At 38.7% G+C, this 57,192-nt stretch carries 58 protein-coding genes (2 of these 58 running past the window's edge); 23 read left to right on the top strand and 35 right to left on the bottom strand.

The features are described from left to right. Positions 1-1,245, bottom strand: the 5' portion of a protein-coding gene (locus tag ABJN95_RS07810) for an efflux RND transporter periplasmic adaptor subunit (RefSeq protein WP_348369822.1). It extends 6 nt beyond the left edge of the window; 1,245 of the gene's 1,251 nt are visible here — the first part of the coding sequence; its start codon is at positions 1,243-1,245; the stop codon falls past the left edge of the window. Positions 1,246-1,424: 179 nt separating this feature from the next. After that, complete coding sequence (locus ABJN95_RS07805) at positions 1,425-2,771, bottom strand: TolC family protein (RefSeq protein ID WP_348369821.1); 1,347 nt, start codon at positions 2,769-2,771, stop codon at positions 1,425-1,427. Positions 2,772-3,055: 284 nt separating this feature from the next. Between ABJN95_RS07805 and ABJN95_RS07800 the strand changes: the two genes are divergently transcribed. Beyond that, on the top strand, positions 3,056-4,420 hold the full coding sequence (locus ABJN95_RS07800) for a sigma-54 dependent transcriptional regulator (RefSeq protein WP_348369820.1): 1,365 nt from the start codon (positions 3,056-3,058) through the stop codon (positions 4,418-4,420). Further along, positions 4,420-5,766 (top strand): ATP-binding protein, encoded by a 1,347-nt coding sequence (locus tag ABJN95_RS07795; RefSeq protein WP_348369819.1) that lies wholly within the window; start codon positions 4,420-4,422, stop codon positions 5,764-5,766. Before ABJN95_RS07800 ends, ABJN95_RS07795 begins: the two co-directional genes overlap by 1 nt. Before the next feature lie 12 nt (positions 5,767-5,778). Here the strand turns inward: ABJN95_RS07795 and ABJN95_RS07790 are convergent, their stop codons facing one another. From ABJN95_RS07790 to ABJN95_RS07770, 5 genes are all read right to left on the bottom strand, one after another. Continuing rightward, positions 5,779-6,120, bottom strand: coding sequence for an MGMT family protein (locus ABJN95_RS07790; protein ID WP_348369818.1), 342 nt, complete (start codon positions 6,118-6,120; stop codon positions 5,779-5,781). Next, entirely contained in the window at positions 6,117-6,749 is a 633-nt protein-coding gene (locus tag ABJN95_RS07785; protein ID WP_348369817.1) for a LysE family transporter, read from the bottom strand. The genes ABJN95_RS07790 and ABJN95_RS07785 overlap by 4 nt, the downstream gene beginning before the upstream one ends. A 2-nt stretch (positions 6,750-6,751) precedes the next feature. Then, positions 6,752-7,423, bottom strand: coding sequence for a tRNA (guanosine(46)-N7)-methyltransferase TrmB (trmB, locus tag ABJN95_RS07780; RefSeq protein WP_348369816.1), 672 nt, complete (start codon positions 7,421-7,423; stop codon positions 6,752-6,754). A 57-nt stretch (positions 7,424-7,480) separates the two neighbouring features. After that, on the bottom strand, positions 7,481-8,563 hold the full coding sequence (locus tag ABJN95_RS07775) for an ATP-binding protein (RefSeq protein ID WP_348369815.1): 1,083 nt from the start codon (positions 8,561-8,563) through the stop codon (positions 7,481-7,483). Positions 8,564-8,730: 167 nt separating this feature from the next. After that, positions 8,731-9,417: a response regulator transcription factor gene (locus ABJN95_RS07770; RefSeq protein ID WP_348369814.1), complete on the bottom strand. Its 687-nt coding sequence runs from the start codon at positions 9,415-9,417 to the stop codon at positions 8,731-8,733. A 343-nt stretch (positions 9,418-9,760) separates the two neighbouring features. Here ABJN95_RS07770 and ABJN95_RS07765 point away from each other — a divergent pair, with 343 nt between their 5' ends. From ABJN95_RS07765 to ABJN95_RS07755, 3 genes are all read left to right on the top strand, one after another. Then, positions 9,761-10,069 carry a T9SS type A sorting domain-containing protein gene (locus tag ABJN95_RS07765; RefSeq protein ID WP_348369813.1) on the top strand — a complete coding sequence of 103 codons (309 nt, stop codon included), beginning with the start codon at positions 9,761-9,763 and terminating at the stop codon, positions 10,067-10,069. 171 nt (positions 10,070-10,240) lie between these two features. Beyond that, entirely contained in the window at positions 10,241-10,561 is a 321-nt protein-coding gene (locus tag ABJN95_RS07760) for a T9SS type A sorting domain-containing protein (RefSeq protein ID WP_348369812.1), read from the top strand. 96 nt (positions 10,562-10,657) lie between these two features. Beyond that, the gene (locus tag ABJN95_RS07755) at positions 10,658-11,635 is read left to right on the top strand and encodes an acyl transferase (RefSeq protein WP_348370079.1); all 978 of its coding nucleotides are present in this window, start codon (positions 10,658-10,660) and stop codon (positions 11,633-11,635) included. Positions 11,636-11,991: 356 nt separating this feature from the next. Here ABJN95_RS07755 and tyrS read toward each other — a convergent pair whose 3' ends face one another. After that, entirely contained in the window at positions 11,992-13,290 is a 1,299-nt protein-coding gene (tyrS, locus tag ABJN95_RS07750) for a tyrosine--tRNA ligase (protein ID WP_348369811.1), read from the bottom strand. A gap of 103 nt (positions 13,291-13,393) precedes the next feature. Between tyrS and ABJN95_RS07745 the strand changes: the two genes are divergently transcribed. Beyond that, a complete protein-coding gene (locus tag ABJN95_RS07745; RefSeq protein ID WP_348369810.1) occupies positions 13,394-14,401 on the top strand; it encodes an NAD-dependent epimerase/dehydratase family protein in 1,008 nt (335 codons plus the stop codon). On the opposite strand, the gene ABJN95_RS07740 is transcribed toward ABJN95_RS07745, so the two are convergent. From ABJN95_RS07740 to ABJN95_RS07730, 3 genes are read right to left on the bottom strand one after another with little or no spacing between them, the layout of a single operon-like run. Then, positions 14,361-14,795 carry a DUF4296 domain-containing protein gene (locus ABJN95_RS07740; protein ID WP_348369809.1) on the bottom strand — a complete coding sequence of 145 codons (435 nt, stop codon included), beginning with the start codon at positions 14,793-14,795 and terminating at the stop codon, positions 14,361-14,363. The genes ABJN95_RS07745 and ABJN95_RS07740 overlap by 41 nt on opposite strands. Before the next feature lie 2 nt (positions 14,796-14,797). Continuing rightward, a complete protein-coding gene (locus ABJN95_RS07735) occupies positions 14,798-16,132 on the bottom strand; it encodes a dihydroorotase (protein WP_348369808.1) in 1,335 nt (444 codons plus the stop codon). 2 nt (positions 16,133-16,134) lie between these two features. Next, complete coding sequence (locus tag ABJN95_RS07730; protein WP_348369806.1) at positions 16,135-16,863, bottom strand: polyprenol monophosphomannose synthase; 729 nt, start codon at positions 16,861-16,863, stop codon at positions 16,135-16,137. A 131-nt stretch (positions 16,864-16,994) separates the two neighbouring features. Here ABJN95_RS07730 and ABJN95_RS07725 point away from each other — a divergent pair, with 131 nt between their 5' ends. From ABJN95_RS07725 to ABJN95_RS07715, 3 genes are all read left to right on the top strand, one after another. Continuing rightward, positions 16,995-18,662 (top strand): glycosyltransferase family 39 protein, encoded by a 1,668-nt coding sequence (locus tag ABJN95_RS07725; RefSeq protein ID WP_348369804.1) that lies wholly within the window; start codon positions 16,995-16,997, stop codon positions 18,660-18,662. Continuing rightward, the gene (locus ABJN95_RS07720) at positions 18,662-19,324 is read left to right on the top strand and encodes a DUF4271 domain-containing protein (RefSeq protein ID WP_348369802.1); all 663 of its coding nucleotides are present in this window, start codon (positions 18,662-18,664) and stop codon (positions 19,322-19,324) included. Before ABJN95_RS07725 ends, ABJN95_RS07720 begins: the two co-directional genes overlap by 1 nt. Positions 19,325-19,428: 104 nt before the next feature. Then, positions 19,429-20,175, top strand: coding sequence for a uroporphyrinogen-III synthase (locus ABJN95_RS07715; RefSeq protein ID WP_348369800.1), 747 nt, complete (start codon positions 19,429-19,431; stop codon positions 20,173-20,175). Between the two features lie 87 nt (positions 20,176-20,262). Here the strand turns inward: ABJN95_RS07715 and pckA are convergent, their stop codons facing one another. Then, complete coding sequence (pckA, locus tag ABJN95_RS07710; RefSeq protein WP_348369799.1) at positions 20,263-21,879, bottom strand: phosphoenolpyruvate carboxykinase (ATP); 1,617 nt, start codon at positions 21,877-21,879, stop codon at positions 20,263-20,265. Positions 21,880-21,947: 68 nt separating this feature from the next. After that, a complete protein-coding gene (locus ABJN95_RS07705; protein WP_348369797.1) occupies positions 21,948-22,334 on the bottom strand; it encodes a DUF423 domain-containing protein in 387 nt (128 codons plus the stop codon). A gap of 83 nt (positions 22,335-22,417) precedes the next feature. On the opposite strand from ABJN95_RS07705, the gene ABJN95_RS07700 reads away from it, so the two are divergent. Together ABJN95_RS07700 and ABJN95_RS07695 are read left to right on the top strand one after the other, a co-directional pair. Beyond that, positions 22,418-23,791, top strand: coding sequence for a saccharopine dehydrogenase C-terminal domain-containing protein (locus ABJN95_RS07700; RefSeq protein ID WP_348369796.1), 1,374 nt, complete (start codon positions 22,418-22,420; stop codon positions 23,789-23,791). 97 nt (positions 23,792-23,888) lie between these two features. Next, positions 23,889-24,359: an Lrp/AsnC ligand binding domain-containing protein gene (locus ABJN95_RS07695; protein ID WP_348369794.1), complete on the top strand. Its 471-nt coding sequence runs from the start codon at positions 23,889-23,891 to the stop codon at positions 24,357-24,359. An 11-nt stretch (positions 24,360-24,370) separates the two neighbouring features. On the opposite strand, the gene ABJN95_RS07690 is transcribed toward ABJN95_RS07695, so the two are convergent. The 6 genes from ABJN95_RS07690 to ABJN95_RS07665 form a co-directional block, all read right to left on the bottom strand. After that, the gene (locus ABJN95_RS07690; RefSeq protein WP_348369793.1) at positions 24,371-24,799 is read right to left on the bottom strand and encodes a GNAT family N-acetyltransferase; all 429 of its coding nucleotides are present in this window, start codon (positions 24,797-24,799) and stop codon (positions 24,371-24,373) included. 71 nt (positions 24,800-24,870) lie between these two features. Further along, entirely contained in the window at positions 24,871-25,569 is a 699-nt protein-coding gene (locus ABJN95_RS07685) for a zinc metallopeptidase (RefSeq protein WP_348369792.1), read from the bottom strand. Positions 25,570-25,737: 168 nt separating this feature from the next. Beyond that, positions 25,738-26,838, bottom strand: coding sequence for an alanine dehydrogenase (gene ald / locus ABJN95_RS07680; RefSeq protein WP_348369791.1), 1,101 nt, complete (start codon positions 26,836-26,838; stop codon positions 25,738-25,740). Between the two features lie 189 nt (positions 26,839-27,027). Then, positions 27,028-29,889, bottom strand: coding sequence for a leucine--tRNA ligase (gene leuS / locus ABJN95_RS07675; RefSeq protein ID WP_348369790.1), 2,862 nt, complete (start codon positions 29,887-29,889; stop codon positions 27,028-27,030). 59 nt (positions 29,890-29,948) lie between these two features. Continuing rightward, a complete protein-coding gene (locus ABJN95_RS07670) occupies positions 29,949-30,545 on the bottom strand; it encodes a UbiA family prenyltransferase (protein WP_348369789.1) in 597 nt (198 codons plus the stop codon). Positions 30,546-30,553: 8 nt separating this feature from the next. Further along, on the bottom strand, positions 30,554-30,805 hold the full coding sequence (locus ABJN95_RS07665; protein WP_348369788.1) for a hypothetical protein: 252 nt from the start codon (positions 30,803-30,805) through the stop codon (positions 30,554-30,556). 113 nt (positions 30,806-30,918) lie between these two features. On the opposite strand from ABJN95_RS07665, the gene ABJN95_RS07660 reads away from it, so the two are divergent. The 5 genes from ABJN95_RS07660 to ABJN95_RS07640 all read left to right on the top strand — a co-directional run bounded on the left by ABJN95_RS07660 (position 30,919) and on the right by ABJN95_RS07640 (position 34,524). Beyond that, positions 30,919-31,797, top strand: a complete 879-nt coding sequence (locus tag ABJN95_RS07660) for a permease-like cell division protein FtsX (protein ID WP_348369787.1) — start codon at positions 30,919-30,921, stop codon at positions 31,795-31,797. Between the two features lie 118 nt (positions 31,798-31,915). Then, positions 31,916-32,182 (top strand): DUF3098 domain-containing protein, encoded by a 267-nt coding sequence (locus ABJN95_RS07655; protein ID WP_348369785.1) that lies wholly within the window; start codon positions 31,916-31,918, stop codon positions 32,180-32,182. Next, a complete protein-coding gene (locus ABJN95_RS07650; protein ID WP_348369783.1) occupies positions 32,183-32,977 on the top strand; it encodes an undecaprenyl-diphosphate phosphatase in 795 nt (264 codons plus the stop codon). Between the two features lie 28 nt (positions 32,978-33,005). Further along, positions 33,006-33,719: a tRNA pseudouridine(55) synthase TruB gene (truB, locus tag ABJN95_RS07645; RefSeq protein WP_348369781.1), complete on the top strand. Its 714-nt coding sequence runs from the start codon at positions 33,006-33,008 to the stop codon at positions 33,717-33,719. A 70-nt stretch (positions 33,720-33,789) separates the two neighbouring features. Next, positions 33,790-34,524 carry a hypothetical protein gene (locus tag ABJN95_RS07640; protein WP_348369780.1) on the top strand — a complete coding sequence of 245 codons (735 nt, stop codon included), beginning with the start codon at positions 33,790-33,792 and terminating at the stop codon, positions 34,522-34,524. A 76-nt stretch (positions 34,525-34,600) separates the two neighbouring features. Here the strand turns inward: ABJN95_RS07640 and ABJN95_RS07635 are convergent, their stop codons facing one another. The 5 genes from ABJN95_RS07635 to ABJN95_RS07615 form a co-directional block, all read right to left on the bottom strand. Beyond that, complete coding sequence (locus tag ABJN95_RS07635; protein ID WP_348369779.1) at positions 34,601-35,203, bottom strand: thioredoxin family protein; 603 nt, start codon at positions 35,201-35,203, stop codon at positions 34,601-34,603. 109 nt (positions 35,204-35,312) lie between these two features. Beyond that, the gene (locus ABJN95_RS07630; RefSeq protein ID WP_348369778.1) at positions 35,313-36,716 is read right to left on the bottom strand and encodes a TolC family protein; all 1,404 of its coding nucleotides are present in this window, start codon (positions 36,714-36,716) and stop codon (positions 35,313-35,315) included. Beyond that, complete coding sequence (locus tag ABJN95_RS07625) at positions 36,716-38,074, bottom strand: biotin/lipoyl-binding protein (RefSeq protein WP_348369777.1); 1,359 nt, start codon at positions 38,072-38,074, stop codon at positions 36,716-36,718. The genes ABJN95_RS07630 and ABJN95_RS07625 overlap by 1 nt, the downstream gene beginning before the upstream one ends. Then, positions 38,055-39,749: an ATP-binding cassette domain-containing protein gene (locus tag ABJN95_RS07620; protein WP_348369776.1), complete on the bottom strand. Its 1,695-nt coding sequence runs from the start codon at positions 39,747-39,749 to the stop codon at positions 38,055-38,057. The genes ABJN95_RS07625 and ABJN95_RS07620 overlap by 20 nt, the downstream gene beginning before the upstream one ends. 4 nt (positions 39,750-39,753) lie before the next feature. Continuing rightward, complete coding sequence (locus tag ABJN95_RS07615) at positions 39,754-40,428, bottom strand: TetR/AcrR family transcriptional regulator (protein ID WP_348369775.1); 675 nt, start codon at positions 40,426-40,428, stop codon at positions 39,754-39,756. 587 nt (positions 40,429-41,015) lie between these two features. Here ABJN95_RS07615 and ABJN95_RS07610 point away from each other — a divergent pair. From ABJN95_RS07610 to ABJN95_RS07600, 3 genes are read left to right on the top strand one after another with little or no spacing between them, the layout of a single operon-like run. After that, complete coding sequence (locus tag ABJN95_RS07610) at positions 41,016-41,579, top strand: DNA-3-methyladenine glycosylase I (RefSeq protein ID WP_348369774.1); 564 nt, start codon at positions 41,016-41,018, stop codon at positions 41,577-41,579. Between the two features lie 24 nt (positions 41,580-41,603). Beyond that, on the top strand, positions 41,604-42,194 hold the full coding sequence (locus ABJN95_RS07605) for a hypothetical protein (protein WP_348369773.1): 591 nt from the start codon (positions 41,604-41,606) through the stop codon (positions 42,192-42,194). Then, positions 42,181-42,864: a DUF2490 domain-containing protein gene (locus ABJN95_RS07600; RefSeq protein WP_348369772.1), complete on the top strand. Its 684-nt coding sequence runs from the start codon at positions 42,181-42,183 to the stop codon at positions 42,862-42,864. Before ABJN95_RS07605 ends, ABJN95_RS07600 begins: the two co-directional genes overlap by 14 nt. On the opposite strand, the gene aat is transcribed toward ABJN95_RS07600, so the two are convergent. The 4 genes from aat to ABJN95_RS07580 form a co-directional block, all read right to left on the bottom strand. After that, on the bottom strand, positions 42,853-43,485 hold the full coding sequence (gene aat / locus ABJN95_RS07595; protein ID WP_348370078.1) for a leucyl/phenylalanyl-tRNA--protein transferase: 633 nt from the start codon (positions 43,483-43,485) through the stop codon (positions 42,853-42,855). The two genes, ABJN95_RS07600 and aat, sit on opposite strands and share 12 nt — an antisense overlap. A 175-nt stretch (positions 43,486-43,660) precedes the next feature. Next, complete coding sequence (locus ABJN95_RS07590) at positions 43,661-44,038, bottom strand: DUF3127 domain-containing protein (protein WP_348369770.1); 378 nt, start codon at positions 44,036-44,038, stop codon at positions 43,661-43,663. Between the two features lie 122 nt (positions 44,039-44,160). Beyond that, a complete protein-coding gene (locus ABJN95_RS07585) occupies positions 44,161-44,967 on the bottom strand; it encodes a hypothetical protein (RefSeq protein WP_348369768.1) in 807 nt (268 codons plus the stop codon). An 81-nt stretch (positions 44,968-45,048) separates the two neighbouring features. After that, a complete protein-coding gene (locus tag ABJN95_RS07580; protein WP_348369766.1) occupies positions 45,049-45,924 on the bottom strand; it encodes a flavin reductase family protein in 876 nt (291 codons plus the stop codon). Positions 45,925-46,038: 114 nt separating this feature from the next. Here ABJN95_RS07580 and ABJN95_RS07575 point away from each other — a divergent pair, with 114 nt between their 5' ends. After that, positions 46,039-47,187: a HAMP domain-containing sensor histidine kinase gene (locus ABJN95_RS07575; protein WP_348369765.1), complete on the top strand. Its 1,149-nt coding sequence runs from the start codon at positions 46,039-46,041 to the stop codon at positions 47,185-47,187. Positions 47,188-47,190: 3 nt separating this feature from the next. Beyond that, positions 47,191-47,547: a hypothetical protein gene (locus tag ABJN95_RS07570; RefSeq protein ID WP_348369764.1), complete on the top strand. Its 357-nt coding sequence runs from the start codon at positions 47,191-47,193 to the stop codon at positions 47,545-47,547. Here ABJN95_RS07570 and ABJN95_RS07565 read toward each other — a convergent pair. Next, positions 47,537-47,926 carry an HIT family protein gene (locus tag ABJN95_RS07565; RefSeq protein ID WP_348369763.1) on the bottom strand — a complete coding sequence of 130 codons (390 nt, stop codon included), beginning with the start codon at positions 47,924-47,926 and terminating at the stop codon, positions 47,537-47,539. The genes ABJN95_RS07570 and ABJN95_RS07565 overlap by 11 nt on opposite strands. A gap of 73 nt (positions 47,927-47,999) precedes the next feature. Further along, entirely contained in the window at positions 48,000-48,476 is a 477-nt protein-coding gene (gene greA, locus ABJN95_RS07560; protein WP_348369762.1) for a transcription elongation factor GreA, read from the bottom strand. Positions 48,477-48,647: 171 nt separating this feature from the next. Between greA and ABJN95_RS07555 the strand changes: the two genes are divergently transcribed. Next, positions 48,648-49,088, top strand: coding sequence for a hypothetical protein (locus ABJN95_RS07555; protein WP_348369761.1), 441 nt, complete (start codon positions 48,648-48,650; stop codon positions 49,086-49,088). Between the two features lie 50 nt (positions 49,089-49,138). On the opposite strand, the gene ABJN95_RS07550 is transcribed toward ABJN95_RS07555, so the two are convergent. Continuing rightward, positions 49,139-51,310 (bottom strand): TonB-dependent receptor, encoded by a 2,172-nt coding sequence (locus tag ABJN95_RS07550; protein WP_348369760.1) that lies wholly within the window; start codon positions 51,308-51,310, stop codon positions 49,139-49,141. Between the two features lie 368 nt (positions 51,311-51,678). On the opposite strand from ABJN95_RS07550, the gene ABJN95_RS07545 reads away from it, so the two are divergent. Beyond that, positions 51,679-54,156 carry an ATP-binding protein gene (locus ABJN95_RS07545; protein ID WP_348369759.1) on the top strand — a complete coding sequence of 826 codons (2,478 nt, stop codon included), beginning with the start codon at positions 51,679-51,681 and terminating at the stop codon, positions 54,154-54,156. Here ABJN95_RS07545 and ABJN95_RS07540 read toward each other — a convergent pair. From ABJN95_RS07540 to ABJN95_RS07525, 4 genes are all read right to left on the bottom strand, one after another. Then, positions 54,131-55,501, bottom strand: a complete 1,371-nt coding sequence (locus tag ABJN95_RS07540) for a sigma-54 dependent transcriptional regulator (RefSeq protein ID WP_348369758.1) — start codon at positions 55,499-55,501, stop codon at positions 54,131-54,133. The genes ABJN95_RS07545 and ABJN95_RS07540 overlap by 26 nt on opposite strands. A 353-nt stretch (positions 55,502-55,854) precedes the next feature. Continuing rightward, positions 55,855-56,157, bottom strand: coding sequence for a hypothetical protein (locus ABJN95_RS07535; protein ID WP_348369757.1), 303 nt, complete (start codon positions 56,155-56,157; stop codon positions 55,855-55,857). A gap of 296 nt (positions 56,158-56,453) precedes the next feature. Beyond that, on the bottom strand, positions 56,454-56,759 hold the full coding sequence (locus ABJN95_RS07530) for a hypothetical protein (protein ID WP_348369756.1): 306 nt from the start codon (positions 56,757-56,759) through the stop codon (positions 56,454-56,456). Between the two features lie 233 nt (positions 56,760-56,992). Then, positions 56,993-57,192 carry the 3' end of a DUF4301 family protein gene (locus ABJN95_RS07525; protein WP_348369755.1) on the bottom strand. It continues 1,342 nt past the right edge of the window, so only the last 200 of its 1,542 coding nucleotides appear in the window; its start codon lies beyond the right edge, outside the window — the gene reads right to left on this strand; the stop codon is at positions 56,993-56,995.

The raw sequence follows: 57,192 nt of genomic DNA, 5'->3' as shown, positions 1-57,192 counted from the left end.
TAAAACTATTCGTTCTGCTTCGCCAAACGAATCGTAATTACTCGTAATTACTTGTTCTCCGGCATCTAAGCCTTCTAGCACCTCGTAGTATTTTGAATTCTGTTTCCCAATTCTAATGGGTCTTCTTAGCGCTTCATCGGTACCTGGTGCAACGACAAAAATCCATTGACCTCCTGTACTTTGAAAGAAACTTCCTTTAGGCAATAAAAGCGCATCACTTGATTCTCCTAGCTGTAACTTTATATTATAGCTTTGTCCTGTACGTATGGTAGCCGGTTTGTTTTCCGTAAATACAAGATCTACCCGAAATCTTCCATTACGCACTTCGGGATACACCTTTCGAACCCGTAGCGGAAATTCGTTTCCGTTTCGCTCTAATACCGCAACCAAATCTCTTTTGACCCGATCGATATAGTGTTCGTCAATATCTGCTTCGATTTTATAATCAGTCAATACATTTACCTGTCCGATACGTTGACCTTGTGTAATATTTTGTCCGATTTCGGCATCTAGAAACCCTAATTGTCCGTCAGCAGGTGCGCGCACATTAAGATGATCGAGACGTTGGTACACCATTCCCAAGGTTTTTTGCATTCTCGCCAAATCTGCATCTAGACCTGTTAAAGAGGTTTCTCGCAGCTCATCATCATTTTCAGTTTGCTTCTTAATAATATCGTATTGCTTTTGCGAGAGTTCGTAGTTTTCTTTTGATAGAAGATAGGTTTCTTTTGAAATCAACTCCTCTTTGTAAAGCGCATCGTTTTGTTCAAAATTCCGCTTTAACCTTTGTAAATCGTTACTAGCCGTAGCAAGAGATCGCCTGCCTTCTACCTGTCGCGAATCAAAGGTCAATTTTGTAGAACGCAAATCATTTTGTTTTAACGCCAAGTTACTTTCGCTAGCTAGAATCTGCTCGTATAAATTCATATTTTCAAGCTTCAAGATGATATCACCTTTCTTGACCATGGTACCTTCTTCAATGAGTTTTTCCGAAACACGACCGCCTTCATATGCATCCATATATATCGTGGTAATTGGGGCAACATTTCCTGTAATGGTAATGTAGTCATCAAACTTGCCAGCGCTTACTTGGGCGATGGACAATTTTTCCTTATCGGTTCTGTAGGTGGAGACTGAATTTGTAAAAAGTATTTGGTAGCCTACAAAAAGCACCAACAAACCCAAGGCGATATAGCCATAATGTTTGGGCCGTAAACCTTTTTTCTTTTCGAGTTGAATATCCATCTTTGTTTTTTTCTTTCTTTATTAATTATGCGTAGCCTAGAGGATAGCTCATCCTATAAGTGCGAAGTGATTCTTCTGTTTGTTCGTGATATGGCGATACCCAATCCAAACTTCATATCTTGAATTTCGTATCGCTCTGTAAAATTTCTCCTGATTTTAATTCTTGTCTCTTCCATCTTCTAATTTATATTAAACACAGGTAGCCCACGGTAAAAGTCTAATGTACTTTTATTGACTTCCGAACGCAGCCTTACCTGTAAATTTGCATTTTGTGCATTTGCAAAAAGATTTTTTGCAGTAAATAATTCGATTCCATTTATCATTCCTTTCTCATATCGTTTCTGGGCAATGGTGAAGGCCAAACGCTGTGCTTGCATGTTTTGGTTGCTCTGATCTATTTCTACTAGCAACGAATTGTATTCCTGTACCAATTGTTGAATGGTTTGAAAAAGTACCTGTTCTTGTACCTTCAAATTATTTTCAGCCCTCAACTTTTCAATCTTAGCCTGTTTCACCCTTGAGCGTGCAGACCAGCCATTACTGATAGGCACATTCAAGCTCAACCCATAAAATCGCGAGGTATTGTCTCTGAATTGTTCCCGAAAGGGCAGGGTGTTATCTAAACTATCGCGAAAAGTTTCAAAATAGCCTGTACCCACACCGGCGAAAAGCGATATGGATGGGTAAAGATTTCCCCTAGCTATACCCACTTGTTTCTTTGCTGCTTGAGCTCTTAGTTCTTGCGCCTTGATTAATGGCAAAAATTCACGCGCTTTTGAATAAACCGAGTCTGATCGCATCTCTTGGGTTGTCTTTGTTTCCTTAACTTGTGGAATGTTGGGTATGATTTCTATTTCTGAAGTGTTTTCCAAATTCATTTCTTGTATCAAGGCTAACTTCGCCGCAGCAAGTTGGTTTTCACTTTGCGTCAGATTGAGTTCATCATTTAGCAAGGTCGATTTTGCCTCGTACAAATCTGCGCCTGCCATTAGGCCCAGTTCTATTTGCTTTTCGACCAATTGATAGTTGGTTTTAGATACCTCAAGTTGCTCATTGGCTATAGCAACCAATCCGTCTGAAAATCGAATATTGTTAAAGGCTTGCATAACCCGGAAAGCCAACAAGTACTTTTGCTGTAGTCGCTCTTCTTTGGCCGCATGATATAAAAATTTGGAAGCCTTTATAGAATTGATTTTTTGAAAACCTTGAAACAAATCGATACTCGATTGTATAGAATAGTTATTCGAGAAAAAATCTTGAACAACGAAGGTACCGGTGTTAGGATCTTCTGCCCTACCGGAGTTAACCGTATAATTTGAGCTAGCGTTAACCAACGGTAGCAGGTTTCTAACCGATTGTCTATAGCTTTCTCGATTCGCTTGTTCTGTAAAATCAAGATCATTGAGCTGCAAGTTATGATCTAGGGCATAGGCCACACAGTCATCTAGGGTCCATTTCTCTTGTGCTAAGAGACTTGTTCCCAAAAGGAAAAGGAAAATGAGTTGTATTGGCAATTTTAACTTCATAATGGATTGATATGCCAAAGTGTTTGCTATTTACATGCCAAGATTATAACTTATTGATTATCAGTATAATAAATATATAAATCACATATTAATAAAATTCAGGTGTAAAATAGTTTTACAGATGTTGTCAAAAATTTGGACACATTTAAAAATTGTACCAATTCTTGTCGTAGCTTTAGAATCGGCAAACAGCTACTGAATTTGGCATCTCACAGCACTACAAGATCGATGATACAATTAATGGAATATTTTTTGTTACCGACAATTAACGACAATTCGCTACTATGTTAGACTCCAAAATTCTCGTAATTGATGATAATAAAAGTGTTCTTAGTGCACTTGAAATTTTGTTGCAATTTGAGTACAAAACCGTAAAGACGATTTCTAACCCCAATCAGATTTCTTCCTTTCCCAATTTGGCCGATTTTGATATTGTACTCTTAGATATGAATTTTTCAGCCGGGGTCAATACTGGAAACGAAGGTCTTTTCTGGCTTCGGGAAATCCGAAAAAAAGCACCTCAAACTTCCGTGATTATGATGACAGCTTACGGCGCAGTTGACCTTGCGGTAAAAGCTTTGAAAGAAGGAGCTGCCGATTTTGTACTAAAGCCCTGGAACAATGACAAACTATTAGCCACCGTTAAATCGGCCTATGAGCTGCGTAAATCAAGAAAGGAAATTAATAAGCTCAAAGAAAAAGAAGATCATCTTAAGCAGGTCATCAATCAAAACAAAAATTATATAATTGGCAATTCGAAAGCCTTGACTTCTGTATTAAACTTAGTAGGTAAGGTTGCCAAAACTGATGTAAATGTTTTGGTCACCGGTGAAAACGGAACCGGTAAAGAATTGATAGCACGAGAACTACACAAACTCTCTAATTTGAGCAATGAGGTTTTTATCGCTGTAGACATGGGTTCGATTTCCGAATCATTATTCGAAAGCGAACTTTTTGGACACACCAAAGGCTCATTTACAGATGCAAAGGAAGATCGAGCCGGGAAGTTCGAAGCGGCCAATGGAGGAACTCTCTTTTTGGATGAAATAGGAAACCTTTCTTTACAAACACAGGCAAAATTATTGTCAGCTATTCAAAATAAAGTGGTAGTTCGTGTCGGCTCAAATAAGCCTATTCCTGTAGATATTCGCCTGGTATGCGCAACCAATTGCAATTTAGATAAAATGGTTGCGGACGGACTTTTTCGGGAGGATCTTCTCTATCGAATCAATACGATTCGTGTAGAAGTGCCTCCGTTGAGAGCAAGGGAATCAGATATTCTAATCCTTGCAGAATTTTACCTAAAGAAATTTGCTTCAAAATACGGCAAGCCCGGCTTACGCATAAATCAAACAGCTCAGGAAAAACTGATGAGCTACAAATGGCCCGGTAATGTTAGAGAGCTTCTTCACACCATGGAACGTGCGGTGATTCTTTCTGAAGGAAATGTATTAAGGCCAACTGATTTTCTGTTAGAAGCCAAAAGTGCAATTCCTACTGAAAATGGGCCAAATACTTTAGAAGAGATGGAGCTATTAATGATTACAAAGGCGCTCAATCAAAATGAAGGCAATTATAGCGCCGCAGCAGAACAGCTGGGAATATCTAGACAAACACTTTACAATAAGCTCAAGAAAATAGGGAAGTAATGGTTAGTAGAAACATTTATTTACAAGTGGTACTACGTATCATATTTATAACGCTATCTGCCGTTGGCGCTGTGTATTTCTTTTTTGAAAAGCAATATATAGCTGCAGGTATTGCGACTATTTTACTAGTTACCCAAACCTCTTCTTTAATATACTTTGTAAATCAGACCAATAGGAAAATAGCCTATTTTTTTGATGCCATAAAAAACGAAGATTTTACGCTTCGCTTTCCTGAAAAATTAAGCGTAAAATCATTGGAAGAACTGAATCAAAGCTTGAATATGCTCAACGCAATGATTCAGGATATTTATGTGAAGAAACAAGCGCAAGAACAGTATTATCAAGAAATCTTAAGACAGGCTGATATTGGAATTTTTACTATAAATCCTAAAGGACATATTTTGTACGCCAATCCTACGGTACAAAATCTTTTAAATTATCGTCCTTTAAATCATGTAAAGCAACTCAATTTGATCGACCCTAATCTTTATAAACTTTTTAAAGATTTAAACCCTTTTGAAAATACCATTTTCAACTTAGGAAATGAAAGAGGCAAGCGTGAGTTGAGCTTTAAGTGCACGCCTATCACTATTGAAGAACAAACACTATTGTTGGTCGTAGTTCATGATATTCACAAAGAACTTGATGACAAAGAAACCGATTCTTGGGTAAAATTGATTCGGGTACTCACACATGAAATTATGAACACTATTACCCCGATTACCTCCATATCAGATTCCATACTTAGCTATTTCAAATCAGGAAATAAGTTGTCAGAGCCCGGCAATTTCTCACAAGACCAAATCAATAATACCGCAAAGGGCTTGGAAGTGATTAAAAATCAAGGAACCGACCTTATGAGTTTTGTACAATCGTATCGAACGTTCTTGAGTGTACCAGAACCTGACAAAGAATTGGTACCCGCTTTACCGCTATTGGAAAAAATTAAACTTTTGTTAGATGAACAAAAAGATCTAAAAAAAGTTGGAATTGAGATTCTAGTGGAGCCGCCACAATTGGAACTTTATCTTGATGAAAAACAAATAACCCAAGTGCTTTTAAACCTGGGAAAAAACGCCCAGCAATCTCTAGAAAATCAAGACCATGGAAGTATTCGTCTAATTTCCGGTATAGACAAAATGAACAAGAAATTTATTCTAGTACAAGATAATGGCCCTGGAATACCACCCGACCTAATAGACGAAATTTTTGTTCCCTTTTTTACCACAAAGAATACCGGAACCGGTATTGGACTTAGTCTAACCAAACAAATCATGCGATTGCATGGCGGAAGTATAACCGTATCTTCAAATGAAACGACCCAATTTGTGCTCACCTTTAAGTGATCGGGTGTAGCACTATTCTGTTTGAAGTTCTTTAAATGGGTCCCAAAAGTGCTCTTCCAAATTTTGTATTTGATTGTCAACTACCGCAATGCCCTCATTTTCTAATAGCTGTTGCATAAGATTTGTACCATCAAAATGATGCTTACCAGTAAGAAGGCCGGCTTTATTCACGACCCGGTGCGCAGGAACGTTCTCCATACTTCCAGCTCCATTCATCGCCCAACCTACCATTCTGGCACTTCTGGCAGCTCCTAAATATTTAGCAATTGCTCCGTACGAAGTTACCCTCCCAAAGGGAATTTGTGCCGCTACTTCGTAGACTTTTTGAAAAAAATTCTTTTGCTCTGATTTCATGAACTATAAAACAATCGAAAAAGGGTAATCCCGAAAAGAACAACCATTAAAATACTCAATATATAATTTGCATTCTGTGAAAACCGATTTGTTTTCCTTTCCAATTTGTTAAAGTAAAAAACATAAAGATACAACACTGAAAAAGTACCAAAACCAGCTGCCAGAACAAAGGTCAATATATCAGTAATCTCGAACTGTATCCAACCCGAGGCATTCCACATTGCATTTAATCCGCTATAGTAAGGAATGGTCAATAAATTCAAGGCTGCCAATAAAAATCCTTTTAAAAAACTATTCCGTTTGCTTACCTCAACTGTCTTTGGTGCCTCAACTTTGTTCTTGCGAGCTTTTACAAAAAAAAATATCGCAAAGGTGCCAAAAACTACCAAAGCAATTTTCAATAAAAGATCAATCACATCAGGATTGTCATGTAGAAATTTGGAAATCATTACCGCAATGTATGCCTGAATCATAATCATGGTAGAAACCCCCAAACTAAAGATGACGCCATTTAACTTGCCTTTTTCTACGCTGGTTTTAGCGGCATTCATGTTTAAGAGCCCTGGCGGTACCGTTGCCATACTTGCTGCAGAAAAAGTGGCAAAGAATAAGATTAGCAGGTGTTGCATTGCTAGTTGATCCTGAATTGAATATAGGTAATTGGTTTTCCTTCTTGAAGGTACTGATTTTCATAGAAAGTCTGAATTTTTAAAACTTCTTCAGGACTTCCTTCGTTTTTGTAAACATCATGATTCGCGTAAATAACCTCTAAACCTAAGCCATGTAGCAATCCCAGGGTATAACCGTGCATAAATTCGCTATCTGTTTTTAGGTGAATCAGACCATTTGGTTTTAAAACCTTCTTGTATTTGGCCAGAAAATCTTGATTGGTCATACGATGCTTGGTACGCTTATATTTAATTTGAGGGTCTGGAAAAGTAATCCATATTTCAGAAATCTCATTTTCTGCAAACATGCTATCTACCAACTCTATTTGAGTTCGTAAAAAAGCTACATTTTCTAGATTTTCTTCTAAGGCAGTTTTAGCGCCCCGCCAAAAACGGGCACCTTTAATGTCTATTCCGACAAAATTTTTGTCAGGATTTCGTTTTGAGAGTCCGATAGTATATTCTCCCTTACCGCAGCCTAATTCTAAAACGATAGGATTCTCATTTTTGAAGTGTTCGGCCCATTTCCCTTTTAATACTAAAGTCCCCTCTTCAATTGCCTTCCTTTCGGGTTGGATGACATTCTTGAATGTTTCGTTCTCCTGAAATCGTTTGAGCTTATTTTTACTCCCCACTGCAACCAAAATTTAATGATTGCAAAGCTAAGGAAATCTTAGTTCAGGATAGTTGTATCATGACATCACTTCGTCCACTTCTTCCTCTTTATCCTCTTTTTCCTCTTTTTCCAATGTAAACGAAAATTCTGAGCCTACCCCTTCAACACTTTCCACATAAATTCGTTCTTCATGGGCTTCAATAATGTGTTTCACGATGGCCAAGCCCAATCCTGAACCACCTTCTTTTCGATTTCGGCTTTGATCAACACGATAAAACCGTTCAAAAAGTCTGGGAACATGTTGTTCTGGAATACCCTCTCCGTTATCCGTAACACGAACAATAACCTTGTTTTGAATTAAATTCTCGACGCTTACTTCAGTAGTTCCATTTTCGTGACCATACTTAATAGAATTCACCAAGAGATTGGTTATTACCTGTCTTATTTTTTCAACATCGGCTCGAACATAAATTGGGGTCTCGTAATCCATATCAAAGGTCAATGCAATTTTCTTTTTTGCAGCCTTCATTTCCAAAAGTTCGAAACTGGTCTTAATAAGGTCAATAATATCGAATACCCCCCAATTAACATTTAACTCTCCCGCTTCTAGCTTTGTAATTAGGTCGAGATCTTTTACAATATAAATCAATCTTTCCACAGCTTTATTGGCTCTGTTGAGATACTTTTTTCGCACGTTTTTATCTTCTAAGGCACCGTCCAACAAGGTTTCAAGATAGCCTTGCACCGTAAAAAGAGGTGTCTTTAATTCATGAGACACATTACCTAGAAAGTCTTTTCGATATTCCTCACGAATTTTCAAGGTATCGATCTCAACTTTTTTGTCTTGCGTAAATTTTTCAATCTCTTGGGTAAGTGTGGCCATATCTGTAGTAATCGTTCTTGAGGTCAACGAGCTTGATTCCAATAGCGAAACGTCGTCGTAAATTCTTTTGATTCTACGATAAATAAACTTTTCAATGCGCAGTTGAACTACAAAAAATGATATACCAAAAGAAAGCAAGGCAAACACTACAAGAAAAAGCCAGTCTGATACATTTCTATACCACATAAAAAACCCAAGAAGAATGGTAAGTAGAATACCTATGAAGGTGGCAGTGCGAAAAGCGAATTTATATGATCTCTTTAATCGAATAGCCATTTAAACATGTTTGAACGGATTCTTAACCGGTGGGTCAAAGGGTTTTCACAAATATCATATTTTTAGTCAAGGTAGGACAGTCCTAAGCTAAAAAATGACTGCTTTGACTGCTGAATTATTTTTCTAAGAGTTTGAATGCGGTTATAAGGAAAGATAGTTTTGGGTTTTTATAAGACAAACTTATACCCGACTCCCTTTATGGTTTTGAAGTGATCTTCTCCTATTTTTTCGCGAAGCTTTCGAATGTGAACATCGATAGTTCTGCCACCAACGACTACTTCATTACCCCATACACGGTCTAGAATCACCTCCCTTTTGAATACCTTATTAGGTTTCGAGGTCAATAGCGACAACAATTCAAATTCCTTTCTGGGAAGAACCAGCTCTACGCCATCATTTATTATTTTGTACTCCTCGCGGTTAATTATAATATTACCCACTTTTACGATATCTTCGGTACCAGCATCATCTTCCTTTAGTCTTCGCAGCAGGCCTTTTATCTTACTAACCAACACTTTTGGTTTTATAGGCTTGGTAATATAGTCATCAGCGCCGGCATCAAAACCAGCTACTTGCGAATAATCCTCGCCACGCGCGGTTAAAAAGGTGATAATAGTATTTTCTAACCCCTTCGTATTTCGAATGATTTCACATGCTTCAATACCATCCATTTCAGGCATCATAACGTCTAAAATAATAAGATGTGGTTGCTTTTTCTTTGCTTTGGCCACTCCATCCGCTCCGTTGCTAGCAGTAAAAATGTTATACCCTTCAGCCGATAAATTATAACTTAAAATCTCTAAAATATCTGGTTCATCATCAACTAAAAGTATTCGAATGTCTTTTTTTTTCATCTGTTTTAATTGTGTGGTTCTTTATTGGTCAGATGTAATTCGTATTAACCTTTTAACATCGCTAAATGAATCATAATGATTACTCATTTCATAAAATGTTAAATTTGTCCTCTTCAAATGTAAAGATAAAAGCCTTACCAAAATTGCTCTTAACGTTGATTTAATGTAGTAACAATTTGATAACATTGTACCCGATTAATACCCTTAAATTTACTTTTAAACGACTTTGAATTAGTCGTTGAACTGCATTTCGTCGAAAAATTCGGCCATTAAAGAAACTGATACCAAGCTTTAGAACGTATTATTATTATATTTGTGGTATACATTTTGTTGACAATACTGTATGAAGCACCTTTACCTGATCGCTTTCTTCTTGTTTGTTTCTTTTAGCTACGCTCAAAACAGTGGTGCTAAGGGAGATATTGACGGGTTTAAACTCTACCCAAACCCGGTGACCAATGGTAAGGTTTATATCAGTACCGATGAAAATGCTGCAAAGAAAATCTTGATTTTTGATGTTCTTGGCACTCAAGTATTGGAAACAACAATTTTAGGCATAGAACTCAATCTTTCCGATTTAGATGCTGGCGTGTATGTACTTCGCGTTTATGAGAAAGACAAAGTCGCTACAAGAAAACTGATTATTAAGTAGTTAACCATCACATTTTCTTCCTTTTTGTTGTTATTTTCATCGTTGATTGGTAAAAAAAATCGATGAACTGTTAGTAAAAAATCGTTTACCTACAATTTGTCGAATTTCACAACAATATTTAGTTTACAAACTAGCTCTTCCCTTATCTTTATAATCCCAAATGCTTAACCTATGAAAAAATGCTACTTCGGCTTGCTGCTGCTGTTGACGCTATCTGCCTATGGGCAAGATACTACACACGTCAATCAGACTTTACCGGCAAAGGAATCATTTAAACTTTATCCAAACCCCGCTACAAGCAATGTGGTGTATATTACGACAGCCAAGAACGGACTTAAGGATATCGTAGTATACGATGTTTTTGGAGAAATCGTGCTTACTGACAAAATTATATCCAAATCGTTAAATATTTCGAGGCTTGTTGCCGGAGTATACGTATTACAAGTAACAGAAAACAACGATACGATGACGCGTAAATTGGTTGTAAAATAATACGCTTAACTCAAATTCTGAAAAGCCCTTGTTTGTTAGCAAGGGCTTTTGTTTTATTAGAGCTGCGGTATGTTTACTTTTACAGGAGAACTCAGCATGGAAGCCGCATCTATATTTAATATAAAAAATGATTCTGACTTTGAAGTGAGGGCTTTGGAAGTCTTTCAATTTCAATATCAGAATAATTTTGCATACCGAGAATTTTGCTCCCACTTGGGAAAGTCTCCAAAAGAAGTGCAACAAATTCTTGACATTCCTTTTTTACCTATCGAGTTCTTTAAGTCTAAGACCATAATAACGGGTGCAAAGAGCCCTCAAATTTCATTTTCAAGCAGTGGTACCACTGGAAAGCAAACAAGTCAGCATCATGTTGCAGATCTTCGTATCTATGAACAGAGTTACTTGACAGCCTTTCAGCAATTTTATGGGAATATTCAAGACTATTGTATTCTGGCATTACTGCCCTCCTATTTAGAGAGAGAAGATTCTTCACTTGTCTATATGGTAGCTGATCTTATTCATAAAAGTGGACATTCGGACAGTGGTTTCTATTTGGATGAATTTGATACACTAAAAAAGAAACTACTACAATTAGATTCTTCCGGAAGCAAAGTGTTGCTCATAGGAGTTTCATTTGCTTTGTTGAATTTTACGGAGAAATATCCGCTACAATTAAAAAATACAATTGTAATGGAAACGGGAGGTATGAAGGGCCGACGAAAGGAAATGATTCGTTTTGAACTCCATCAATCTTTAAAACAGGGGTTCGGAATCGATAGTATTCATTCTGAATACGGAATGACCGAACTGCTTTCTCAAGCCTATTCATCAGGAAACGGACTATTTAAAACACCAAATTGGATGAAGGTTTTGATCCGAGATACCGAAGACCCGCTTAGTTTTCAAAAAAGAGGAAAAACTGGTGGAATTAACATCATTGATTTGGCCAATATCAATTCATGCTCCTTTATCGCCACTCAAGACCTAGGAAAGCTTTACGCGGACGAAAGTTTTGAAATTTTGGGTCGTTTTGACCATTCTGATGTTCGCGGGTGTAATTTGATGGTGCTCTAATACCTGCCTTACCCACCTCCACCATGGTCCAAGTTAGCTTTGAGATAAAAATAGAACGTTCCTATTCCTATAAGCAGAAAAATAAAAATGACAAAACTATAACGAAAGACTGCCCTACTTTGGATTTTTGAAAAAAAACGCGCTAGGCCGCAAAATAGAAGTCCGAAGAGTAGAGCGACTATACTATATCCAAGCAAAAGCGGTTTGGCTGCCCTTTCAAATTCCGTAAGGTGACCATCAGGAAAACCCATTGAAATCGTGCTCATAAAGACTAGAACCGCAGATAAGAGGGCAATTGCAGATAAAAAATAAACTCCATTTTTAGTCCTAAACACAGCCTTGAGCGTCATACCGCATTAGTTCACTACCAAAACAAAATAGTTCCTTCTCCCTTTTTGCAAGAGTACGAACCTTTCATTGATTAAGTCCGAAGTGGTAATCATATAGTCTTCCTGTACCTTTTCTTTGTTTACCGAAATGGAATTTTGCTTGAGTTCTCTTCTCGCTTCGCCGTTAGAAGCTAAAAACCCCGTCTGAGCAGCTAAGGCTCCTATCATATCCAATCCTTCACCATTCAAGACAGACTTTGAAATTTCGGCCTGTGGCACCCCATCAAAAACATCTAAAAAGGTCTTTTCATCCAACTTTTTCAAAGCATCGGAAGTAGATTTTCCAAAGAGAATAGCGCTAGCCGCGATGGCATTATCCAAATCGTCTTGTGAATGAACGGCCCTGGTAATTTCTTCCGCCAACCGTTTTTGCAAGATCCTTTGGTGAGGAGCTTCAGCATGTTCGGAAACCAAATTTTCTATCTTCTCTTTTGAAAGAAACGTAAATATTTTGATATACTTTTCGGCATCAGCATCTGAGGTATTTAACCAATACTGGTAGAACTTGTAAGGCGATGTTCTTTCTGTATCCAGCCAAATATTACCACTTTCCGTTTTGCCGAACTTGGTGCCGTCGGCTTTGGTAATCAATGGGCATGTAAGGGCATACCCTTTGCCACCGCCGATTCTACGAATCAACTCTGTTCCGGTAGTAATATTTCCCCATTGATCACTACCTCCCATTTGCAAGGAACAATTGTATTTTTGGTAGAGATATAGGAAATCATAACCCTGAACCAATTGATAGGTAAACTCGGTAAAAGACATGCCTTCTTTTGCTTCAGCCGACAACCTCTTTTTAACTGAATCTTTGGCCATCATATAGTTGACTGTAAGGTGTTTCCCCACATCACGTATAAAATCTAAAAATGAGAAATCCTTCATCCAGTCATAATTATTGACCAAAACGGCGGCATTTTCGGCTTCACTGCTAAAATCTAAAAAACGCGATAACTGTTCTTTTAAAGCTTCTTGGTTATGGCGAAGGGTAGGTTCGTCTAACAGATTGCGTTCTGCCGATTTCCCAGAAGGATCACCAATCATTCCGGTCGCACCCCCAATTAAGGCAAAAGGTTTATGGCCTGCCAACTGAAAATGACGTAACATCATCACACCCACCAAATGCCCGATATGAAGTGAATCGGCAGTTGGGTCGATACCAACATAAGCTGATTTCATACCGCTCAAAAGATGTTCTTCTGTACCCGGCATTGCATCATGCAACATTCCTCGCCATTTTAATTCTTCAACAAAGTTGGTAGCCATTTTAAATCAAGTTTAGCATTCTGTGCAAATATAAAAGGAAATATTGCGCTTTTCCTGAAGTATCAAAAGGAAATTATCCACGTGTATTCGCTAACTTTGAACTATGGTTTTAGTCACCGGAGGAACTGGTTTAGTTGGGGCGCACTTACTCTTGCATTTGCTACAGAAAGGTATTCGAGTTCGCGCCATATATCGGCAAGAAAGTAAGCTAAACCGTGTACAAAACGTTTTCGGATATTACGCCAAAAATGCATCTTCACTTTTTGAGGCCATTGATTGGGTTAAAGCTGATCTTAATGACATTCCAGAACTCCAACATGCTTTTCAAGACGTAGACTATGTATATCACGCCGCTGCCCTTATTTCTTTTGACCCAAGGGATTACAAAAAGCTACTAAAAATCAATGCTGAAGGCACGGCAAACATTGTGAATTTGTGCATTTCAAATAATATTAAAAAGCTTTGTTACGTCAGTACTATTGGCACTATTGGAAAAAGTGTAACCAACACCCTCGCAACCGAAGATAATGAATGGAACGATCAGAACGTAAACGTTTATGCGCTTTCGAAATATGAAGCTGAAATGGAAGTTTGGCGGGGTTCACAAGAAGGTCTTTCGGTGGTAATGGTAAATCCTGGAGTCATACTCGGACCTGGTTTTTGGGATACAGGTAGCGGTGCACTTTTCACTACTGCAAATAAAGGCTATTCTTTTTACCCCCCCGGAGGCACTGGATTTATAACGGTAGACGATGTCGTTAAAATGATGACTTTACTAATGGATTCGCAAATTGAAAACGAGCGATTTATTGCGGTAGCTGAAAATCTTTCATTTCAAGAAATTTTGAATCGATTAACCAGAGCTTTAGATCAACCAGGGCCCTCCAAAAAATTAAAATATTGGCAGTTAGAAATAGGGCGTATTGGAGACTCCATTTGGAGCGCCTTAACTGGAAACCCGCGTAGAATTACAAAAAATTCGATTCATTCGATGAAACACCGTGACCTATACGAAAATCAAAAAATACAAGAAATTTTAGGCTTTGAATTTGAGTCACTAGAACCGACAATCACTTTTTCTTGCCGTCTTTTTTTGGAAGAGAATCCTTAGGTATCAATCCTTTAGGTGTAGCTTTTGCCTCTGCGGCCTTCAAACTATCCTTTATTTTTTTGGCCTGTGTAATACGCTCCTTTTCAGCTTCCAATTTTGCTTCTACCGCCGTGTAAATCTCTTCATGTTCTTCGGGTATAGAGGCATAGTAGCGATCACTTTCAACAAACTGAATACTATCCACACCGTACTTCGTGAAAATATAGGTTGTAGGTTCTATATCGTGCTTTCTCAAAATCTGTGCGTTGGTCACTTTGGCTGCATTTACAATAGCCAAATCGTTCAGAATCAAGACCATTTTTTCTTTGGGAATAAGATTGGCAGGCTTGTCCATTAACTTTTCGGCACAGGACAAGAACAAGGTAATCAAGAGAAGTGGAAGTGCTTTTTTCATAACTAGCGTTCAAAGGTCAACCTTCTTGCATTTCGTTCATCAGAAAAATTGCCATTTTCAAAAGCCAAATGTCCGTTTACAAAAGTATGAGTTATTTTAGAAGCAAAGGTAAAGCCGTCAAATGGAGACCATCCACATTTATAAAAGGTGTTTCCGCTGGTCACTTGCCATGCACTATCCAAATCGACCAAAACCAAGTCTGCAAAATAACCTTCCCTAATAAAGCCGCGTTTTTCTATATCAAAAAGTTTCGCTGGGTTGTGGCACATTTTCTCCACTATTTTTTCCAAAGAGATCATTTTTTCGCTATACTTTTGAAGCATTGCTGGCAACGCATGTTGCACCAAAGGCCCACCAGAAGGGGCTCTCGTATAAATATTATCTTTTTCCTCCAAAAGATGGGGGGCATGATCAGTGGCAATAACATCAATGCGATCATCCAACAAAGCTTCCCATAGCTTTTCACGATCAGAAATCGTCTTGACAGCTGGATTCCACTTGATTAAAGTGCCTTTGGTTTCATAGTCCTCATCTGAAAACCACAAGTGATGAATGCATACTTCTGCAGTTATCTTCTTTTCTTCTAAAGGAATATCATTGCGAAACAGGTCCATTTCCTTAGCCGTGGACAGATGAAAAACGTGTAATCGTGCTCCGGTTTTTTTGGCGAGAGCTATGGCTTTTGAAGAAGAAAGGTAACATGCTTCCTCACTTCGTATCAAAGGATGGTATTTTACAGGAATATCTTCGCCAAACTCCTCTTTAAATTTTGCCAAATTGCGTCGGATAGTACCTTCATCTTCGCAATGTGCTGAGATTACCATTTCTGTACTTCGAAAAATATTTTCCAGTACTTCCTCGTTGTCAACCAACATATTTCCGGTAGAAGAACCCAAGAACAACTTTACGCCTGAGCAAGCCTTGCTATCTAAGCGTTTTAGCTCTTCTAAATTGTCATTTGTGCCGCCAAACAAAAAAGAATAGTTCGCATAAGACGAAGCACCTGCCATCGCGAACTTTTCTTCCAACTTTTTTATAGTCGTTGTTTGCGGATTTGTATTCGGTTGCTCCATAAAAGTGGTTATTCCACCTGAAATGGCAGCTCTGCTTTCAGAGGCAATATTTCCCTTATGTGTTAGGCCGGGCTCTCTGAAGTGTACTTGATCATCGATTATTCCAGGCAACAAATACTTCCCGCTAGCATCAATAACTTTGGCTTCGGCATCAGAGATATCTTTTCCAATTTTTTGAATACGATCATCCTGAATCAAAACATCCGACTCAAAAATGGTGTTTTCATTTACTATAGTAGCATTCTTGATAAGCTGTTTTGCCATTCTTAAAACCTATTTTTTTGAAACAAACTGTTCCATTTCATTTTTAAAACTCCAAAAATAGCTTCGCTAACGATAGAGGAACTCATTTTAGATTTCCCTTTTACACGATCTCTAAAAATAATTGAAACTTCCTCTATGCTATAATTCCTTACATATGCCCTAAACTTCATTTCAATCTGAAAAGCATAGCCCACGAAACGAATGGAATCTAAATTAATATTTTCTAACACATGCCTTTTATAGCACACAAAACCTGCTGTGGGATCATGCACTCGCATACCCGTGATCATTTTTACATAAAAGGATGCTCCATAAGATAGTAAGACCCTGTATAAAGGCCAGTTTACCACATTCACTCCTTTCTTATACCGCGAGCCAACGGCAACGTCAGCACCATTCTTACAGACAGTGTGCAAACGCAACAAATCAGAGGGAGTGTGCGAAAAATCAGCATCCATTTCAAAGATGTAATCATATTTTCGCGCTATGGCCCACTTGAAACCATGAATATAGGCCGTGCCAAGTCCAGATTTTTCTTTTCTTATTTCCAAAAACAACCTATCGCCGAATTCCTTTTGTAAGCGCTGTACGACTGCTGCGGTACCATCGGGGGAGTTATCATCAACAATAAGAACATGAAAATTAGTCCTTAATTCAAAAACCGCCCTGATAATTGCCTCAACGTTCTCAATTTCATTGTAGGTAGGGATAATAACTAAGCTATCAGACATTCAATTGGTTTGATTTCAGCAAAAATAGTGTTTTCATAAGTGCCGAAAAGTGACATTGGTCGTTTTATGATTTTTTTAAATCGAAGTTTAAATGCTAGAATTCGTAATTTTGGCGAGAATAATCGCAACACATGTTTCAAAAACTGCCCAAGCTTTTTTTCTTTCTCTTAGGATCGATTTTAATACTAAACCTACTACAAGCTTATTATACAGAGCTTATTTTCGACGAAGCATACTACTGGTACTATGCAAAAAACCTTGACTGGGGTTACTTTGATCATCCTCCAATGGTAGCTTGGTTAATCAAGGCAAGTAGCTTTTTTTTCAAAGACGAATTAGGAGTTCGCTTTATGAGTTGTGTTTTTTCGGCTGCCACTTTGATTATTTTATGGTTGCTAATCGATCACCAAAAAAAGAAGGATTACGTACTGCATTTTTTCGTAGTTGCATTTTCGATGACCCTACTAAACGCCTATGGTTTCTTTACATTGCCAGATACCCCACTTTTGTTTTTTACCGCACTGTTTCTATTAGTATATAAACGATTTATAACCTCACCTTCGGTGCTTTTGTCCTTAGTTTTAGGGGTGGTCATGGCGGCCTTAATGTACAGCAAGTATCATGCGATTTTAGTGATTGTGTTTGTGCTGCTTTCCAATCTAAAATTGATAACCAGCAAATATGCGTGGTTAGCGGTTTTTGTAGCACTCTTATGCTATGCCCCACACTTTGTTTGGTTGTACGAAAATGATTTTGTTTCTATACGATATCATCTGTTTGAACGTCCAAATCAAGCCTATAGCTTTAACAAGTTCACCTTGGGGTATTTCGTGAATCTCATGGCCATATTCGGCCTCACTTTTCCGTTTGCATATTATATCTTATTCAAGTCAAGACCGCAAAACACCTTCAACAAAGCACTAGTCTATTTAACCTACGGAGTGCTCCTTTTCTTTTTTGTTTCAAGTTTTTCCAAACGGGTGCAAACACAGTGGATTATTGTGATTTCAATTCCCATGGTTTTAATCGTATTTAACTATATCTTAGAAAATGAGAAGATTAGAAAGTGGTTCTTCGGTTTGGCAATTGCAAACATAATCATACTTCTATATCTTAGAGTGGGTCTTATTTACGAGCCTTTTTTTCCTATAGTTTTTGAATCTCATGGCAACAAAGAATGGGTGGATCGATTGGAGTATGATGTTTGGGATATTCCAGTAGTTTTTGAGAACTCTTATCGAAATGCACCGATGTATGAGTTTTATTCAGGTAGAAAAGCCATTTCATTAAACAATATCAATTACCGGCAAAATCAATATTCAATTGATGATGCTGAGGCCAGTGTTCAGCATAATAGAGTTTTTTATGTGACGCCTTATACGCGTATAGCAGGCTTTGCCTACCCTAGATCGAATGGTCAACTCTTTTATGGGGAATACATCGAGCATTTCGAATCTTTTCGCAGATTGAAGTGTATAGTGGAAAAAGATGAATTGGAATTTGATTTGAACAAGACCCTTGTTATGAAAGTATACAACCCCTACAAGGTGACTATTCCTTTGCATAAACTTAAATTCGGATTGGCGTATCTGAATGATTATAAAGAAGTACGTGATGTTCGAAAAATTGTAGCCTCTCCTATTGATACAACAATTTTAGCCTTGAAATCAAATGATACTGTAAATTTTACGTTTAAACTACCAAAAACCAAAATGGAAAACCCAGGATACTTCAGATTAGGTATCTCGGAAAATAATCTCCCATACGGACTCAACGGCAACAATATCAAACTCAAATAGTGGAACCAACTCTTCGAAACATAGAAAATATTGATTGGGTTACCCTCCTCATCTTTGGCAGTCTGATATTGGTGGTGCTTGCCAAGACTACTTTTTACAATCGATTTTTGAATTTTATCATCTTACCCTTTAACAACAAGTACATTTTCATGTATAACAAAAAGGAAAAGCTGATCAATTGGTTTCATATTTTTTTTACGGTCTTTCAGGTATTCAACTTTTCGCTATTCTTATACTTATCTTGGAAGGCTATTTTCGGTCCTTTGAAAGAACCAGATCTAAATTCCTATTTGTACCCAATCATACTAGGCACTTTATTCCTTTTTTTAGTTGTAAAAGTACTTTTGCAGTTAGGAAATGGTTTTATTTTCAATTCAAATAAAATCATAAGCGAGCTAATTTTTAAGAAGCTGTCCTACTTAAATCACAGCGGCTTAATCATGTTCATGGCAAACATTATTCTAACTTATGTTTTTAAAGATTCAAAAGCTGTAATTTATGGAACATTTTTCTTGATTCTTTTAATAAATGGAATAGGATGGGTCACCTTATTGAGGAATCATCAAAAATTCATTGCCAACAACTTTTTCTATTTTATTTTGTACCTTTGCGCACTCGAAATTGCTCCTTGGGTAATTATAGGAGGTTATTTAAGAGATTGATCTGTAGGCAAGAAGCCTGTGATAATTTTGGCAGAAGTTTGAAGAGTTATTAACAGCGTTCGCAGACTGCCTTATCTGACCAAAGGAACGAAAAACAGTTGTAGATGAAAGTAAAGACGATTTTGGTGTCTCAACCAGAACCGAAGATGGAAAACTCTCCTTATTCGAAACTAATTAATAAGGAAAAAGTTAAAGTCGATTTTAGACCTTTCATTCATGTGGAAGGTGTTGATGCCAAAGAGGTTCGTCAGCAAAAAATTGACCTCAATAATTATACAGCCATTATACTTACTAGTCGTAATGCCGTAGATCATTTTTTCAGAATCGCTGAAGAAATGCGTTTCAAAGTACCCGATGCTATGAAGTATTTCTGCCAGTCAGAAGCTGTGGCATACTACCTTCAGAAATATGTAGTGTATCGCAAGCGTAAGATTTATGTAGGCAAAATGAATTTTCCTGATTTGGCGTTATTATTTAAAAAATATAAGGATGAGAAGTTTCTTTTGCCTTCTTCAGATTCATTGAAGGCCATTGTTCCTGAGACCTTAGACAAACTTGGAATTGATTGGACTAGAGGTATTTTTTATAAGACCGTAATTAGTGACCTTTCAGACTTAAAAGAAGTCTATTATGATGTCTTGGTTTTCTTTAGTCCCTCTGGTATTGAATCACTTTTAAAGAATTTTCCCGATTTTGAGCAGAACGACACTAGAATAGCAGTTTTCGGAAATTCTACCGTTAAAGCGGCAACTGAAGCTGGGTTACGATGCGATATTAAAGCTCCTACTCCAGAAACTCCTTCCATGACAATGGCGTTGCAGAAATACATAAATGCAGCGAACAAAAGATAAACGTTATTACGCAAATTAAAAAAGGTCCCTGAATTATAATTCAGGGACCTTTTTTTTAGGCCTACCAGCTTTAGATGCTTGTTTCAACTAATAAGCATATCGCTGTGGTCCGCCACGACGTATTTCTTCACTTGCATAGGATTCAAACTGTTTGAAGTTTTCTCGGAAGGCATTGGTTAGCTTAAAAGCTGTAGTATAGTACGCTTCATCGTCATTCCATGTGGCCCTCGGACTTAACACTTCAGTTGGCACCCCCGGACAAGATCTAGGTTGCGCCACTCCAAAAACAGAATGGATATGATAATCATCATAAGTATACAAGCCCAAATCACCGTTTAAAACGGCATTGATCATAGCTCGGGTATACTTTAACTTCATACGCGTTCCGATGCCATAAGGGCCACCAGTCCATCCTGTATTTACCAACCAGACATTAACCCCTGCGTCTTGCATTTTTTTACTCAACATTTCTGCATATTTTGTTGGATGTAAAGGCATAAAAGGAGCGCCAAAACAAGCAGAAAATGACGGTATAGGTTCTTTTACTCCGGCTTCCGTACCAGCTACTTTTGCCGTATAACCTGATATAAAATGATAGGCTGCTTGGCTCGGCGTTAATTTAGATATTGGTGGTAATACTCCAAAAGCATCGGCAGTTAAAAAGAAAATATTCTTCGGATTTTTGCCTAGCGAGGGTTGTTTGATGTTTTCAATATGATAAATAGGATAACTGACCCGTGTATTTTGAGTAATAGAGGTATCCTCGAAGTTGACCACGCCTTGGTCATTCATGATGACATTTTCAAGGATGGCTCCTTTTTTAATCGCACCATAAATTTCAGGTTCTTGTTCGGCAGACAAATTAATCACTTTTGCATAACATCCTCCTTCAAAATTAAAGACCGCATTTTCATTGTTCCAACCGTGCTCATCATCACCAATCAGCTTTCTATTTGCGTCAGTTGACAAGGTAGTTTTTCCGGTACCTGATAGACCAAAAAAGATGGCCGTATCTCCCTTCTTACCCACATTGGCAGAGCAATGCATGGGTAAGGTATTCTTCTGTACAGGAAGAATGAAATTCAAAGCTGAAAAGATTCCCTTTTTTATTTCACCAGTATATCCCGTACCTCCGATTAAAGCAATCTTTTTTGTAAAGTTCAAAATAGCAAAATTATGCTGACGCGTGCCATCAGCTTCCGCAACAGCCATAAAGCCAGGTGCATTGACAACTATCCATTCAGGATCAAAATTTTTCAACTCTACCTTTGTAGGACGAATAAACATGTTGTAGGCGAACATATTGCTCCACGGATATTCATTAATCACTCGAATGTTCATACGGTAATTGGCATCAGCACAAGCATAACAATCTCTAACAAAGAGTTCTTTGTCTCCCAAATAATTTACCACCTTATCGTATAAGGCATCAAATTTTGAGGGCTCAAAAGGAATGTTGATATCGCCCCACCAGACTTTATCTTTTGTAATTTCGTCCTTAACAATGAAGCGGTCCATAGGAGATCTCCCAGTGAACTCTCCTGTATTGACTGCAAGAGCTCCTGAAGAAGCCTCTTTACCCATTTTTTTGGCCAAAGTAATTTCCTGAAGTTTTGCAGGTGAGAGCTGATAATGTACGTTGTGATGTTTGATTCCGTAAGCTTCAAGCGAAACGGTGGCGGTGACTTTTTTCGAATTATTCATTCAATGTCTATTTTGATAGGTCAAAATTATTGAAAATTTATTCTTTTGCCTTATAAAATGAGAATATATTAGCTAAAATGCCTGTGTGCTCGATAACCTAGAAGCAACCAGCCAGAAATAAGAAGTAATCCTCCTACTGGGGTCATAAATCCTAGCGTCTTAAAATCGAAAGAAGTCAAACCATTAGTTGATAGAAGGTAAATTGAAAATGAAAAAAGTACCATTCCTGCTACCATCAAATAGTAAATCGATTTTTTACTTTGCTCTGGTAAGCGGTTGGTACTTCCCAGAACCAAAAGAAGAAGGGAATGATACATTTGATATCTCACTCCCGTTTCAAAGGTTTGTATGGCCTCAGCATCAACCAACTCCTCCAATCCATGTGCCCCAAAGGCTCCTAAGACTACCGCAAGCACGCCAAACACAATTCCTGTTAAAAATATTGTTCTGTTCATAACTTAGACAGCATATTTTTTTATAAATGTAACAATTTGATACCTTAGTATTTCGTTTACAAAAGTAACCAATCGGAAAGCTAATGCGTAAAATACTTGTGGTCGGAGCCGGAAAATCGACATCATATCTAATTGATTATTTTTTGGAAAAGGCAGAACTGGAAAAACTTCATCTGACTATTGGTGATATTAATCCGAATGGGATTTCTTCCGCTATCGGCAACCATAGCGCATGTACCGTGCTGCAGCTTGATGTTTTTCAAGACGAGGCACGTAGAAAAATAATAGCGAATAATGATATTGTAGTGTCGATGCTTCCGGCACGTATGCACATGAAAGTAGCTGAGGATTGCATTGCCTTTGCAAAACATCTTGTAACCGCTTCTTATGTAAGCAAAGAAATCAAAACCTTAGATGGCCAAGCTAAAGAAAAAGGGCTGGTTTTCATGAACGAAATAGGTCTAGATCCCGGAATCGATCATATGAGTGCTATGCAGGTTATTGATCGAATTCGTGAAAAAGGCGGCAAGATGATTCTTTTTGAATCATTTACCGGTGGCTTGGTGGCACCCGAAAGTGACACTAATCTTTGGAACTATAAATTCACTTGGAACCCAAGAAATGTTGTGTTAGCCGGTCAAGGCGGCGCGGCTAAATTTATTCAAGAAGGCACCTATAAATACATTCCCTATCATAAACTATTTCGACGAACCGAGTTTTTTGAAATTGAAGGCTACGGAAGATTCGAAGGATATGCCAATCGCGATTCGTTAAATTATAGAGAAGCCTATGGTTTAGAAGATGTACTAACATTGTATCGCGGCACCATGCGCAGAGTAGGATTTTCGAGAGCATGGGATATTTTTGTTCAACTCGGAATGACTGACGACAGCTATATGATTGAGAATTCTGAGGGCATGAGCTATCGTGAGTTTACCAACTCCTTTCTTCCGTATTCTTCAACTGATTCTGTTGAGTTGAAACTACGTCATTATCTAAAAATGGCACAAGATGATATCAAGTGGTTAAAACTGCAAGAATTAAATTTATTCGATGCCAACAAGACCATCCCCATAAAAAATGGGACACCTGCGCAACTACTCCAATTCATTCTAGAAGACAGTTGGTCACTCAATGAGGAGGATAAAGACATGATCGTAATGTATCATAAATTTGGCTATGAATTGAACGGAAAACAACACCAAATCGATGCAAATACCGTGGTTAAAGGAGAGAGCAGAACACATACCGCAATGGCAAAAACAGTGGGGTTACCCGTCGCGATTGCCACCTTGGCTATTTTGAACAAAAAAATTACCAGCCCGGGAGTGCAAATCCCTATCAAAAAAGAAGTATACGACCCAATTCTTGAAGAACTAAAAGATTATGGAATCACTTTTAAAGAATACGACGTGCCTTATCTAGGATATAATCCCGAGTCGGTTTATGATAAATAAATAGAGGCCTAAAACGCTAGCTCAGAACAGGGCAGAAATTACTACAATCAATTTCGTACATTATAGTTACTTTTACTTTTATTCTGAAACTGTAAAGATGAAATCCAATTCCAAAAACGTAAAAATTGACGGAATCGACAAAAAAATATTAAGATTCTTAATGTCCGATGCACGAAAACCTGTATTGGAGATCGCACGAAACATCGGTATCTCAGGTGCAGCAATTCACCAACGTTTGCGGAAGTTAGAAGCATCGGGACTCTTGGCCGGTTCGAAGTTTGTGATCAACCCGAAGGTAATGGGATATACTACCATGGCCTATATCGGAATCTTTTTAGATAAAGCCATGAGCAACCCGGTAGCGGTAAAGCAGTTGAAAGAGATTCCTGAAGTTTTGGAATGTCATTATACAACAGGCAATTGGTCAATTTTAATAAAAGTGCTCTGCAAAGACAACGAGCACTTGATGCACGTGTTAAACAAAGAAATACAGCAGATCGAAGGAGTTTCACGAACAGAGACCTTTATTTCTTTGGAGCAGCAAATCGATCGACAGATATCTATTTAAGTTCGAACACCTCAATCAAATTCGTAAAGTATGAATGGCTCATCATCAGGTTTCCCCCCGGAAGCTTCGTAACACTTTTGGGCGGCAATATTCGACTTTTCTGTACCAATCCAAGCTTCTAGACAGCCCAATTCTTTGCCATAATTCCAAAGCGCTTTAACAAGTGCCTTTCCAATACCACGATTTTGAAAAGCTTCTAGTACCCCCACCTCATTCATAAAGAGTTCAGGGTCTTTGTCAGGATGCACATAATGAAACCCAGAAGCCATTCCAACCACGTTTTCACCGTCAAAAGCCAAGAACAAGTGGTGCCTTGCATCATTGAGAAACTCTATTGCCCGATTTCGTTTTATCGGATAATCGAACAAAGCATTGCCTACTTTTTCAATAGCGTCTACATCGGTAATTGTCGCCAGTCGAATTACAATACTACGTTGCATAGGTATATTTGGTTAGAAAAAAACCTGTTCAAAACTTATTAGAACAGCTTTGATATCGATTTCAATGCACACTAATCTCTACTTGCAACCCGCATTGCAAAATAGATTAAGGTAGCCAACGCTCCCAGGGCAGCAACCAAATAGGTTCTGGCGGCCCACTTCAAGGCATCTTCCGCACCTGCGTATTCTTGCTGACTCACCATATTCTTGTTCTTCAACCAAGCCAACGCTCGATTACTTGCGTCATATTCTACAGGGAGGGTAATGAAGCTAAATAAGGTGCCGATGCCATATAAGCCTACACCTATCCAAGCTATTGTTCCCCCGATCGCCGTGGTCTGCATCAGCATTAACCCTCCCAAAATTACCCACATGGAAAGCCGAGAAGTAACGTTCAATACGGGTACCAACCGAGATCGCATTCCCAACCACTCATACGCCGTAGCGTGTTGCACTGCATGACCGCATTCATGCGCTGCTACTGCAGCTGCAGATGCATTTCTTTGGGCAAAGACCCCCTCGCTCAAGTTAACAGTTTTATTGGTGGGATTGTAATGATCTGTCAACATACCAGGGGTGGAAATCACTTTCACATCGCGAATACCATGATCCGCCAACATTTTTTCAGCAATCTCGGCACCGCTCATTCCGTTACGCAATTGTACTTGGGAGTACTTTTTAAATTTACTTTTTAAACGGTTACTTACCAGCATGCTGAACAGTCCGAAAACAGCAGCAATTGCAATGTAACCTATATCAAATCCAAACATATTTTTTGTGTTTTATTTTATACTTAAAGATACTAAAGATCACCTTCGCTACAAAAGTCCTTCAACAGTGTACGCAACGATTGAAACCGAAAGACGGAGGTTGACCATTAGTTAAAAGCAAAAACCCCGCCAGAGTGGGGCAGGGTGTTTTTTATGACAAAATGTCTATTATACTACTTCAGCTTTCCAGCCAAAAGCTTCAATAATCTCATGATAGACCACCTCACCTTTCACAATATTCAAACCTTTTTGCAAAGATGCATCAAGGTCGGTTGCTCTTTCCCATCCTAAATTCCCCAATTTTAGTACATAGGGCAATGTCACATTGGTCAATGCTACCGTAGATGTGTACGGTACTGCCCCCGGCATATTAGCTACCGAGTAATGAACGACGTCATCAATAATATATACAGGATCCTCGTGAGTGGTAGGTCTGGTGGTTTCAACGCAGCCTCCTTGATCTACGGCAACATCTACGATAACCGTACCAGGGCGCATTTTCTTTAACATATCTCTGGTAATCAGGTTGGGTGCTTTTGCTCCTTTCAACAAAACGCCGCCAATGATCAAGTCATGGGTCTTTATATGCTTTCGAATATTGAATTCGTTCGAAAACTCGGTCACTACATGCGAGGGCATAACATCATTTACATAGCGCAATCTTTTCATATTGACATCCATAATGGTTACATGCGCACCCAAACCTGCAGCCATTTTTGCAGCTTGAATTCCTACTACCCCCGCTCCAAGAACTAATACTTTACCTGGCTGTACTCCGGGCACGCCTCCTAATAACACCCCTCGGCCTTTTACTGGCTTTTCTAAATAGCGTGCTCCTTGTTGAATTGCCATACGACCTGCAACCTCTGACATAGGCGTTAACAAGGGAAGTGCTCCATCCTCGTCTTCAACGGTTTCATATGCGATGCAAATCGCTTGACTATCTACCATGGCCTTGGTCAATGATTCACTTGAAGCAAAATGAAAATAAGTAAAAACAATCTGATCTTTTTGAACCAATTCGTACTCTTCGGCTATAGGCTCTTTAACCTTTACAATCATTTCACTCATGGCATATACAAGACCGATTGTATCTAAGAGTATGGCTCCTGCGCTCTTATAATCACCGTCTGAAAATCCACTGCCTTCGCCGGCACCAGATTGCACGTATACTGTATGATCGTTCTTTACCAACTCAAAAACTCCTGAGGGGGTCATACCTACACGATTTTCATTGTTCTTTATCTCTTTTGGGACACCTATTTTCATTATAGTACAATTTTAGAATTCATCACAAAAATGTAACAATTATACAAATAATGAAAACTATATCGGTAAAATACAGGGGGTATAGGATAAAAAATTGATTCTATGTGCATATACCCCCTAAAATTTAGGGGGTTATAGTAAATATAAATTATTCTTTTAGGATTTTAACTTTACGCGAAGCAACTAGAATTACCCAACGATATTCACAATCTTACCGGGCACCACGATCACCTTTTTAGGAGTACGCCCAGCCAGTTGTTGCTGTGTCTTTTCATGTGCCATAACTGCGGCCTCAATATCCTCCTTTGACATTTCTGCCGGAAGTTCTATTTTGAACCGCATTTTCCCATTAAAGGAAATTGGGTATTCTTTGCTACTCTCGACCAGATGTTGAGGCTCAAAAGTTGGGAACGTTGCTATAGCAATCGATTCGCTATGCCCAAGTTTCTTCCAAAGCTCTTCTGCGATATGGGGTGCATAGGGGGAAACTAAAATCGCCAAAGGTTCCAATATCGCTCTGCTCGTGCATTTTTGCGCCGTCAATTCGTTTACACAAATCATAAACGTCGACACAGAAGTATTGAAGCTAAAGTTTTCGATATCTTCTTCTACCTTTTTTATGGTTTTATGTAAGCTTTTTAACATGTCAGCCGAAGGGCCTTCACCCTGACCCCCTACTGAAGAATGGGAATCAGTTACGTAAAAGGTTCCGTTTTCTCCAGAGTGGAATAATTTCCATAATTTTTTCAAGAAACCATGCACCCCAGTAATGCCTGAGGTGTTCCAAGGTTTGGATTGCTCCAACGGGCCTAGGAACATTTCATACAAACGTAGGCTGTCAGCGCCATACTCCTTGACAATATCATCAGGGTTAACAACATTGTATTTAGATTTAGACATTTTTTCGACTTCTCGGCCCACTATATATTTGCCGTTTTCTAATTCGAACTCAGCATCTTTATAGTCAGGCTGCCACTTTTGGAAGCCTTCAATATCAAGTTCATCAGATGCATTTACTAAAGAAACATCTGCGTGAATCGGCGTGACCTTTTTATCAGCTACAAGTCCTTTTGATATTAGCCTAGCTGTTTTTTCTTCCCTGTAGATGAAGGCGCTGGTTCCGGTGATCATACCTTGATTGATCATCTTCTTCGCAAACTCATCTTGGGGTACATATCCTCTATCAAACATAAATTTTTGCCAAAAACGGGAGTACAGCAGGTGCCCCGTGGCATGTTCGATACCTCCGATGTAAAGATCTACATCTTGCCAATAATCAATAGCCGCTTTTGAAAAAATTTCCGCTTCGTTATGCGGATCCATATAACGGTTAAAATATTGAGAGCTACCAGCCCAGCCCGGCATGGTATTTAAATCTAATGGAAATACTGTTTTATGGTCAATCTTCTCATTTGCAACGACTTCATTGCTCGCTGAATCCCAGGCCCAATATGTTGCATTGCCTAAAGGGGGTTCGCCGGTTTCCGTAGGCAAGTATTTTTCCACCTCCGGCAGTTCAATCGGCAAATGTTCAGTAGCTATCATCTGAGGCATGCCATCTACATAATACACCGGAAAGGGCTCTCCCCAGTAGCGCTGTCTGCTAAAAACAGCATCGCGCAAGCGATAGTTTATTTTACCTTCCCCTTGGCCCAATTTTTCCAATTCATAAATAGCAGTTTTTACCGCTTTTTTATAGGGCAAGCCATTAAGGAAATCAGAATTGGCAATCACACTTTTCTCTTTGTCGGCAAAAGCTTCTTCTGAAATATCGATCCCTTCAAAAATATTAGGAATGGGAATATTAAAATGTTTTGCGAAATCCCAATCTCTTTGGTCACCACATGGAACAGACATCACGGCTCCAGTACCGTATCCTGCCAATACATAATCTCCAATCCAAATTGGAATGGGTTTTTTCGTAAATGGGTGCTCTGCATAAGCACCGGTAAACGCGCCGGAAATAGACTTTACATCTGCCATACGGTCGCGCTCCGAGCGTTTAGCTGTTGCTTCTATATAGGCATCGACCTCGGCTTTTTGTTCTGACAAAGTGATTTTGGCAACCAACTCGTGCTCAGGTGCCAAGGTCATAAAACTTGCTCCGAAGATGGTGTCGGGGCGCGTAGTAAACACCTCAATAGGGTATCGCTTATCGACGCCACTCGACGTAACTGTATAAAAGGTAACACTTGCTCCTTGACTTCTACCAATCCAGTTGGTTTGTGAATCTTTCAAAGGCTGTGGCCAGTCGATGGTATCCAATCCGTCAAGCAAACGCTGGGCATAGGCACTAATACGCATACTCCATTGGGTCATCTTTTTACGAATTACCGGATGACCGCCACGTTCGGAAACGCCATTTATAATTTCATCATTTGCCAATACGGTGCCTAAAGCCGGACACCAATTTACTTCGGTATCTGCGAGATACGCCAATCGATATTTCAATAAGATTTCCTGTTGCTCTTTGCTAGAAAAACTATTCCAATCTGCTCCTGAAAATTCTCCAACATCCTCATCACAAACTGCATTTACCTCTACATTTCCATCAGAGGAAAACTTAGATACTAGGGTTTCAATATCCTCTGCTTTATTAGTATCCTTATTGTACCACGAATTAAAAAGTTGAACAAAAACCCACTGCGTCCATTTATAATACTTCGGGTCGGAAGTTCGTACTTCACGACTCCAATCGAATGAAAATCCGAGTTGGTCTAACTGCCTGCGGTATGTTTTTATGTTTGCCGCTGTAGTTATCGCCGGATGCTGACCGGTCTGAATGGCATATTGTTCAGCCGGTAAGCCGAAAGAATCATATCCTTGTGGATGCAATACATTATAACCTTTATGCCTTTTGTAACGTGCATATATATCACTTGCAATATAACCCAGAGGATGGCCCACATGTAACCCAGCCCCTGAAGGGTATGGAAACATGTCAAGCACATAAAACTTTTCCTTATCTGAATTGTTTTCCGCTTTAAAGGTTTGGTTATCGGCCCAATATTTTTGCCAGTTGGCCTCAATTTCGTTGAAATTGTATCGCATGATTTGTGCTTCTTAAAAGTAAAGGGCAAAAATAGTCTTATTCTATTAAAGGCGAAAGCTTAGCCCAAGAGTAGTTTTCCGCTGTATAGCACCCAAACCATAGTCAATATTGCCGATAAATTTATAGCATAACCAAATAATTTCATTTGGGAAAGGGTATAGGGTTTGTCTTTAAAAAAGATAAACACATCGAGCACCAACCATACCGAAAACAATGCCAAGAATAGCGCCAAAATCAGATCGTTAAACCATACCCACACCAAAAAAGATTCCAACAGCAAAATTACCAACATCAAAAATTTGGAATTTCTTCGCTTTAAAAGGGTAGCCGTAGTACGCTTCCCAGAGGCCAAATCAGGTTCGATATCCATGATTTCACCAGCGATATGCGCTTGAAAAGCAAAAAGAGATAGATAGGTTAGCGTTTGCCAAGGCAATATCTCCAAATTGTTCAATTCGGTCGCAAAGAAAGCCGTGGTTACATAACCCACTTGAATTATTATTTCAAAGGGGGGACGTTCTTTAATTCGAAAGGGTTTGAAATTGTACACAATGTTCACCACCACCATAAATATGAGTAACAGAAACATTTTGAGTCCGGATAGATAGGTAAAAATCACAACAAACGGAAGAATGATCAATGTAATTTTCTTCAACAACCCATCTAAATGTATCCTAGGGGCTTTCGCGCCAAATAAAAATTTCCCTTTCTAGGGTTGACCGCATCGGCTTCTGCATCGTTGTAATCGTTTAAACCATAAACCAAATAATTTAAAGGAAAGGTGACGAAAAAGAGTCCCAGCCAAAACATCCAAGACTTCCAAAAATTGTCTTGATTGCCGAAGGGTACAAGGTAGATCCATACCGTAGGAAACCATAGGCCAGGTCTTGAGATCTTCAGGTCTAGAAGGTTCATAACGTTTGATTGGTACTAGGTCTAACGAAGATATCGTTCAAATATTAGAAACAGAAATTATATACTGCCCTGATTCAATTTACTTTCCTAACTTTACCCTAGCAATACCTACTATGGGCAAATCTTTCGAACAATATCAGCAGAGGAAACTTATATCTTCCTACTTCTCAGTAGTCTTGAGTATCGCGCTTGTTCTTTTTTTATTAGGTATTCTTGGAATATTGGTCTTAAATACCAAAAAGATGGCCGATCACTTTAAGGAGCAAATCACCATTTCTGTCTTTTTAAAGGAAAGTGCCAAGGAAGTAGAAATCGACCAGTTGCAAAAAAGTTTGGCCATGGCCGAGTATACGAAGACGGCCAACTATGTATCTAAAGATGAAGCTGCGGAAAAACATACGGAAGAAATCGGCGAGAATTTTATTGAGTTTTTAGGTTATAATCCCTTAAAAAATTCCATAGATGTAAATTTGAATGCCGACTTTGTATCTCCAGAAAAAATTGAAGAGATCGCCGCAGAAATTACAGCCAAGGGTTATGTAGAGGAAGTTAGCTACGATCAGCCTTTAGTTGGTCTGCTCAATGACAATGTCAAAAAAATAAGTCTTTGGATTCTTGTAGCCAGCGGTATTTTTACTTTTATCGCGGTGCTGCTAATCAATAGTTCAATACGCTTATCAATTTACTCCAAACGCTTTATCATCAAAACAATGCAAATGGTGGGTGCTACCAAGACCTTTATTCGCAGGCCTTTTATATGGACAAACGTTAAGTTAGGGATGCTAGGTTCCGTTGTCGCCTTACTGGCTTTGGGCGGAGTGCTTTTTTATATCAACGAGAATTTTCCCGATTTAGGACTGTTTGATGACGCCTCTATATTAGTGATATTGTTTGTTGGAGTGTTTGTATTGGGCCTTCTCATTTCCCTAATCAGCACGTACCTTGCGACACAACGCTTTTTAAATCTTCGCACTGACGAATTGTATTATTGAGACAATAGACCGCAACGCTCCAAGAAATGTGAATCAATTTGACGAGATAAAACATCTGCGTATTACATTTTCGAATATCGCACTAAATAACCATTTTCAATTTCATAACTTTGCGGCCATGAGCAAGAAGAACAAACACAAAGACGAACAGCCTCAGCAGGAATTTATTTTCCAGAAAAAGAACTATATGTTCATGTTCATCGGCATTGCTTTTATTGCATTAGGCTTCATCTTAATGAGCGGCGGCGGCAGTAATGACCCCACTGTATTTAGTGAAGACATCTATAACTTTAGACGCATCCGACTGGCCCCAACTTTAGTGCTTATCGGACTTGGTATTGAGGTATACGCAATTTTGTTGAACCCCCATAAGAAGAAAAAATAGTTGGATACTCTAGATGCTATTCTCCTTGGAATCATTCAGGGTTTAACCGAATTTCTACCGGTATCTTCTAGTGGGCACTTGGAATTGGGAAAAGCAATTTTGGGCGATGATTCCGTTCCTGAAGAAAGTCTCTTATTTACCGTTGTTCTTCATTTTGCTACAGCCCTTAGTACCATGGTAGTTTTTCGAAAAGATGTTTGGGAGATTCTTCGCGGACTTTTCAGTTTTAAATGGAATGAAGAAACCCGGTTTTCTCTAAAAATTATCGTTTCCATGCTGCCTGCAGTTTTTGTAGGGCTGTTTTTTGAAGAACAGTTAGAAGCCTTTTTTGGGGGAAATATTCGATTTGTTGGCTTTATGCTATTAATTACAGCGGTACTGCTGTATTTTGCAGATAAAGCCAAGGATACCGATAAGAAGGTTAGTTATAAAAACGCATTTATTGTCGGGGTATCTCAAGCAATTGCAATGCTTCCAGGCATTTCGAGAAGTGGTGCCACCATCTCGACCTCTGTCCTTTTAGGCGTCGACAAAACCAAAGCGGCCCGGTTTTCATTTTTAATGGTCGTACCCCTAATATTTGGAAAAATAGGTAAAGATCTTTTAAGTGGCGACCTTACTTTTACTGGAGAGAACAACCTTGCCATGGGTGCCGGATTTATAGCAGCATTTATCGCTGGTCTGGCGGCTTGTACTTGGATGATTCAATTGGTCAAGAAAAGTAAACTCTCCTATTTCGCCATTTACTGCTTAATCGTCGGCCTTATCGCAATTGGGTATGGTTTTTGGGTATAACTAATCGACCCTCTTATTATTCTTCAAAATGGATACAAGAACCAAAGAAGATTTTCAAAACGGACAACTCCTGCTTATTGATAAGCCATTGGGCTGGTCGTCTTTCCAGGCGGTAAACAAATTGAAATGGGCTATCCGAAAGAAATTTGGTTTGAAGAAAATCAAAATCGGCCATGCTGGTACCCTTGATCCATTGGCGACGGGATTGTTGTTGATATGTACTGGTAAGTTTACCAAAACCATTAGTGCGCTCCAAGGTCAAGCCAAAGAATACACAGGTACAATTACCTTAGGCGCCACTACCCCTTCCTATGATTTGGAAACGGAAATTGATTCTACTTTCCCTTACGATCATATTTCCGAAGCTATGATACATGACACATCAACAGCCTTTATTGGGGAAATCGAACAAATTCCGCCCGTCTTTTCCGCCTTAAAAAAAGACGGAAAACGCTTGTATGAATATGCCCGAGAAGGGAAGAAAGTTGCCATCAAAAAGCGGGTGATTACAATTTCTGAGTTTGAAATAACAGCCATACAATTGCCAGAAATCAAGTTTCGCGTTGTCTGTAGTAAGGGTACTTATATTCGTTCTCTAGCCAATGATTTTGGTAAAGCGTTAGGTTCGGGAGGGTATTTATCTGAACTGCGAAGAACCAAAATAGGGGACTACAACGTAAATATAGCCGTTGACCCTGCTGTTTTTGCCAAAAATTTACTAGGAAATTTAGAAGAGTCATAAAAAATGCGTCTTTTACACTTCCGTTCAACGAATAATTTAAATATTTTTTAGAAATTGGAGTTTTAGCACTATGAATCTGAATCGCAAGCAATTATCATTTCTAATTACCTTTTTCTCTATGGGGATTGTGGTGTTGATTTTATTCAACATTCACCTAGGAGAAGTTGGGAGTAAAGAAGATGAGTACATTGTAGAGATGATGCTGGCAGAAGAAGATATCGAAGAACTTTTGAAAGAAAAGGAGATGCTCGAAAAAATGGCCAATGCAGATCCTATAAAAAGCCACATGGCCTATAATGAGACTGCGAAGCCCAGCTATGGAGAGCCAGAACCTTTGCAAACGCTTGACGAGCTAATGGCCGAAAAAGCCGCCTCAGAAGAAGGGGACCAAAATGAGTTGATGGATGATGGGGATTATGCGGAACGCGTAAAGGAATTAAAGAAAAAACGTGAGGAAGTCAAACAAAAACTAGGAGAAAAAGAAGCTCAAAAAAAGGAATTCACCAACAATCTCGCGGCGCGAAGAACTTCAGTTTCCTATTCTTTGGTGAATCGAAATAACTATAAACTTCCACCGCCAATTTATACCTGTATCAAAGGCGGTAAAGTCGTTATCAATATCAAAGTGGATGCCTTAGGCAATGTAATGCAAGCCGATTTTAACGAAAAAAGTTCGGGCACTTCCAATGGTTGTCTTGTTGATAATGCCATAGCATACGCCTTAAAAGCAAAATTCAGTGGTGCCCCTGAAAAACCGTCTCAAAAAGGAACTATTACCTATCTGTTTCAAGGTAAGGCCCGTTAGGCCCTACAAATGCCAAATTTCGCTAAGGCATAAGTTATTACGAATTTGATGTTTTATTGTAACCGCACCTTTACGTTTAAAGTTGTTTTAAAAGATCTGACAGCACACTTTGCCCTTTATCTTTATTGTACCAAACTTGCAAAGCTTGTTTAAACTCTGAAGTCAATTTGCCATGTTCTGCCTTGTAATTGTCGACCAGTTTTGTAGCAGCTTCTGAACGTGGGCCCCAGTCGCCAATTACCGCTCCAGATACATCATCAACCGCAATTAATTTGGGAATAGACATCGCACCATTGGTTAAGAACCGATTCATCAAATCGACATTTTCGTCGCGTAAAACTATCTTCAACTTGATATTAGGATTCAACTCTGCTATTTTATGCATTACCGGTAGTGATGGTGACGCATCTCCGCACCAGCTTTCAGTAAGTACCAACCAGGTAGTTTTGGTTTCTACTGCTGCAATTTGCTTTTGCTCCTTTTCACTAAATTTTAAAGTCTTATCCCAACGTTTCATACGGCGGTCATTCAATTGGGTGTAATTTGTTAAGGCTTCTGTCTGTTCAGGCCCAGATGACATTCCATCTTTGGCTAATTGCGCTACCAAAGTTCTATATGCTGTATATGAGATTGCCTTTGACATGCTTTCTTTGATAAGAAACGCTGTTGTTTTTTCCATTGTTTTATGCTGCATAACTTAGGTTACTAATTTTAATCTATAAAAATAAATTCCTACATCTCTATATTTCATGAGATAAGTCATCTTAGTAGATTTTTATTTAGAAAACTTACAAGTTTTCAGGATTCACCGCCAGACTGTTGAACAACTTGGCCTTGGTATCATAGAACTTGTTTTGAACCGCTATTTGTTTGAGTTCCGCATCAATTAATTTGCTCTCCCTAGAATTAATCAGAAACAACGAACTCTCTCCAAAACTGAATTTACGTTCCTCAGCAGCCAGAAGTGTACTGTAATTTGCCACGATTTCATCAATGAGTATGTTTTGGGTTTCGAAAGATTCCAATTCTCTATATAAGGCAACTATCTTATTTTGTAAGGCTACTTGAGCATTGTCAAAATCGAACTTTGCATCTTGCAGTTTAAACTTTGCCAATTTAAGGTCGCCCCGTTCTTTTCGCAAAAACAAGGGCAATTGAAAACTAATCCCTCCCTTATATTGCTGAGATTCAAAGGAATTGATTAAGGCTGGAGTTTCTGTCAAAAAATTATATTCTAAATCGATTTTTGGCAATAGTCTATTTGCCTTCAAGTTTTTGTCAACACGTAGGCCGTCTATTTTATAGCCCAATGCTTTTAACTTCGGATGATTCTCAACCGTAAAGCTATCTAAAGGTTTCCCCAGAATTTCTAAGGTGGTATCAATATCCCCTTCAATATTAATATCAGGAATCACGTTGGGCCGCAACTCTACCGGAATATCGTCACTCATCCATAGAAAACTAGACAAATCCAAAGAATGCTTCATAAGGCTCACTTTCGCCTGTTCCAAACTCAAAGCTCTATTCTGCAATGCAATTTTGGCTTCAACAGTGTCAATAGCAGCAATATCACCCGATGCCGCCCGCTTTTTTGTACCTTCGAAACGAGTATTCGCGTTGGCTAAAAAATTCTGATAAATAGACACTTCATTAAACGATTGCAACCAATCAAAATAAGCCAGTGAAGCTTCGTACAAAATCTGGTTGACAAGCAAATCACGATCTGCCTTAGATTGTTCTCTGAAATATTTGGCCTGTTTTAAAGTGGCCATACGTTCGTTGATCCATAAACCTTGACCCACCGACATCGAAACGCCCGCACTGTACAAGCCATTAGTAGGAACAGATTCTGCCGGGTTTAAAAAATCACCATCATTTTGCTCAAAATTTCCTTTGAGCTCAATGCCATACCAAGTGGGAATCTTGAACGTTGCATTGAGAAGATCGTAATACTCCGTGCCTTTAAACTCCTTGCGGTCGTAATCGACTTCAATTTTAGGGTCGAAAGCGCCACGTGCTTTCATCAAATTTGCCTGGCCTATACCCACAGAGAGTTCCGCTTGCTTGGCAATGGGATGGTACTTTTTCACATACCCTAGATACTCCCTAAAGTTAAGAATCAAAGTATCAGACTCTTGAGCAATTAAAGAGGTAACTGAAAAGAAGACCAAAAATAAAATAAGTGTTCGCATCACTTTTCTTTTTTAGCGGTCTCTGCCATTCCATCTTCAGGCTGATAATAATTTGGCGGAAAGCCATTCAACTGTCTCCATAATTCATACCATATAGGCACATCTTCCAAAAGGGCTATGGTGGTAGCACCAGAACCAGCTCGAAGCGCTTCTGGCCAATTGTGGTCTTCGGGGTCTGGTGAAAGTAATATTCTGTATTTCCCGTTATCACTAATGAACCGCTCAATAGCCACTACTTTACCCCCGTAGGTTCCGTAGGAGACGTTGGGCCAACCACTAAAAACAATTGCAGGCCAGCCATCAAATTGAATACGTACTTCTTCTCCAAGATGAATTAATGGCAAATCTAAAGGTTCAACATAGGTTTCAACAGCCATATCAATATTCGCAGGCATTATTCCTACCAATGCTTCGCCCTCCTTGAAAGTTTGGCCAATGCCGCCTTGGATAGCTTTATTGATAAAACCGTTTTGCGGAGCTCGAATGTAATACATCTCATTGCGCATCGAATAATTGGTGAACTCATTTTCCAATTTTGTAACCTGGGCTTCAGAGTCAAATTGACTTGATTGGGCCGTAAACATGTCACTTTCTGCTTTTGAAATCTTATTTGTGTATTCGTTCTGAACCCGATTGATTTCTACCTGTGCGTTAATAACCTCGTTTCTTGCTGCAAGTAGCTTGTTCTCCTGGGAAATCAATTTAGCTTGCGTCTCCTGTAATTTTAAACGCTTTTGTTCAACATCGGTAATCGCTTTCAATCCTTCTGATTGTAGCTGAACTATACGATCATACTGTCTTTGAGCAATTTTGATGTTGGTATTTGCAGCCTCCAAATCAATACTGTCGCTTTTTACTTTAAGTCTTGACTGAATCAATTTGTTCCGTGCTTGTTCCAATTTTAGTCTACGCTCATTCGATAGCGCGGCCATCTGATTCTGTAGCGCTTTCACCTTTCCTTCATAAGAACTTACCGATGCTGATTTGGCTTTAATTTGTTGTCCGGTACGTTCAACCAAGTTAGGATCGAAATACTCGTTTTTTATTTCAGAAATGTGCAAAATAGTGTCTCCCTTTTTAACCTCATCACCCTCTTGAACATACCACTTTTCAATTCTGCCAGGAATTGGAGATTGAATACTCTGTGGTCTCTGGTCTGGCTTTAAGGTTGTCAAGTAACCCTTGCCGTTTATGTTCTGAGTCCATGGTAAAAAAAGTATGATAAATCCAATCAGGGCAAACGCCAATAGAAAGCGATTGAAATGCTTGTGGTGCCTTTTGTGAAAGACACGCTTTGCAGAAGCAAAACCTTCAAGAGAAACCTTTTGATTCAACTTGTTATGAGAAATATTCAGCATCGTCCTTTCCTTTTTCGTTAATAATTTTACCATTTTCCATGGTAATCATACGCGTACAGCTCTTGGTCCACCTTAAGTTTGTACTAACCACTAGCAAAGCCCAACCATTACTTGAATCGCTTAAAAAATCCATGATTTTTTCTGCCTCTTCTGTTTTAAACTGATCTAATGGGTCTTTTAAAATCAATAACTTCGGCTTACTTACAATACTCCTTGCCAAAACAATCTTTTTGGAAACCGTGTATGGTATTTGCTTTCCTTCAGGATACAATATGGTCTGTAGGCCTAACTCTTGTTCTTTCACAAATTCTGTAAGCCCCGTATTCTCTAGCGCCCAATAAACCTGTTCCTGTGGAATAGAGGTATCTCCGAAAGTGATATTGTTAAGAATAGTTCCTTCAAAGGGAGATTCTTCAGGTAGTGACTGTCCCAAATGAGCTCGGTAATAGTTGAGGTTCATTCCCTTGAGTGATACGTCGTTCACATAAATTCCGCCGGAGTTTGGCTCTAAAATACCTGCGATAATTCGCAGTAAAGTAGCCTTACCCGACCCACTACTACCATTTAAAAGAATAGCGCAGCTTGGGGTAATTTTCAAACTTACATTGTCGATGATCTTTTTATCTCTATCGGGCACATAGTAAGATACCGAGTCTAACTCAACATGAAAACCTTCATTCTGTTCAAATGGTTTCTCTCCTTCCTGAATTTCTAGCTCCTTATCAACTACTTGACCCAGCTTCTCCAAGGACGTTAGCAAGTCATAAAAAGTCTCCAGCCCCGTTATCAGTTTTTCCACCGAACTAATCACCAAAAGAATGATAATTTCAGCAGCAACGAACTGACCAATATTCATTTCTTGATTCAACACGAGTAACCCTCCAATTAATAATAATCCTGCGGTTACTAGTACCTTGAAACCAATCATCTGGATAAATTGTACTACCAAAACTCTAAAATGACTCTCCCGAGCTTCAAGATATTCGGTTACCAGGGTATCATTCTTCGCCAAAGCGTGAGAAGTTTTTCCTGAAAGTTTGAAACTCACAATCGAACGCGCGATTTCTTGCAACCAGTGTGCCACTTTGTACTTACTTTTCGACTCATCAAGACTAGTGTCTAACCCTTTCTGTGCGGTAAACTTGAATACCACATAAATCAGCAGCAGCAATAGTATTCCATATATTATAAAAAACGGATGGTAGAAGGAAAGTAGCAACAAGCCCAAAATGATTTGTAATAATGCGGCTGGAAAATCTATTAGAATTTTTGACAACCCCTTCTGAACGGTCAATGTATCAAAAAAACGATTGGCCAATTCTGGAGGATAATAGTTGCGCAGTTCACTCATTTTAATTTTGGGAAAACGATATGCAAACTCGAAAGATGAACGTGTGAATATCTTCTGCTGTAAATTCTCAATAATGCGTATTTGCATGAGTTGAAGTACACCTCCGAAAGCTACACCCAGAGTTACTAGAACCACCAGAACAATCCACGAGGTGCTGATTTGGGCACCTTGAATCAAGTTGATTATCGCTTGAATGCCTAAAGGCAACGAGAGGTTAACTACCCCAGCAAAAATGGCGTAGTAGAAAATCTGAAATATATCTTTTTTGTCAAGACGTAGCAAGCCCAATAGCCGCTGCCATGCGGTGAGAATATTCTTTGTCATGGGGTTATATCTTTAGAGCGGTCGCTACAAGATGTGTAAAATATGTAGTGGTGTCTTTATCTTCACTACAATCAGTGAGAGAGGTAAAATGATCCCTCAAAAAATGTTGATGTAATGAACCTTCAAGTACGGTACTGGCCAAACTTGAAGGGAAATTATAGCTTTTATCGACAGCACTTATCATTTCACTGATACGGTTTACCAAGCGCTTGTATATTACAAAATAACCCTCTTTGTTTTCATCATCTACCTCTTTGGTCAAATAAGACTTTGAATATTCATTAATCACAATTTTATTTAATACTACCTCATTAATATGAGAAAAAGATGAATCCTCGACTGTAGTTTTAGTTACAATTTCAATTGCAGTTCTCAACTTTTGCCAAGGGTCACTTATACTGTTTGTTGCAAATACCAATTGATACTCAAGCCAACCCCAATACCATGAAGCCAAGTACAATAGCAATTTATGCTTGTTCTCAAAATAGCGATAAATAGAGCTTTCATTGGAATTAATTTTAAGGCCCAACTTCTTAAAAGTAAAGCTTTCGAAGCCTATTTCATTAATCATAAGGATGCTATCTTCAACAATACGTTTACCCAATTCAGATGACTCTGGGTCTTTCACATATATCTTTTGGTTGATGCTAATTTTTACAGATTGTAATAAACGCTCCATGTGTTTTTTTTAGTTTATAACGCAAATATAATAGTATTACTATCGACAATTAATAGTTTAACTTACATTTAACAGCGGTAATACATTTAATTTATTCATTCTCCTCTATATTTGAATGTGTTAGTTTAGTTAATGTTCTCTGCAACACCGATCATGCTTAGATTGAACTTCGCTAGCCAATTTAAGGGAGACATGATCGGTGTTCAAAGGGCAAATCTCAGTAGTAACCACCGCTACTCGCCCACAAAGTCTTGTTTGATACGCCACAAACAAATGAAATCATAAGCAGTTTACTATAGCAAAAACTTAAATTCAATGCTACTGTCAACGAACAGCAATTTGAGAGGTTCGGAAAAGCAGAAAACAGCTAACACTACCCAATTTATGGAAAGCATAGGGCTTCTTATCCAATCGGATCAAGATGAAAAACCCTGATACTCCGCCCCTATATTTTCGTCGCCTATTCGCTAAAAGTGCAAAGCCTTGGTTTTTCATTTTCCTTTGAATACAGAAAAGGAATAGATCGCTCCGCACATCGTGTTCAATCTTTCCATTTTTCCGCTATCTTTATTTCGACAAATACCACTATGGAAAAACAAAGATGCGGTTGGTGTAAAGGAGACGAGCTCTACGAAGCTTACCATGACTTGGAATGGGGTGTACCTGTAAAAGACGACCACAGCTTGTTCGAATTTCTAATCTTGGAAACTTTTCAGGCAGGTTTAAGCTGGATTACCATTCTTAAAAAAAGAGAGAATTTCAAAAAGGCTTTCGACCATTTCGATTACAAAAAAATTGCCCAATACGATCAAAAGAAAAAAGATGCGCTCTTGCAAGATGCGGGAATAATACGAAATAAACTAAAAGTGAACGCCACAGTCACAAATGCACAAGCCTTTATGGAAGTTCAAAAAGAATTTGGCAGTTTTAGCAAGTATATTTGGGGTTTTGTAGATGGAAAACCCATTAAAAACAAAATCACAAACTACAAAGACGCACCAGCAAACACAGCACTTTCCGACACGTTGAGTAAAGACTTAAAGAAAAGAGGTTTCAAATTCGTAGGAAGCACTGTGGTTTATGCCCATATGCAAGCTACAGGAATGGTAAATGACCATGAGGTAAGTTGTTTTAGATATAATGAGGTTTAATGACATCTATCAGATAACAACATCATGAAAAGAAAATTCACGGCTATTTTATGCTTTCTTTTGTTATTTTTCGGATTGTTTTCTTCTGCTCAAAACAAGTATGAACGTGAATATCGTATTCGAAAAATTCAGTTTCCTAAAAAGGCTTTGGGTTACATAGAGGAAAAGCTAACCAATGCCAGACGCATTCGATTTTACAAAGAAACTGATAGTCTAAAGATAAGCTACGAAGCCAAGTTCAAAAAAGATCGTTTGTGGTATAGCATTGAATTCAATCAAGAAGGAGACCTAGAAGATATTGAAATTTTAATCGGTGCTGTTGATATTCCTGATGAGGCCTTTAACAGCCTCAAGACCTATCTATCTCAATATTTTAAAAAATACCGCATTCGAAAGATACAGCAACAATATCCTTTTACAGAAGGAGAACCACCTGAGGTCACCATTAAAAATGCATTTCAAAACCTCATGCTACCCTCTATCAACTACGAACTCATTGTTACTGGCAAAAAAGAAAAGAATTTCGAACAGTTTGAAGTGCTTTTTGACGCTGAAGGTAATTTTAAATCCATTCGAAAATCACTGCCGCCTAATTACGACCATGTATTATATTAGGAAAATTGTTCTGTTACTTGGTCTGATCTATTCTGAAACCTTTTTCGCACAAGAGAACCTAATAGGTTATTTTCAGCCCAAAATCGCATTAAACTATAAGGTTGCCAACAATTTCAAACAAAATTTTGCCCTAGGCCAGCGCACTTATATTTTTGAAAACGAAGCCATCGCTTTTAGGGTACGACAGCTTGATTTGGTACATTTTTCAAATCTAAAAATCAAAGACAACCAAAGTATTGCCTTTGGAATTCAATATCGTTTTCGCGAAAATTTTGAAGCTGATAAACAAAATGAACTTCGCTTGACCCAGCAGTATAACTTTACGTTCAATCCGCGAATTGTTAGGTATGGGCATCGCTTTCGGTCTGAGCAGCGGATCACATCAGACTTGACCATTTATCGCTTTCGATATCGTTTTACGCTTGACCTTCCTTTACAAGGAGAACAATTAGATATTGGCGAAACCTATTTTATTGGAAATCTCGAAACTTTGTTGAGTGTTGCCAAAAGGAATTTACCAGAATACGACCAACGTTTTACGGTGAACATTGGATGGCTTCTAAAAGAGAAAACCAAATTGCAAACTGGTGTCGAATACCGGTTTGAAGATTATACTCATACAACCTCAAGCGTATTTTTCATTTTGACTTCTCTAATTTTAGCATTGTAGCAGCTTCATAAAATCGGCCCGAGCTATTTCTATGGCACCCAAACTTTCAAGGTGCTTTGTATATAATTGACAATCGATAAAGGCGCTCCTTTTTTGACATTCTTGAGCTAGTTTTATAAAGGCAAATTTCGAAGCGTTACTGATGGTGCTGAACATACTCTCACCACAGAAAAAATGGCCCATATCTACACCGTATAAACCACCAACCAGGGTATCCGCTTCCCAAACCTCATAAGATTTCGCATACCCCTTTATATGCAATCTTAGATATGCCTTTTTCATCTCTTCAGTAATCCAAGTACCTTCTTGACCCTTTCTCTTTATTGTGGAACATGCCTCTAAAACGGCTTCAAAACAAGTATTCTTGGTTAGGCGGAACCGATTGCTCATCATAAGCTTTTTCATACTCTTTGAAATCTTTATGTTGTCAGGAAATAACACCATTCTAGGGTCAGGGCTCCACCAGAGAATCAAAGAATCTTCGTTAAACCATGGAAAAATGCCATTTTGATAGGCCAACAGCAAACGCTCTGGAGACAAATCTCCCCCAACGGCTAATAAGCCCTCGGCATTGGCTTTCTCCACAGGTGGAAATTCTAACCTTTCAGAAAGAAAGAACATTGGGTTATGATTGCTATTTTTTTGCAAACGAATGATTTTATTTAAAGATATCTAAAACACGTTCAACAAGAAAGACCCATTCTGTTTTTAATTCAGAATAGGTCCTTTAAATGATTTTCCTTTCTTCTTTTGAATGCTACTTCGAATGCGCTCAGTGTTGCAATTCAATACCGATTTAAAAAGGCAGGTCGTCGTGATCTTCTTCGTTTAAATTATCAGCAGGAGTAAAAGCCTCTACTGGTGGTACTGGAGGCATGCCCTCTGCAGGTGCTTCAGCTTGCAAGCTCTCAATACGCCATCCTTGAATAGAGTTGAAATATTTAACCTCTCCTTGAGGGTTCGTCCATTCACGGCCTCTTAAATTGATGCTAATTTTTACCGATTGACCAACATTGAAGTTATTTAAAAGGTCTGTTTTGTCTTGTACAAACTCCACCATAATATGTTGCGGATATTGCTCTTCAGTGGTTACTACCACTTCCCTTTTTCTAAATCCGTTGTTTCCAAAAGTTTGGGTCTCTCCGACCAGTTTGATTTTTCCTTGAATTTCCATGACTATGAATTATATGTGTACTAATTTATAAAGTCTTTAAAAGTAGTTTTATTCACATGATTCACCTAACAAATACAAAACAAGTTATTAAGTTAAATCAACAGTCAAAAGAGGTTTGGAAATTAACTTTTTGGGTACCCAACTATATAGGTGCCCAATTTTTTTCCGTTGCTTTTTTTTGCAGGACCGTGTTCCCAATAATAATTATGCTGACCCAAGCCTTCCAAAAGCTCATCAACATCTTTTGCACTGTACATTCTTGGAAGCGATGCTTGACCATCCCAAGCATAGCAAACAGGAATGATCGGAATCAAATACGTAAACACCAACTGCCGCCAAGTCAACGGTTTTACAAAGGGCGTCATAAACCAGGTCATTATCATCAAAATTACAAGTGAAATGGGAAGCAGAATAATCCAAATCAGCAGTGGTATTTTATTCTCGGCCATTTCATAGATAAGTATGGGCTGTTGGTTTTCTTCTGCAGATTGCAATATTCTTCGGGCCTTGTTAGGCGGCATATGATGAAAGCTGTTAATTAAGGTTTTGAGTCCGTTTGGTACCGTACCCATTTCGGTAGCATCAACTGGTGTTTCCAGATAACTAATATTATCAGCCGTATTCTCATTAAATCTTCTAGCAACTTCTTTGTTGGGGTATAAATCGGTCATCACTAGTTCGAGATGTCGTAAACTATCCAATTCTCGCAACGCCTTCATTACATCGGGCATTGCACCGCTCGAACCTGAGCCCAAATCAACGATTTTAGACAAGTTCTTTTCTTTTAGCACCCTAAAAATCAAGTAGGCCAGCACTTCGCTAATACCCATCATTCTATGCAACACCATAATCAAATTGGTCATACAGGTTCGCAACCAAACCGGAAACCAGGCATAGTCTTCGAATTCAAATAACTGTATACGTTTCATCCGTCTTCAAAATCTTAAAGGTTATTTTTTAACTAAATAATCTGCTATTTATCAGGAGACATTGAATACTATGGTGTCGTCTTAGCGAATTGCCAATAATACCTTCCAAGCGGAAAGGACTTCACCATTTTTTAAATATTCCTTTGCTTTCTGTTCTATTTGTTCGCGATCACCCCCGCTTAAAACCGTCCTAATTTCAATATGCGAAGAAATAAAATCGGCTACCTCTTCTTTTAAAGGAATCTTCTCAACATTGCCTAGTTTTCCTAAATCATTCCCTGTGAGTACTTTGCTTAAGCGAATCTTATCTGGTATTTGATCTATGCCAATTCCCAATGAGGAAAGGGGTTTAGGCACCTCGAACATCCCCAAATTTGCCCTACTATACCAATTGCCTCCCATACGAGCCACTTGATCTATTTTATGTTGATTGATACTGCCATTTTCGTCTAAAATATCAGTATGAATATGTATTTTTACCACTTCAGAAAAAATAAGATTCCCTGCGCCACCATCTTCACCTAAGGCCTCTACTTTAGTTACTTTACATTCAAACTGTACAGGCGATTCTGCAACACGATACGGCTTTACCCTATCCGATTTTAACATGGTTAATCCTGCTTTTTTGAATTCGTTTACGGTCGCTCCATATTCTGTACTAGACAATGACATTTGTTGTACAATGTCATAATTTACGATATTAATGACCACTTCTTTGGTGGCCAATGTATTGTCTAAAGTGTGCTTTGTAGTATTATTTCTAACCCTTCGAGCTGGGGAAAAAATGAGAATTGGCGGATTCGCACTAAACACATTAAAGAAACTGAAGGGGGCTAAATTCGGATTTCCATGCACATCAATAGTGCTTGCAAAAGCAATGGGTCTCGGCCCCACAGCTCCTAACAGATACCCATGTAATTTGGGCGTAGTTAAGGTTTCTGGAAGTATAGAAATCATGTCTTTCATCGTAGTATAAAGGTACGCAAATTGCAGACATACAAACAGTCGAAAAATAGGTAGGAGAACATTTTCCTGCTTTTTCCACTATCTTTGAAAGTAGATTCTTAACTGATGAAATTCAATCCCAAAAACAAGACTTCAAACGTAGTTTTATCGATATCCGCTTTTGTCATTGTTAGCTTGATTTTATGGAATACCAATAGTTTCTTTAAAAAGTTCAAGGAAGAAGAACGTCAGAAAATGGAAATTTGGGCCACAGCCCATTCAGAGTTGTTACAAGCTTCTTTAGAAGACGATCCGGGTGATCTCCCCTTAAAAGTATTTCAGAACAACACCTCAACACCTATGATTCTGGTCAATAAAGATGGCTCGATCAAAACGAATAATATGCCAGCTGAAGTGGCATTAGACACCACATACATCAAACAAAAAATATTAAAATTCAGTAGTGAAAACACCCCTATAAGCATTGACCAACAAGGGGAGCATCTCGCAATTTTATACTATGGAAATTCAGAGGTTCTAAATAAGTTGAAATATTACCCCATAGCCCTGCTACTGATTATTTTACTGTTCGGGGCGGTTATTTTCTTTTTCTTTAAAACGAACAAGGCTTCGGAACAAAACAAGCTCTGGGCAGGTATGGCAAAGGAGACGGCACATCAAATTGGCACACCACTTTCATCATTACTCGGTTGGAACGAACTTTTGAAAACGGAAAATATAAACCCCGATATTACCAGAGAGATTGAGAAAGATATTTCTCGATTGGAGACCATTACAGACCGCTTTTCTAAAATTGGATCGCTACCCAAACTCGATAGGTATGATATCGTTAGGGAAACCAAAGATGCTTTCGAATATCTTAAGTTGCGAAGTTCTAAATTGATTCACTTTTCTTTTGATTCAAAGATAGATGCCCAAGAGGTGATGCTCAATCAATCACTCTATAATTGGACTATTGAAAATTTAGTAAAGAACGGAATCGATGCCATGAGAGGTCGTGGAAGTATTGGAATTCAAATTACCAAAGACAGTAGTCATGTAAACATTTTGGTGTCTGATACGGGTCATGGCATTGCCAAAAGCGATTATAAAGCTATCTTTAACCCAGGAGTCACCTCTAAAAAAAGAGGCTGGGGTCTCGGGCTCTCACTTGTTAAAAGAATCGTAGAAGAATATCATCAGGGGAAGATCAAGGTACTCTCGTCTAGCAAAGAAGGTACAATTATGCAAATTTCCTTAAAAGCAAACATCTAGATAATGGCAACCGAAAAATTGGTAGTTATAAAGGAAACGGATCTGAGCAACAATTGCCCAGAGTGTTTTAACCAAAATCTAAAGCTTACCTTTTATCAAAAGCATGTATACGCTAAGCTCTTTCATCGTACCACCAGTCAGGTAACAAATCAGATTGTCTGCAGCAAATGCGGTTCGGATATTTACCCAGCAAAGTGGACGGATGATATCGAACGTATTTTTACCTATTATCAAAAGATGGCGACCCCAGAAAAGTCTTCTTTGAAGTTCACTTCGCTTTTCTACATTTTGATTTTTGTGATCATCATTTTAATAGGTACTGGCGTGTATTTATTTTCAGAAGGACTACTTACAATTTAGATCGAATCTGTGCGGCTATTGCCTCAAATTCTTGCGCTTTAAGACTCACTTTATGTTGAAAAGTGGCATCTTTCATTTGGTCTAGTGGTATCAAATGTACATGGGCGTGTGGCACTTCTAAACCAATCACAGTAATACCAACACGTTTGCAATCTATCGCAGCTTCCATGGCCTTGGCTATTTTTCTTGAAAAACCCATTAAACCCAAATAGGTTTCCTCATCTAAGTCGGTAATCTTATCAATTTCTTTTTTAGGTATACATAATGTATGTCCCTTTACATTTGGGTTGATGTCTAAAAAAGCGAAGAAATGATCATCTTCGGCAATCTTATAGCAGGGAATTTCTCCGTTTATGATTTTGGTAAAAATAGATGGCATGGATATTTGGTATTTATTCAAAAAAAAATCCCGTCACAGAAATGACAGGATTAAATATAAAGATTTAAACCTTTTAGTCTCTTGTAATCTCTAAAATATCAAACTTGATTGTTCCGTTGGGCACGGTGATCTCAGCGACATCACCCACTTCTTTTCCCAGCAATCCTTTACCTATAGGAGAGTTTACCGAAATTTTACCCGATTTTAAATCCGCCTCACTTTCGGCCACGAGTGTATATTTCATTTCCATTCCGTTATTCTGGTTTTTCAACCTCACCGTTGACAAAACCAAAACCTTTGAAGTATCTAACTGAGATTCATCTATTAACCTGGCGTTGGCCAGGGTATCTTCCATTTTCGAAATTCGCATTTCTAGTAAGCCTTGTGCTTCTTTTGCAGCATCGTACTCTGCGTTTTCAGACAAATCACCTTTATCTCTAGCCTCAGCAATAGCCTGCGAAGCTTTTGGGCGTTCCACATCGCGAAGATGATTTAACTCATCTTTCAACTTTTTTAACCCCTCTGCGGTATAATAAGATACGTTACTCATAACTTCTACGTTTAATAGGTGAGCTCATCCTAGCTTTCGTTTGGAACTGAGCTCAATAAGAAAATCCTCTAAATAAAGCCGTGCTTGCACGACTATTAGAGAGGATTTAGGACAAATATACATTTTTTTTGCTCAATTTTGCGGCAAACATCCTTCGAAACACACTGTGATATGAAACGATTTTGGGGCTTAATTCTCTTCATTTCCTTACTTTCCTGCGAAAAGGAAAGAACCAATCGCAACCCGTTTTTACAAGAAATCGGTTTTCAGTTTGAACTAAACCTAAACCTTCCTTTGTACAGTCCGCTAACGAATTCTGGAAGTTCTATTTATGTCGGCAATACTCAGGTAGGAACGCGTGGGGCCTTCGTAACCAATACAGGTTTCGACGTATTTCGTGTTTTTGAAGCAAGTTGCCCTAACCATGCTCCGAACGAATGTTCAACAATGAACCTCAACGGAATTGTAGCCACTTGTTCTTGTGATGATTTTCAATATAGCACAATCACGGGGCAAATGTTAAATCGCCCCGATGATGGTGCACGTTATTACGATATGTTAGAATATCGCGCTGCTTATAATGGCGGTACTATTGTGATTATTTCGAATTGACCGCGCTACCTTATAGAGTCACTCGCACAATACTAGTAAGCGGTTTTAATTTAAAACCGTATGCTAGCTCCTAACAAAAAATTAGTTCCCGCTTGCGGATAATATCCGGCTCCTTCAATTGTGGTAATCGTACCTGGATTCGAGAAATCATCATCAAACGTAAAGAAATACCCATTGGTAACATTTAACTGATTGAAAACATTGTTAACCAACCCCGACAGAGTGATGCTTTTTACAATCGAATTAAACTCCAGAACATACTGTATATTCAAATCAGTTTGCGAATAGGCGTCTAAGGTAGACCCCTCAGAATCAATATTACCCATATATTGTTTGCCAACATACTTGGTCAACGCAGCTATTTGAAAATTTTCGGATGGAACATATGCCAATCGATTACCTATCACCAAATTAGGAGAGTAGGCAATATTGGTATTACCCAAATTTTGCACAATTCCATCACGTTGGAAAACGAAGTCTTTATTCTTGTTAGTGCTCAAAGCAATATTTGGGCTCCACTGAAATTTCGCTCCTAAATTCACCTTTGCATCAATTTCAAGCCCAAGACGATAGCTGTCACCCACATTTTCGCGAAGCGGAGCACCAACATCATTTAATTCTCCGGTAAGAACCAGCTGGTTTTCATAAGTCATTAAATACGCATTTGTACTTAGCTGAATATCTTGCGAGACATACCGCCATCCCAACTCCAAGTCATTAAGTTTTTCAGGTTCTGGGTTTCCATTTTCATAATCGTTTCTGTTCGGTTCTCTATTAGCTACAGCAAAAGAGAGGTATAGCTTGTTGTGAGGATTCAAGTCATAGGTCACTCCTACTTTGGGATTAAAGAAATTAAAGGTGTCATCGACAAGACCCGTATCCTCCCCATTGGCTTGGTATCCAACGGTTCTATATTGTAGATCTCCAAAAAGGCTCCACTTATCAGTCAGATTGTAGTTAGCCTTGCTGTAAATATTAAAGTCCGTTTTGGTAGAACTGTCGTCGTAGTAGCGGTCGCGAATGTTGCTCATACCGGCAAATCGTGCCCAAATAACTTCCCCAAAATGGTCGCCTTCATATTTGTTGTACCCGCCTCCAACAATAAAGTTCAACTTATCATGGACATAATTTGCAGAAAATACTGTTCCGTAAAAATCATTATCCAACCAACGGCGGCGAATTAAATCTGTGGTGTTCACTTCCTCTCCATCAACGTTAATAGGAGTAAAACCATAGGTTGCAAAAGAATCATCTTCACGAAATTGTTCGAAATAACCTCTACCCCTGGTATAATGCAAAGCGATATTCATACTCCAATTTTCATTTAGTTTTTCATTCCATAGGAGTTGGGCATGATCTTGTTTGTAATTGTCTTCCTCTTTATCGTAGAATAGCGTATTTCCATTCTCATCGGCATAAATTCCAGCTGGATTAAAAGTTCTATTTGATTCTAAAGTGGTGGCGTCGATTCCGAACCAAGATTGATATGTAATTTCATGCCCCCCGAACAATAGCGCCTTGACTAGGGTGTTGTCATCCTTAAAACTTCCTTGTAAGAAATAAGACTCCAGCTTCGAAGATGCTCTATCGATATATCCATCTGAAGTAATTCGTGATAAACGACCCGCGATCTCAACATGATCATTTAAAAGTCCTGTACTGAATTTCAGGTTGTTACGAAAGGTGTTGAAACTTCCGAGGGAGGAAGAAATTTGCGCATATGCTTCTTCCGAAACCCCGTCGGTTAACAAATTTAAACTAGCGCCAAAAGCTCCTGCGCCGTTGGTGGAGGTACCTACGCCTCTTTGCAATTGTAAACTCTCGGTGGAGGATGCGAAGTCGGGCATATTCACCCAAAATGTGCCTTGTGATTCTGCATCATTATAGGGTATTCCATTAATAGTTACATTCACTCGGGTAGCATCGCTTCCACGCACGCGAATGCCGGTATAACCAACTCCCGCCCCGGCGTCAGATGTCGTTACTACTGATGGCAAGAAGTTCATCAAAATGGGGATATCCTGCCCCAAATTTCTCGGTTTGATTTCATCCTTAGTGAGATTGGAAAATGTAACTGGTGTTTGATTGGTCACTCGAATCGCCGAGACAAAGACTTCGTCTAAGATGACTTTTTTACCTTCTAAAGAATCGGCTTGTTGTTCTTGGGCCTGTGAGGCCATGGTTAGCCCAAAAAGGGCCATTGCTGTGACAATAGTTTTCATTCGTACTAAAATTAGTTACGAATAAAAGGGGCTATTATTCTAAGTTAAAAATTGATTTTTGTTCTAAAGAGAACATTGTTTTCCAAAATTAGGTCAGCCCTCGCGCCGGCTGGCCCCTCGCTAAAAATGTCTGAAAGACATTTTCTTAACGCTCGGTCCCTTAGCAGCATTACCTGCCCAGGTTCATTGGGTATAATCTCAGCTTTATCTTGAAACAAGTTCAAGACTTGGCACCCCTTTGAGATGGTACAAAGGTAGTGTGGAAATTCAATTTTCTCTTTATAACAACAGCAAATAATTAACTTTTCACAAAAAACAAAATTGCCGTTACATACGTATCTATAAAAGGATATGTATTGAGACCGGCTATGAACGACAAGTCAAAGAATAAATTCACCTTCAAAATAATTTTTAGTTACCTGGTGCTGGCGGTTCTTGCCTTGGCCTCGGGTTACTTTATCTATACTGAAATAAACACGTATTTATCCACAGAAACTGCAGAAGAAAACGATGCCAAGCTATTGAAAACAGGGTCATTCCTTACACACCTATATGAAGCGGAAAGTTTATCAAAACTTGCTTTACAGACTAAAACCAAAGAGAATTTCGACGCCTATTCACAGAAAATCGATTCTATTTTTCTCGAAATTGACTCTTTAAAACAACTGACCAACAGTGCTAATCAAAAAGAACAGTTAGATAGTGTTCAACTCCTTCTTCAGCAAAAAGTCTCAAATAGTACCGAGCTTCTCAATTTAAAAGTAAAAAATGATGCCAATAGTTCTATAGACCATGCTATTCAAGAGTTTTCTAAGATGGAAGCTTCTTTGGGCAAAATTACCGCTGAAGGATTAGCTCCAAATATCGATGAATTATCGCCCAAAGCTCAAAAAGTAATACGTGATGTCGCGGCATATCTTAATGCCAATGTGCCGACAAATAATGATAAGATCACCAACTCAAAACAAGTAGATTCGATACTAAATGCGTCTAAACTCTTGTTAGCTAAGGCCAAGCAAACCGATTCGAAGACACAGCGTTTTTTAGCGCAAAAGGAAATGCAAATCAATAAGAACGATCTTGAACTTTCACAACAATTACGGACGATCATTTCCGCTTTTGAACAAGAAGTTCTAGTAAGTTCCTTTAATGACAATCTAAAAAAGAAATCTGCCCTAAAAAGAAGTATCCGCTTGGCCGGATTTGCCGCCTTATTAGGTCTGGTTGTAGTTGGCTTGTTTGCCTTTCTTATCAATCGTGATTTCTGGCGCATTCAAACGTATCGTCAGAAATTGGAGAAGGAAAAAAAATATTCTGAGTCCTTGTTAAAAAGTAGAGAACAGCTTATTTCTACCGTAAGTCATGATCTTCGGTCTCCTTTGAATACGATAACCGGTTATACCGAATTGATGGAAGGTACAGCTCTCTCGCAGAAACAGGAACGGTATATGGGGAATGTAAAATCAGCATCGGATTACGTAGGAAACTTAGTAAACGATTTGCTCGACTTTTCGAAGCTTGAAGGGGGTAAGCTAAATATAGAAAACGTTCCTTTCATAGCGGCAAACCTCATTCAGGAAACTGCAGAATCGTTACAGGCATTACGCAGCAACAAAAAAGTAAAGCTATTTTTAGAGATTGACCCAAAACTTCAAAAAACGGTTTTAGGCGACCCCTTTCGCATACGGCAAATAGTAACCAATTTAATTGGGAATGCCTTTAAGTTTACGGAGGAAGGCCATATTACTATAAAAGCTAAGGCCACCGCGGCTAGAGGGAAATCGTTGCAGGCAAAAATAGAGGTAAGTGATACAGGAATTGGTATCGCAAAAGAAAAGCAACATCTAATTTTCAACGAATTCACCCAGGCGGACTCCACAACCGAAAAGAAATTCGGAGGTTATGGTCTTGGACTTACCATATCGAAAAAACTTGCAGAACTGTTACATGGTAATTTGACTTTGGAAAGCAAACTAAATCAGGGAAGTACTTTCACCCTTCAATTGCCATTACAGATTACTGACAAATCAGTGGAGAAAAATTCAGAGGTTGCTTATCTGGTTCCGAAATTGCGTTTGCTTATTATTGATGATGATACTGCTTTATTAGGAATGTTACAGGAATTAACCGAGAGCATGGGTATGTCTGCCCATACCTTCACCAATTTTTTACAACTAGAGAAAGATTCACATTTAGGTTATGATTTGGTCTTAACCGACATTCAAATGCCACAAATTACAGGATTTGAGGTTCTAGAACGACTTCGATCAGGCGAATTTAAGCACTATCAGAACCAACCGATTATCGCCATGACGGGTCGAAGAGATTTAGAATCAGAGGCCTACACTTCTATTGGCTTTGATCAGGTGCTTCAAAAACCATTTTCAAAAAAAGAACTTATCGGCATGTTAAAACTTCTGGGTTTTAAGGCCGAAGACATAGAAGAGGTTCAACATAAATCTGCATCAGACGCATCGAACAAAGTTGTTTCAAAGCATTATAGTTTGGAAATTATCCATTCGTTTTTAGGTACCAACGAGGACGCTGTTGACGACGTGCTCCAAACTTTTTTGAGAGATACGCAAACGAACTTGCAGCTGCTAGAAGACGGCGTTGCTACCATAGACTATACTCAAATCAATCAAGTAACGCATCGTATGTTGCCTATGTTCAGACAACTAAAAGTAGATATTTTGCCCATTTTAGAGCGTTTGGAATTGGCCAAAATGGAAACGACAAACCAAGGCCAATTAGCAGATGCCTTGCAAACGATAAGAGCAAAGGTGACTGCCCTGACCGAAGAAATAGAAAACCGATGGACTACAAGTCCAAGTTATAATGATTAATTTTATTGTAGAGCGTTTTGCGGGTAACTTGAAGTAATTTGGCCGCCTTTGACTTATTGAAATTTGTCTTCTTCAAGGCCTTAATGATACGATCTTTTTCAAATTCCGATTTTGAAAAACGCTCTGAATTAAGCGGTTTTCCATTTGATGTTATCACTTCTTTGGGTAGCACCTGCAGTTGAACCTCATCTTTGGTAGTTAATAGCACTGCCCTTTTTACTACGTTTTGTAATTCTCTCAAATTACCCGGCCAATGGTATTGCCGAAAAGCATCCCAAACCTCATTCGAGAAACCATGAACACTTTTATCTAAACTAGAATTGGCCTTTTCTAGAAAATGCTCTACAAATAAAATTAAATCGTCGAAACGCTCTTCCAATGAAGGAATATGGATTGAAAACTCATTCAATCGATGATATAAATCTTCTCGAAAAGTTCCTTTTTCTACCGCTTCATTTAGATCTTCGTTGGTGGCAGTAATAATGCGTAGATCTACTTCAATCTCTTTGGTACTCCCCACGCGCTTTATTTTGCGTTCTTGAAGGGCGCGCAAGAGTTGAATTTGGTTTTCATAAGATAGATTACCCACCTCATCTAAAAACAGAGTGCCCCCATTTGCCGCTTCAAAATTCCCGATTTTGTCTTCAACGGCTCCTGTAAAACTTCCTTTGATGTGACCAAAAAATTCACTTGTAGCCAATTCTTTTGGAATCGCGCCACAATCAACGGCAATAAAGTTGAACCCTTTTCGTGAACTGTTGTCATGAATCGCCTTTGCCGTCACCTCCTTGCCTGTGCCACTTTCCCCAGTAATCAAAACTGACATGTTGGTCGGAGCCACGAGATGTATATATTCATCAAGCTTTTTAGATGCTTCACTAATACCGCGCACAATGCTTGAGGTTGCGACGGTGCCTATTCTAGATTTTTTTAGTATTTCAGTAGCTGCTGTCTGTTCTCTTTGAACTACTTTTCCTGCCCCCGATTTCACCTCAAGAGCCTTTGTAATTAGCTTAACTATCTCATCAGGGGTAAAGGGTTTGGCGATATAATCAAGTGCGCCTTTTTTCATTGCTGTAACTGCACTTCCAACCTCTGCATAACCCGTCATTACAATAACTGGGATACTTTGGTTCATTTCTTTGATATCGGTAAGTAGTTGTATCCCATCGTAATCGGGAAGACGTAAATCGGTCAGTACCAAATCAAATTCGTTTACCGCAAGTTTTGATTTGGCTTCGGGTGCAGTAAAGCTTACTGCAACCGTATACCCATGTTTTGTCAAGAACTTTTGTAACATTTGACAAAATGCTGCATCGTCCTCAATTATCAAGATGTTTGGCATAAAAACTTTCTCGTTTTAGATATGTACGTAAAAATAGGCCCTGAAAGCTGTTTCTCTTTTAAAATAATACTAAAGTTTCAAGGGAAACAACTCTGTTTTAGAGAGATAGAGGAAGAAAAACATGAATTTAACCCTATGGCATAAAAAAACCCCACCTATTTGGTGAGGTCACTCCGACCAAACTGATTGATGGGCAAGTCAATCAGCGGTCTAAATCAATTAGCATTGGTAGGGAGATACTAAGCGCATATCAAGAAAAGGCATAAAAAAAGAAAGGAGTTGTACTTATACAACCCCTTTCAGACCAAACCAACTTGATACAAAACAAATAACTCAAGTTTACTTTTAAAATCTTAAAGTTCAATCCAGTTGCCTTCAGCATCGGCATATAAGGTTCCAGAAGTACCATCTTCTAAAGAAACCTCTAATTTGTACTGAGCAGCCTCGTTGACATATGCTTTATTAATTGTAGCCGTTGGGTAGTTTTTAGCTACCGCCGCCGTCACCGCTTCTGGCAATTCGGCTACTGCTACTTCGGAAAAATCATCTTGAGCAGCTACTGCTTCAGTTGTTGCAGCTTCTGCATTTGCTTCCTCCTGTGCGAATGCAGTCATTGTTCCAAAAGCCATAACTGCTACTAACATTAATTTTTTCATGATTTTCATTTTTATATTCATAATTAAATTCAAAAGAAGTATTGAAAATATGATACCAATGTTTGTTTTTTTTACAAAACATTGATTATCAACTGTATAAAAAATAAGAGGATCTACCATAGTGTATAATATTGGGTACCGACGCATCGAAACGTGTAAAAAGTAAGCACTCTTTTAGCCTTCCAAGTAGGCCATCAAAACAATATGTATTGGCAAAAGCTTAGAAACAAAAAAGTCTCACCAGAGGTGAGACTTTTTTAACAAACTAACTAACTTAAATAGTCGCAAAAAGTTCTTTACATTTCAATCCAGTTGCCCTCTGCGTCAGCATAAAGCTCTACTGATTCACCGTCTTCTTTTGCCACCTCCAATTTGTACTGTGCGGCCTCGTTCACATAGGCCTTCGAAATTGTGGCTCCTGGATGAGCGGCCTCTAGCGCTGCAGTGATTGCTTCTGGTAATTCTTCGATTGCTATCTCAGCAAAAGCATCTTGCGCTTCCATTACTTCAGTTGCAACTTCTTGTACAGCTGTTTCCTCTTCTTGTGCGAATGCAGTCATTGTACCTAGGGATAATGCTGCTACTAATAATACTTTTTTCATTTCAATGTGTTTTAAAAATTAATATGTATTTGTTTTGTTTGATAAGTAGTATGAGAAAATGATGCCATGGCGAATTTGTTTTCAAAATTTACTATAATACGTTGATTATCTGATCTTTATATTCTATTCTGTAGAATTGGAAAAATGTATATGGGTGTGTAAGAAGCCGCAAAAGTGTGTAACTATTACACACTTTTGCAATAAAAAAATCGGTTCTAAGAAATATGAAATAACTACCCTATCTGATGCGAAGGTTTTAGCAGGTCATTTACGGTCTTCACCGGATTAAAAGTTAGCAAAGGTACCTCAACAAAAATAGTGTTCCAATAGGCCATGGCACCGTTCCAAAGACCTGGTAATTCAAGAGCCTTCAGTTCCTTACCATCTTTGGTTTTTTCGGTTATAAAACCTTGTTTCGTGTCTACGAAATTCA

The sequence above is a fragment of the Maribacter sp. genome, from assembly GCF_039974175.1.
Lineage (GTDB): Bacteria > Bacteroidota > Bacteroidia > Flavobacteriales > Flavobacteriaceae > Maribacter_C.
This window is presented reverse-complemented; position numbering and strand designations above follow the sequence as displayed.

What these genes read in the sequence shown, in the direction of transcription:
- ABJN95_RS07685 (WP_348369792.1), bottom strand. Translation starts at nt 25,569, where the DNA reads ATGTTTGGATTTGATATAGGTTACATTGCAATTGCTGCTGTTTTCGGA.
- ABJN95_RS07540 (WP_348369758.1), bottom strand. Translation starts at nt 55,501, where the DNA reads ATGCCAAACATCTTGATAATTGAGGACGATGCAGCATTTTGTCAAATG.
- ABJN95_RS07715 (WP_348369800.1), top strand. Translation starts at nt 19,429, where the DNA reads ATGAAAGTAAAGACGATTTTGGTGTCTCAACCAGAACCGAAGATGGAA.
- ABJN95_RS07635 (WP_348369779.1), bottom strand. Translation starts at nt 35,203, where the DNA reads ATGGAAAAAACAACAGCGTTTCTTATCAAAGAAAGCATGTCAAAGGCA.
- ABJN95_RS07775 (WP_348369815.1), bottom strand. Translation starts at nt 8,563, where the DNA reads ATGGCTATTCGATTAAAGAGATCATATAAATTCGCTTTTCGCACTGCC.
- ABJN95_RS07795 (WP_348369819.1), top strand. Translation starts at nt 4,420, where the DNA reads ATGGTTAGTAGAAACATTTATTTACAAGTGGTACTACGTATCATATTT.
- ABJN95_RS07615 (WP_348369775.1), bottom strand. Translation starts at nt 40,428, where the DNA reads ATGGAGCGTTTATTACAATCTGTAAAAATTAGCATCAACCAAAAGATA.
- ABJN95_RS07695 (WP_348369794.1), top strand. Translation starts at nt 23,889, where the DNA reads ATGAAATCCAATTCCAAAAACGTAAAAATTGACGGAATCGACAAAAAA.
- ABJN95_RS07565 (WP_348369763.1), bottom strand. Translation starts at nt 47,926, where the DNA reads ATGCCATCTATTTTTACCAAAATCATAAACGGAGAAATTCCCTGCTAT.
- aat (WP_348370078.1), bottom strand. Translation starts at nt 43,485, where the DNA reads ATGTTCTTTCTTTCTGAAAGGTTAGAATTTCCACCTGTGGAGAAAGCC.
- ABJN95_RS07770 (WP_348369814.1), bottom strand. Translation starts at nt 9,417, where the DNA reads ATGAAAAAAAAAGACATTCGAATACTTTTAGTTGATGATGAACCAGAT.
- ABJN95_RS07760 (WP_348369812.1), top strand. Translation starts at nt 10,241, where the DNA reads ATGAAAAAATGCTACTTCGGCTTGCTGCTGCTGTTGACGCTATCTGCC.
- ABJN95_RS07790 (WP_348369818.1), bottom strand. Translation starts at nt 6,120, where the DNA reads ATGAAATCAGAGCAAAAGAATTTTTTTCAAAAAGTCTACGAAGTAGCG.
- ABJN95_RS07630 (WP_348369778.1), bottom strand. Translation starts at nt 36,716, where the DNA reads ATGCGAACACTTATTTTATTTTTGGTCTTCTTTTCAGTTACCTCTTTA.
- ABJN95_RS07575 (WP_348369765.1), top strand. Translation starts at nt 46,039, where the DNA reads ATGAAATTCAATCCCAAAAACAAGACTTCAAACGTAGTTTTATCGATA.
- ABJN95_RS07625 (WP_348369777.1), bottom strand. Translation starts at nt 38,074, where the DNA reads ATGCTGAATATTTCTCATAACAAGTTGAATCAAAAGGTTTCTCTTGAA.
- ABJN95_RS07665 (WP_348369788.1), bottom strand. Translation starts at nt 30,805, where the DNA reads ATGAACCTTCTAGACCTGAAGATCTCAAGACCTGGCCTATGGTTTCCT.
- leuS (WP_348369790.1), bottom strand. Translation starts at nt 29,889, where the DNA reads ATGCGATACAATTTCAACGAAATTGAGGCCAACTGGCAAAAATATTGG.
- ABJN95_RS07600 (WP_348369772.1), top strand. Translation starts at nt 42,181, where the DNA reads ATGTATTATATTAGGAAAATTGTTCTGTTACTTGGTCTGATCTATTCT.
- ABJN95_RS07605 (WP_348369773.1), top strand. Translation starts at nt 41,604, where the DNA reads ATGAAAAGAAAATTCACGGCTATTTTATGCTTTCTTTTGTTATTTTTC.
- ABJN95_RS07705 (WP_348369797.1), bottom strand. Translation starts at nt 22,334, where the DNA reads ATGAACAGAACAATATTTTTAACAGGAATTGTGTTTGGCGTGCTTGCG.
- ABJN95_RS07610 (WP_348369774.1), top strand. Translation starts at nt 41,016, where the DNA reads ATGGAAAAACAAAGATGCGGTTGGTGTAAAGGAGACGAGCTCTACGAA.
- greA (WP_348369762.1), bottom strand. Translation starts at nt 48,476, where the DNA reads ATGAGTAACGTATCTTATTATACCGCAGAGGGGTTAAAAAAGTTGAAA.
- ABJN95_RS07655 (WP_348369785.1), top strand. Translation starts at nt 31,916, where the DNA reads ATGAGCAAGAAGAACAAACACAAAGACGAACAGCCTCAGCAGGAATTT.
- ABJN95_RS07765 (WP_348369813.1), top strand. Translation starts at nt 9,761, where the DNA reads ATGAAGCACCTTTACCTGATCGCTTTCTTCTTGTTTGTTTCTTTTAGC.
- ABJN95_RS07590 (WP_348369770.1), bottom strand. Translation starts at nt 44,038, where the DNA reads ATGGAAATTCAAGGAAAAATCAAACTGGTCGGAGAGACCCAAACTTTT.
- ABJN95_RS07585 (WP_348369768.1), bottom strand. Translation starts at nt 44,967, where the DNA reads ATGAAACGTATACAGTTATTTGAATTCGAAGACTATGCCTGGTTTCCG.
- ABJN95_RS07620 (WP_348369776.1), bottom strand. Translation starts at nt 39,749, where the DNA reads ATGACAAAGAATATTCTCACCGCATGGCAGCGGCTATTGGGCTTGCTA.
- ABJN95_RS07785 (WP_348369817.1), bottom strand. Translation starts at nt 6,749, where the DNA reads ATGCAACACCTGCTAATCTTATTCTTTGCCACTTTTTCTGCAGCAAGT.
- ABJN95_RS07660 (WP_348369787.1), top strand. Translation starts at nt 30,919, where the DNA reads ATGGGCAAATCTTTCGAACAATATCAGCAGAGGAAACTTATATCTTCC.
- ald (WP_348369791.1), bottom strand. Translation starts at nt 26,838, where the DNA reads ATGAAAATAGGTGTCCCAAAAGAGATAAAGAACAATGAAAATCGTGTA.
- ABJN95_RS07535 (WP_348369757.1), bottom strand. Translation starts at nt 56,157, where the DNA reads ATGAAAAAATTAATGTTAGTAGCAGTTATGGCTTTTGGAACAATGACT.
- pckA (WP_348369799.1), bottom strand. Translation starts at nt 21,879, where the DNA reads ATGAATAATTCGAAAAAAGTCACCGCCACCGTTTCGCTTGAAGCTTAC.
- ABJN95_RS07740 (WP_348369809.1), bottom strand. Translation starts at nt 14,795, where the DNA reads ATGAAAAAAGCACTTCCACTTCTCTTGATTACCTTGTTCTTGTCCTGT.
- ABJN95_RS07555 (WP_348369761.1), top strand. Translation starts at nt 48,648, where the DNA reads ATGAAACGATTTTGGGGCTTAATTCTCTTCATTTCCTTACTTTCCTGC.
- tyrS (WP_348369811.1), bottom strand. Translation starts at nt 13,290, where the DNA reads ATGGCTACCAACTTTGTTGAAGAATTAAAATGGCGAGGAATGTTGCAT.
- ABJN95_RS07545 (WP_348369759.1), top strand. Translation starts at nt 51,679, where the DNA reads ATGAACGACAAGTCAAAGAATAAATTCACCTTCAAAATAATTTTTAGT.
- ABJN95_RS07745 (WP_348369810.1), top strand. Translation starts at nt 13,394, where the DNA reads ATGGTTTTAGTCACCGGAGGAACTGGTTTAGTTGGGGCGCACTTACTC.
- truB (WP_348369781.1), top strand. Translation starts at nt 33,006, where the DNA reads ATGGATACAAGAACCAAAGAAGATTTTCAAAACGGACAACTCCTGCTT.
- ABJN95_RS07700 (WP_348369796.1), top strand. Translation starts at nt 22,418, where the DNA reads ATGCGTAAAATACTTGTGGTCGGAGCCGGAAAATCGACATCATATCTA.
- ABJN95_RS07730 (WP_348369806.1), bottom strand. Translation starts at nt 16,863, where the DNA reads ATGTCTGATAGCTTAGTTATTATCCCTACCTACAATGAAATTGAGAAC.
- ABJN95_RS07800 (WP_348369820.1), top strand. Translation starts at nt 3,056, where the DNA reads ATGTTAGACTCCAAAATTCTCGTAATTGATGATAATAAAAGTGTTCTT.
- ABJN95_RS07570 (WP_348369764.1), top strand. Translation starts at nt 47,191, where the DNA reads ATGGCAACCGAAAAATTGGTAGTTATAAAGGAAACGGATCTGAGCAAC.
- ABJN95_RS07640 (WP_348369780.1), top strand. Translation starts at nt 33,790, where the DNA reads ATGAATCTGAATCGCAAGCAATTATCATTTCTAATTACCTTTTTCTCT.
- ABJN95_RS07530 (WP_348369756.1), bottom strand. Translation starts at nt 56,759, where the DNA reads ATGAAAAAAGTATTATTAGTAGCAGCATTATCCCTAGGTACAATGACT.
- ABJN95_RS07580 (WP_348369766.1), bottom strand. Translation starts at nt 45,924, where the DNA reads ATGATTTCTATACTTCCAGAAACCTTAACTACGCCCAAATTACATGGG.
- ABJN95_RS07805 (WP_348369821.1), bottom strand. Translation starts at nt 2,771, where the DNA reads ATGAAGTTAAAATTGCCAATACAACTCATTTTCCTTTTCCTTTTGGGA.
- ABJN95_RS07755 (WP_348370079.1), top strand. Translation starts at nt 10,658, where the DNA reads ATGGAAGCCGCATCTATATTTAATATAAAAAATGATTCTGACTTTGAA.
- ABJN95_RS07550 (WP_348369760.1), bottom strand. Translation starts at nt 51,310, where the DNA reads ATGAAAACTATTGTCACAGCAATGGCCCTTTTTGGGCTAACCATGGCC.
- ABJN95_RS07690 (WP_348369793.1), bottom strand. Translation starts at nt 24,799, where the DNA reads ATGCAACGTAGTATTGTAATTCGACTGGCGACAATTACCGATGTAGAC.
- ABJN95_RS07725 (WP_348369804.1), top strand. Translation starts at nt 16,995, where the DNA reads ATGTTTCAAAAACTGCCCAAGCTTTTTTTCTTTCTCTTAGGATCGATT.
- ABJN95_RS07735 (WP_348369808.1), bottom strand. Translation starts at nt 16,132, where the DNA reads ATGGCAAAACAGCTTATCAAGAATGCTACTATAGTAAATGAAAACACC.